This window comes from Ferrovibrio sp. GW821-FHT12F09 (assembly GCF_058806775.1).
The window spans coordinates 1,060,084-1,116,904 of the sequence record NZ_JBXAPZ010000001.1 but is presented as its reverse complement, the minus strand read 5'-3'; the positions used below and the strand labels follow the sequence as shown (position 1 = coordinate 1,116,904).

The 56,821-nt window shown below is 65.9% G+C and carries 49 protein-coding genes (2 of these 49 running past the window's edge); 22 read left to right on the top strand and 27 right to left on the bottom strand.

The genetic code is table 11. From position 1 onward, the window contains the following. Positions 1 to 383, top strand: partial view of an HpcH/HpaI aldolase/citrate lyase family protein gene (locus tag AC1ROB_RS05710; protein ID WP_492972175.1) — the final stretch only. The gene continues 595 nt to the left of window position 1, outside the view; 383 of the gene's 978 nt are visible here — the last part of the coding sequence; its start codon lies beyond the left edge, outside the window; the stop codon is at positions 381 to 383. Between the two features lie 127 nt (positions 384 to 510). On the opposite strand, the gene AC1ROB_RS05705 is transcribed toward AC1ROB_RS05710, so the two are convergent. The 4 genes from AC1ROB_RS05705 to AC1ROB_RS05690 are packed head-to-tail and all read right to left on the bottom strand — an operon-like array spanning position 511 to position 4,989. Next, complete coding sequence (locus tag AC1ROB_RS05705) at positions 511 to 807, bottom strand: hypothetical protein (protein WP_492972176.1); 297 nt, start codon at positions 805 to 807, stop codon at positions 511 to 513. Positions 808 to 821: 14 nt separating this feature from the next. Further along, positions 822 to 2,792, bottom strand: coding sequence for a polysaccharide biosynthesis protein (locus AC1ROB_RS05700; protein WP_492972177.1), 1,971 nt, complete (start codon positions 2,790 to 2,792; stop codon positions 822 to 824). 8 nt (positions 2,793 to 2,800) lie between these two features. After that, positions 2,801 to 3,820 carry an MraY family glycosyltransferase gene (locus AC1ROB_RS05695; protein WP_492972178.1) on the bottom strand — a complete coding sequence of 340 codons (1,020 nt, stop codon included), beginning with the start codon at positions 3,818 to 3,820 and terminating at the stop codon, positions 2,801 to 2,803. Beyond that, positions 3,817 to 4,989, bottom strand: a complete 1,173-nt coding sequence (locus AC1ROB_RS05690; RefSeq protein ID WP_492972179.1) for a glycosyltransferase family 4 protein — start codon at positions 4,987 to 4,989, stop codon at positions 3,817 to 3,819. The genes AC1ROB_RS05695 and AC1ROB_RS05690 overlap by 4 nt, the downstream gene beginning before the upstream one ends. A 140-nt stretch (positions 4,990 to 5,129) precedes the next feature. Between AC1ROB_RS05690 and AC1ROB_RS05685 the strand changes: the two genes are divergently transcribed. The 4 genes from AC1ROB_RS05685 (at position 5,130) to AC1ROB_RS05670 (ending at position 8,907) form a co-directional block, all read left to right on the top strand. Continuing rightward, on the top strand, positions 5,130 to 6,419 hold the full coding sequence (locus tag AC1ROB_RS05685) for a nucleotide sugar dehydrogenase (RefSeq protein WP_492972180.1): 1,290 nt from the start codon (positions 5,130 to 5,132) through the stop codon (positions 6,417 to 6,419). Positions 6,420 to 6,482: 63 nt separating this feature from the next. Beyond that, positions 6,483 to 7,634, top strand: coding sequence for a CobW family GTP-binding protein (locus AC1ROB_RS05680; RefSeq protein ID WP_492972181.1), 1,152 nt, complete (start codon positions 6,483 to 6,485; stop codon positions 7,632 to 7,634). Beyond that, positions 7,631 to 8,062, top strand: a complete 432-nt coding sequence (locus AC1ROB_RS05675; protein WP_492972182.1) for a hypothetical protein — start codon at positions 7,631 to 7,633, stop codon at positions 8,060 to 8,062. Before AC1ROB_RS05680 ends, AC1ROB_RS05675 begins: the two co-directional genes overlap by 4 nt. Further along, positions 8,059 to 8,907, top strand: a complete 849-nt coding sequence (locus AC1ROB_RS05670) for a BUD32 family EKC/KEOPS complex subunit (protein WP_492972183.1) — start codon at positions 8,059 to 8,061, stop codon at positions 8,905 to 8,907. Before AC1ROB_RS05675 ends, AC1ROB_RS05670 begins: the two co-directional genes overlap by 4 nt. Here the strand turns inward: AC1ROB_RS05670 and AC1ROB_RS05665 are convergent. Both AC1ROB_RS05665 and AC1ROB_RS05660 read right to left on the bottom strand, forming a co-directional pair. Further along, complete coding sequence (locus tag AC1ROB_RS05665) at positions 8,904 to 9,356, bottom strand: GNAT family N-acetyltransferase (protein ID WP_492972184.1); 453 nt, start codon at positions 9,354 to 9,356, stop codon at positions 8,904 to 8,906. The two genes, AC1ROB_RS05670 and AC1ROB_RS05665, sit on opposite strands and share 4 nt — an antisense overlap. A gap of 1 nt (position 9,357) precedes the next feature. After that, on the bottom strand, positions 9,358 to 10,392 hold the full coding sequence (locus tag AC1ROB_RS05660; protein WP_492972185.1) for an asparaginase: 1,035 nt from the start codon (positions 10,390 to 10,392) through the stop codon (positions 9,358 to 9,360). A 75-nt stretch (positions 10,393 to 10,467) separates the two neighbouring features. Here AC1ROB_RS05660 and AC1ROB_RS05655 point away from each other — a divergent pair, with 75 nt between their 5' ends. The 3 genes from AC1ROB_RS05655 (at position 10,468) to AC1ROB_RS05645 (ending at position 15,862) form a co-directional block, all read left to right on the top strand. Then, entirely contained in the window at positions 10,468 to 10,983 is a 516-nt protein-coding gene (locus AC1ROB_RS05655; protein WP_492972186.1) for an RNA methyltransferase, read from the top strand. A 202-nt stretch (positions 10,984 to 11,185) separates the two neighbouring features. Then, positions 11,186 to 12,670: a hypothetical protein gene (locus tag AC1ROB_RS05650; protein ID WP_492972187.1), complete on the top strand. Its 1,485-nt coding sequence runs from the start codon at positions 11,186 to 11,188 to the stop codon at positions 12,668 to 12,670. A gap of 57 nt (positions 12,671 to 12,727) precedes the next feature. Continuing rightward, complete coding sequence (locus AC1ROB_RS05645) at positions 12,728 to 15,862, top strand: CHAT domain-containing protein (RefSeq protein ID WP_492972188.1); 3,135 nt, start codon at positions 12,728 to 12,730, stop codon at positions 15,860 to 15,862. Positions 15,863 to 15,875: 13 nt separating this feature from the next. Here the strand turns inward: AC1ROB_RS05645 and AC1ROB_RS05640 are convergent, their stop codons facing one another. The 5 genes from AC1ROB_RS05640 to AC1ROB_RS05620 all read right to left on the bottom strand — a co-directional run bounded on the left by AC1ROB_RS05640 (position 15,876) and on the right by AC1ROB_RS05620 (position 22,230). Beyond that, a complete protein-coding gene (locus tag AC1ROB_RS05640) occupies positions 15,876 to 17,939 on the bottom strand; it encodes an adenylate/guanylate cyclase domain-containing protein (RefSeq protein ID WP_492972189.1) in 2,064 nt (687 codons plus the stop codon). An 11-nt stretch (positions 17,940 to 17,950) separates the two neighbouring features. Continuing rightward, positions 17,951 to 18,658 (bottom strand): hypothetical protein, encoded by a 708-nt coding sequence (locus tag AC1ROB_RS05635; protein ID WP_492972190.1) that lies wholly within the window; start codon positions 18,656 to 18,658, stop codon positions 17,951 to 17,953. Between the two features lie 140 nt (positions 18,659 to 18,798). Continuing rightward, a complete protein-coding gene (gene rpsA / locus AC1ROB_RS05630; protein ID WP_492972191.1) occupies positions 18,799 to 20,526 on the bottom strand; it encodes a 30S ribosomal protein S1 in 1,728 nt (575 codons plus the stop codon). Positions 20,527 to 20,650: 124 nt separating this feature from the next. Beyond that, the gene (cmk, locus tag AC1ROB_RS05625; RefSeq protein WP_492972193.1) at positions 20,651 to 21,325 is read right to left on the bottom strand and encodes a (d)CMP kinase; all 675 of its coding nucleotides are present in this window, start codon (positions 21,323 to 21,325) and stop codon (positions 20,651 to 20,653) included. A gap of 239 nt (positions 21,326 to 21,564) precedes the next feature. After that, entirely contained in the window at positions 21,565 to 22,230 is a 666-nt protein-coding gene (locus AC1ROB_RS05620; protein WP_492973289.1) for an alternative oxidase, read from the bottom strand. 183 nt (positions 22,231 to 22,413) lie between these two features. On the opposite strand from AC1ROB_RS05620, the gene AC1ROB_RS05615 reads away from it, so the two are divergent. From AC1ROB_RS05615 to AC1ROB_RS05605, 3 genes are all read left to right on the top strand, one after another. Then, positions 22,414 to 22,806, top strand: a complete 393-nt coding sequence (locus tag AC1ROB_RS05615) for a YciI family protein (RefSeq protein ID WP_492973290.1) — start codon at positions 22,414 to 22,416, stop codon at positions 22,804 to 22,806. Then, complete coding sequence (locus AC1ROB_RS05610; RefSeq protein ID WP_492973291.1) at positions 22,803 to 24,074, top strand: RNA polymerase sigma factor; 1,272 nt, start codon at positions 22,803 to 22,805, stop codon at positions 24,072 to 24,074. Before AC1ROB_RS05615 ends, AC1ROB_RS05610 begins: the two co-directional genes overlap by 4 nt. A gap of 102 nt (positions 24,075 to 24,176) precedes the next feature. Continuing rightward, entirely contained in the window at positions 24,177 to 24,653 is a 477-nt protein-coding gene (locus AC1ROB_RS05605; RefSeq protein WP_492973292.1) for an SRPBCC family protein, read from the top strand. 45 nt (positions 24,654 to 24,698) lie between these two features. On the opposite strand, the gene AC1ROB_RS05600 is transcribed toward AC1ROB_RS05605, so the two are convergent. Next, a complete protein-coding gene (locus AC1ROB_RS05600) occupies positions 24,699 to 25,427 on the bottom strand; it encodes a substrate-binding periplasmic protein (protein WP_492973293.1) in 729 nt (242 codons plus the stop codon). 170 nt (positions 25,428 to 25,597) lie between these two features. Beyond that, the gene (locus AC1ROB_RS05595; RefSeq protein WP_492973294.1) at positions 25,598 to 26,338 is read right to left on the bottom strand and encodes a substrate-binding periplasmic protein; all 741 of its coding nucleotides are present in this window, start codon (positions 26,336 to 26,338) and stop codon (positions 25,598 to 25,600) included. Positions 26,339 to 26,513: 175 nt separating this feature from the next. On the opposite strand from AC1ROB_RS05595, the gene AC1ROB_RS05590 reads away from it, so the two are divergent. After that, positions 26,514 to 27,431 (top strand): EamA family transporter, encoded by a 918-nt coding sequence (locus tag AC1ROB_RS05590; RefSeq protein ID WP_493031397.1) that lies wholly within the window; start codon positions 26,514 to 26,516, stop codon positions 27,429 to 27,431. 133 nt (positions 27,432 to 27,564) lie between these two features. On the opposite strand, the gene AC1ROB_RS05585 is transcribed toward AC1ROB_RS05590, so the two are convergent. From AC1ROB_RS05585 to AC1ROB_RS05570, 4 genes are all read right to left on the bottom strand, one after another. Then, positions 27,565 to 27,966, bottom strand: a complete 402-nt coding sequence (locus tag AC1ROB_RS05585; protein ID WP_492973296.1) for an SRPBCC family protein — start codon at positions 27,964 to 27,966, stop codon at positions 27,565 to 27,567. 12 nt (positions 27,967 to 27,978) lie between these two features. Further along, positions 27,979 to 28,329 carry a VOC family protein gene (locus tag AC1ROB_RS05580; RefSeq protein ID WP_492973297.1) on the bottom strand — a complete coding sequence of 117 codons (351 nt, stop codon included), beginning with the start codon at positions 28,327 to 28,329 and terminating at the stop codon, positions 27,979 to 27,981. 29 nt (positions 28,330 to 28,358) lie between these two features. After that, the gene (locus tag AC1ROB_RS05575; RefSeq protein WP_492973298.1) at positions 28,359 to 29,207 is read right to left on the bottom strand and encodes a helix-turn-helix domain-containing protein; all 849 of its coding nucleotides are present in this window, start codon (positions 29,205 to 29,207) and stop codon (positions 28,359 to 28,361) included. 71 nt (positions 29,208 to 29,278) lie between these two features. After that, positions 29,279 to 30,019: a glucose 1-dehydrogenase gene (locus AC1ROB_RS05570; RefSeq protein WP_492973299.1), complete on the bottom strand. Its 741-nt coding sequence runs from the start codon at positions 30,017 to 30,019 to the stop codon at positions 29,279 to 29,281. A gap of 125 nt (positions 30,020 to 30,144) precedes the next feature. Between AC1ROB_RS05570 and AC1ROB_RS05565 the strand changes: the two genes are divergently transcribed. Then, a complete protein-coding gene (locus AC1ROB_RS05565; protein WP_492973300.1) occupies positions 30,145 to 31,059 on the top strand; it encodes a LysR family transcriptional regulator in 915 nt (304 codons plus the stop codon). Between the two features lie 153 nt (positions 31,060 to 31,212). On the opposite strand, the gene AC1ROB_RS05560 is transcribed toward AC1ROB_RS05565, so the two are convergent. After that, entirely contained in the window at positions 31,213 to 32,502 is a 1,290-nt protein-coding gene (locus tag AC1ROB_RS05560) for an NCS2 family permease (protein WP_492973301.1), read from the bottom strand. Positions 32,503 to 32,848: 346 nt separating this feature from the next. Here AC1ROB_RS05560 and AC1ROB_RS05555 point away from each other — a divergent pair, with 346 nt between their 5' ends. Continuing rightward, positions 32,849 to 34,894 carry an elongation factor G gene (locus AC1ROB_RS05555; RefSeq protein WP_492973302.1) on the top strand — a complete coding sequence of 682 codons (2,046 nt, stop codon included), beginning with the start codon at positions 32,849 to 32,851 and terminating at the stop codon, positions 34,892 to 34,894. On the opposite strand, the gene AC1ROB_RS05550 is transcribed toward AC1ROB_RS05555, so the two are convergent. The 3 genes from AC1ROB_RS05550 to atzF form a co-directional block, all read right to left on the bottom strand. Next, positions 34,895 to 35,443: a PAS domain-containing protein gene (locus AC1ROB_RS05550; protein WP_492973303.1), complete on the bottom strand. Its 549-nt coding sequence runs from the start codon at positions 35,441 to 35,443 to the stop codon at positions 34,895 to 34,897. It abuts the gene before it with no gap. A 21-nt stretch (positions 35,444 to 35,464) separates the two neighbouring features. Then, positions 35,465 to 36,073 (bottom strand): glutathione S-transferase family protein, encoded by a 609-nt coding sequence (locus tag AC1ROB_RS05545; protein WP_492973304.1) that lies wholly within the window; start codon positions 36,071 to 36,073, stop codon positions 35,465 to 35,467. 394 nt (positions 36,074 to 36,467) lie between these two features. Further along, positions 36,468 to 38,300 (bottom strand): allophanate hydrolase, encoded by a 1,833-nt coding sequence (gene atzF / locus AC1ROB_RS05540; RefSeq protein ID WP_492973305.1) that lies wholly within the window; start codon positions 38,298 to 38,300, stop codon positions 36,468 to 36,470. A 303-nt stretch (positions 38,301 to 38,603) separates the two neighbouring features. On the opposite strand from atzF, the gene AC1ROB_RS05535 reads away from it, so the two are divergent. From AC1ROB_RS05535 to hpxZ, 8 genes are read left to right on the top strand one after another with little or no spacing between them, the layout of a single operon-like run. After that, a complete protein-coding gene (locus tag AC1ROB_RS05535; protein WP_492973306.1) occupies positions 38,604 to 40,223 on the top strand; it encodes an ABC transporter substrate-binding protein in 1,620 nt (539 codons plus the stop codon). 38 nt (positions 40,224 to 40,261) lie between these two features. Then, positions 40,262 to 41,275, top strand: coding sequence for an ABC transporter permease (locus AC1ROB_RS05530; protein WP_492973307.1), 1,014 nt, complete (start codon positions 40,262 to 40,264; stop codon positions 41,273 to 41,275). After that, positions 41,272 to 42,117 carry an ABC transporter permease gene (locus tag AC1ROB_RS05525; RefSeq protein ID WP_492973308.1) on the top strand — a complete coding sequence of 282 codons (846 nt, stop codon included), beginning with the start codon at positions 41,272 to 41,274 and terminating at the stop codon, positions 42,115 to 42,117. Before AC1ROB_RS05530 ends, AC1ROB_RS05525 begins: the two co-directional genes overlap by 4 nt. A gap of 34 nt (positions 42,118 to 42,151) precedes the next feature. Continuing rightward, on the top strand, positions 42,152 to 43,123 hold the full coding sequence (locus tag AC1ROB_RS05520) for an ABC transporter ATP-binding protein (RefSeq protein WP_492973309.1): 972 nt from the start codon (positions 42,152 to 42,154) through the stop codon (positions 43,121 to 43,123). Continuing rightward, positions 43,120 to 44,196, top strand: a complete 1,077-nt coding sequence (locus AC1ROB_RS05515; RefSeq protein ID WP_492973310.1) for an oligopeptide/dipeptide ABC transporter ATP-binding protein — start codon at positions 43,120 to 43,122, stop codon at positions 44,194 to 44,196. Before AC1ROB_RS05520 ends, AC1ROB_RS05515 begins: the two co-directional genes overlap by 4 nt. Then, the gene (locus AC1ROB_RS05510) at positions 44,193 to 44,381 is read left to right on the top strand and encodes a DUF4089 domain-containing protein (protein WP_492973311.1); all 189 of its coding nucleotides are present in this window, start codon (positions 44,193 to 44,195) and stop codon (positions 44,379 to 44,381) included. The genes AC1ROB_RS05515 and AC1ROB_RS05510 overlap by 4 nt, the downstream gene beginning before the upstream one ends. Positions 44,382 to 44,385: 4 nt before the next feature. Further along, on the top strand, positions 44,386 to 45,777 hold the full coding sequence (locus tag AC1ROB_RS05505; protein ID WP_492973312.1) for an AtzE family amidohydrolase: 1,392 nt from the start codon (positions 44,386 to 44,388) through the stop codon (positions 45,775 to 45,777). A 12-nt stretch (positions 45,778 to 45,789) separates the two neighbouring features. Then, on the top strand, positions 45,790 to 46,167 hold the full coding sequence (hpxZ, locus tag AC1ROB_RS05500) for an oxalurate catabolism protein HpxZ (protein ID WP_492973313.1): 378 nt from the start codon (positions 45,790 to 45,792) through the stop codon (positions 46,165 to 46,167). A gap of 2 nt (positions 46,168 to 46,169) precedes the next feature. Here hpxZ and AC1ROB_RS05495 read toward each other — a convergent pair whose 3' ends face one another. The 6 genes from AC1ROB_RS05495 to AC1ROB_RS05470 form a co-directional block, all read right to left on the bottom strand. Next, the gene (locus AC1ROB_RS05495; protein ID WP_492973314.1) at positions 46,170 to 47,054 is read right to left on the bottom strand and encodes a transglutaminase family protein; all 885 of its coding nucleotides are present in this window, start codon (positions 47,052 to 47,054) and stop codon (positions 46,170 to 46,172) included. Then, positions 47,054 to 49,648: a circularly permuted type 2 ATP-grasp protein gene (locus tag AC1ROB_RS05490; RefSeq protein ID WP_492973315.1), complete on the bottom strand. Its 2,595-nt coding sequence runs from the start codon at positions 49,646 to 49,648 to the stop codon at positions 47,054 to 47,056. The genes AC1ROB_RS05495 and AC1ROB_RS05490 overlap by 1 nt, the downstream gene beginning before the upstream one ends. 42 nt (positions 49,649 to 49,690) lie before the next feature. Next, complete coding sequence (locus AC1ROB_RS05485; protein WP_492973316.1) at positions 49,691 to 53,026, bottom strand: transglutaminase family protein; 3,336 nt, start codon at positions 53,024 to 53,026, stop codon at positions 49,691 to 49,693. Positions 53,027 to 53,173: 147 nt separating this feature from the next. Beyond that, on the bottom strand, positions 53,174 to 54,763 hold the full coding sequence (locus AC1ROB_RS05480) for a gamma-glutamyltransferase family protein (protein ID WP_492973317.1): 1,590 nt from the start codon (positions 54,761 to 54,763) through the stop codon (positions 53,174 to 53,176). A 55-nt stretch (positions 54,764 to 54,818) separates the two neighbouring features. Continuing rightward, positions 54,819 to 56,042 carry an amidohydrolase family protein gene (locus AC1ROB_RS05475; protein ID WP_492973318.1) on the bottom strand — a complete coding sequence of 408 codons (1,224 nt, stop codon included), beginning with the start codon at positions 56,040 to 56,042 and terminating at the stop codon, positions 54,819 to 54,821. Positions 56,043 to 56,056: 14 nt separating this feature from the next. Beyond that, on the bottom strand, positions 56,057 to 56,821 hold the 3' end of the coding sequence (locus AC1ROB_RS05470; protein WP_492973319.1) for a branched-chain amino acid ABC transporter ATP-binding protein/permease. Its footprint extends 1,713 nt past the window's final position; only the last 765 of its 2,478 coding nucleotides appear in the window; its start codon lies beyond the right edge, outside the window — the gene reads right to left on this strand; it ends in the stop codon at positions 56,057 to 56,059.

Genomic DNA, 56,821 nt, shown 5'->3' with positions numbered 1-56,821 from the left:
GCGATTATTTCTGGGGCGACATGTGGCATTACGCCATCTCGCGCATGGTGGTGGCGGCGCGTGCCAACGGGTTGCGGCCGATCGATGGCCCGTTCGGCGATTTCTCCGATGCCGATGGCTACCGGGCGCAGGCCAACCGCGCCGCGATTCTCGGTTGCGAAGGAAAATGGGCGATCCATCCGGCGCAGATCACGGTGGCCAACGAGGTCTATACGCCGCCGGAAGCGGAAGTGACCAAGGCCAAGCGCATCCTGGAAGCGATGGCGGCGGCGCAGGCCGCCGGCCAGGGCGCGGTGGCGCTGGACGGCAAGCTGATCGACATCGCCTCCATCCGCCAGGCCGAAGGCATCGTCAAACAGGCCGAGCTGATCGCGCGGGGGTGAGCCATCGCCGCAACTAAGATCGTCACCCGCGGGCTTGACCCGCGGGTCCCAATTTCTTGCAACATCGGAATGGGATGCCCGGACTTGATCCGGGCATGACAAGCAGTAATAAATTCGGGGCTGCGGCTTATTGACTCACTCGCCAATCGGTTTTCGATATACCGAACATAATAGCAGCAGATTCGAACGCATCTTCCAGCGAGTCTGCATGGTCGTGAGACTGCGGTTCGCCGGCATCATTCCAATGCCAGGTAATCACTTCCGCGCCAGCATGTTCGATACTGAGAAACTGTGGCAAGGGAAGGGGCCGAAGCTCGCCGCCTTCGACGATGTTATGCCCATACTCGCGGGAGCGCTGTTCCGGCGTCAGCTTAACATACCAAAAACGGGCATTGCCGTTCAGGGAATGCGGAAAACCAGCCATCCCTTGTAACCCGCTTACGCCGCCGAGACCGGCGTCTTGCTGCCGGCGGCAGGCGCGGCAGCGGCCTGCCCATTGGGCGCGTGTTCGAATTCCGGCACGAGCGTCTTCATCAGCTGCAGCAGCGCGGCCGTGTCCTGTTCGCGCGCGGCCTGGGCCGCCACCGCAATGGCGCGCTCCAGTTCGGCGCGGTCGACGATGCGCGGCGCCGCCAGCATGATGCCATCCTGCGGCGTGGGCATCGTGGCCTCGTCGCTGTGCAGCACTTCCTCATACAGCTTCTCGCCCGGGCGCAGGCCGGTATAGACGATCTTCACATCCTTGTCGGGACGCAGCCCGGCGAGGCGGATCATCTGCTGCGCCAGATCGCGAATGCGCACCGGCTCGCCCATGTCGAGCACGAAAATCTTGCCCGCCGCCTGCACGGTGTCGCCCGACATGGCGGCGGCCTGCAGGATCAGTTCGACCGCCTCGCGCGTGGTCATGAAGAAGCGCGTGACATCGGGATGCGTCACCGTCAGCGGCCCGCCCATGCCGAGCTGGCGCTGGAACAGCGGCACCACTGAGCCAGACGAGCCCAGCACATTGCCGAACCGCACAGTGACAAACTGCGTGGCGGCATTGCTGCTGGCCCGCTCCAGATCGAGACTCTGGCAGACCATCTCGGCCACGCGCTTGCTGGCGCCCATCACATTGGTGGGGTTGACCGCCTTGTCGGTGGAGATCATCACCATGACGCCGACGCCGTGACGCCGGCTGGCCTGCGCCACCACCGCGGTGCCCTGCACATTGGTGAGGATGCCCTCGCCGATATTGGCCTCCACCAGCGGCACATGCTTGTAGGCCGCGGCATGCAGCACGATTTCGGGGCGGTGGGCGGCGAAGACGCGTTCGACCGCATCGGCGCTGCGCACATCGCCGAGCACCGGCAGCCGCGCCACACCGGGGAAGCGTTCGGCCAGCTCCATGTCGATCTGGTAGAGCGCATGTTCGCTCTGTTCGAACAGCACGATCAGCGCCGGCTCCAGCGCCGCCACCTGGCGCACCAGTTCCGAGCCGATGGTGCCGCCGGCGCCGGTGACCAGCACGCGCTTGCCACCAACCAGCCGGATGACGGCGGCGCGGTCGAGCACGCGTTGCGGCCGGCCGAGCAGGTCTTCCACATCGATGGGCCGCACCTGCGAGGCGCCGTCGCTCTCTTTGCGGAATTCGGTCAGCCGCGGCAGGCGCGCCACCGTGATGCCGAGATGGCCGGCGGCATCGACCAGCGCGCCGATGACGCGACCGTCGAAACGGTCGTCGGCGATGATGATGCGGTGCGGCCGGTCAATGGGGCGCATCTGCGCGACAATAGCGGCGAGGTCGTCGATGCGGCCGAGCACACGGATGCCGCGCAGATCGCGGCCATGGCGGCCGGCGGAATCGTCAAGGATGCCGACAACGCGATAGGGCGTCTGGCTGCCGCGCTGCATCTCGCGGATGAAGGCATCGGCAGCGGCGCCGGAGCCAAGCAGCAGCACCGGCACGCGCTTGTCGTCGCCCCATTGCAGGGCGGCGACCAGGCTGCCGTCCTTCCAGCTGCGATAGAGCATGCGCGGCCCGGTCAGCAGCGCGACCAGGATGAAGAACTGCAGCACCGAGGCGCTGCGCGGATAGTCTTCCAGGCGGGTGAACAGGAACAGGATGGCGAGGAAGATCAGGATCGACAGTGCCGATCCGCGCAGGATGGCGATCACATCGCGCATCGAGGCGAAATGCCAGATGCCGCGATAGAGCCCGGCGAACAGGAAGACGACCCCGGCGACCGCAGCGAAGCCGGCGGTATCGAGCAGCCAGTCTTCCAGCGACCAGCGGTGATCCACGATGCTGAAGCGCAGCCAGAGCGCCAGCAGGAAGGACAGCGCCGCCATGACGATATCATGCAGTGCCACCAGCAGGACGCGGTGGTTGAGCCGGAGCAGGCGCGGGGATTTAGCGGGACTGGCCATGATCGGTCTCAGTCTAGCGGCTGGGCCGGTTCGGCGAAATGCCTACAGAGCAGCGCCGTCAGAACCAGTGCGATGGCCAGCGCGGCCAGCGCCGCGCCGAGCGACAGGGTGCTGAGCAGCGCCAGCAGGATGAGGATGGTATTCAGCAGGGCGATACGGGTGGCGACCGCGGCATGACTGCCGAGCTTGCGCGCGCCCTGCTGGTAGAAATGGCTGCGATGGGCCTGCCAGACCTTTTCGCGCCGCAGCAGCCGGCGCAGCAAGGTGACGGTGGCATCCATCCAGTAATACATCGGCAGGATCAGGGCGGCGGCCCAGTCGCCCGAGAGGGCGAGCAGCACCAGCAGCAGGCCGAGCAGGTAGCCCACCGGGACGCTGCCGACATCGCCGAGGAAAACTTTCGCCCGGCCCCAGTTCCATGGCAGGAAGCCCAGCGCGGCCGCGGCGACGATCAGGCCGGTTGCATCGACGATGCCGGAGGGCTGCGTGGCGAAGACCAGTGCAATACCGCAGCCGACCGTGGCCATCTCGACACCGGTGATGCCATTGATGCCATCCATGAAGTTGAACAGGTTGGTGAACCAGATCCAGGCCAGGAACAGCAGGATGCGTTCGAGCCAAACCGGCAGCAGCCCTTGCGTGATGCTGGCGAAATCCGGCAGCAGCGCCAGCAGCAGGCCGACGGCCAGCATCTGCACGCCGAGCCGCAAACCGACGGGCAGGCCGCCACGGCGATCATCGAGCCAGGAGACCAGTGCCAGCGCCGCCATGCCGAGCAGCGCCAGCAGGAAATAGTCGTCCGGGTCGTAGCCGTACCAAACGATGCAGCCGAGCAGGATACCGGCGGTGACGGCGATGCCGCCGCCGCGCGGCGTGATCTCGCTGTGGCTGGAGCGTTCGTTCGGAATATCCATGATCGCGCGGCGCTGCAGCCAGCCGATCAGCGGCTTCAGCGCGATAAAAACAAACAGGCCGCTCGACACGGCGATGCCTGCTGCGATCAGCCAGTCCTGCGCCAGCACGCTCACAGCGCCTCTCCCTGCTGTGTCAGCACATGGCGATAGGCGGCGAGACTCTCGGCGACGAACTGCTCGACCGAGAATTCCGCCACCGCGATGGCGCGGCCGCGCGCCGCCAGACGCTGGCGCAGGGCCGGATCGCGCAGCAGGCGGTCGATGGCGGCCGCCGTGGCCGGGCCGTCGCCCACCGGCACCAGCAGGCCGTTTTCCTCATGCCGCACCACTTCGCGGCAGCCCGGCGCATCGGTGGTGACGATGGCGCGGCCGATGGCGGCGGCCTCGATCAGCCCGCGCGGCAGGCCTTCGCGATAGGACGGCATGACGATGATATGGGCGCGCGCCAGCATCGCCGGCATGTCTTCGGCGAAGCCCCAGTATTCGACCGCGCCGCCGTCGATCCAGGCTTGCAGCTGCGCCGCGCCCACATCGGTGGGGTTATCCGGATCGGGCCGACCGACCAGCACGAAACGCACGCCGGGCTGGCGCAGCGTTTCGGCAGCGGCGACGAATTCGCGCAGGCCCTTGTCGCCCAGCAGTCGCGCGGGGAACATCACGACCGTTTCGCCGGCCGGTTCGGGCTGCGGCGCGAAACGCTGCATGTCGACGCCGCAGCCGCGGATCATCACATAGCGGCCCGCTTTTCGATCAAAGCCTGGCGGCAGCAGGCGATGCTGCTCGAAGACAGCGAGATCGTCGGGGTTCTGGAAAATCGCCAGGCTGTTGCGATGATGCAGCGCGAAGCGGTAGAGCGGCTCCAGCAGCCGGCGCAGCAGCCGCGTCCTGCCATCGTCGCGGATGAACAGGAAGCCCAGGCCGGTGATGGCATGCACCACGGCGGGCACACCGGCCAGCCGCGCGGCGATGCCGCCCCAGATCACCGGCTTGATCGAGACCAGATGCACGATGCGCGGCCGCAGCCCCAGCATCAGCCAGAACAGGTCGAGCAGCAGGCGCAGTTCGGCCAGCGGGTTGGTGCCGCCGCGCCCGAGCGGGATCGGATGGATATGGAAGCCCTCGGCAGTCAGGCGGGCCGTCATCGCCGGATCGGCCGGAGCCGCCACATGCACGTCCCAGCCGGCATCGCGCATGGCCCGGCCGACCGGCAGGCGATGGGTGGCGAAGAACAGGGCTTCCTGCACAACGATCAGCAGGCGGCGCGGGGGCGAGGAACGGACCATGGCCCGGCTCTACCGGCTGGCACCGGGGCGGTCAAGCGGTCAAATCCCCTTATCCTTCCATGGCTTTCCGGGTGGCTTTATTGACAGGGCCGGGCAGCCGGGCTACCCCCTGATTTCCGGTTCCCAGAGCAAGGCAGTCCGTGTCCGCCCCCTCGTCCGCTTCCCCCATTGCCGTGATCGGCCTCGGCTATGTCGGTCTGCCGCTGGCGGTGGCGCTGGCCAGGCATTTCCCGGTGGTCGGCTTCGATGTTGACCGCAGCCGGATCGAGGAATTGCGGCGCGGCCAGGACCGCACCCACGAGATCGGTGCCGACGCCCTGAAGGCCTCGACGCTGAAGCTCAGCGCCGATGCCGCCGACCTGCCCGGCCATGCCATCTATATCGTCACCGTGCCGACCCCGGTGGACGACAAGAACGTGCCCGATCTCGGCCCGGTGCGCTCGGCCTCGCGCACGGTGGGCACGGCGCTGAAGACGAAACCGGCCAAGGGCGCTGTCGTCGTCTATGAAAGCACCGTCTATCCCGGTGTTACCGAAGAGGTCTGCGGCCCGATCCTGGAAGAGCTGTCGGGCCTCGTCTGCGGCCGGGATTTCTTCCTCGGCTATTCGCCCGAGCGCATCAATCCCGGCGACAAGGTGCATACGGTCGACAAGATCACCAAGGTGGTGGCCGGCCAGACGCCCGCCGTGGCGGCGCAGCTTGCCGATGTCTACGGCCGGATTACCTCGGGCGGCATCCATCTGGCGCCGACGATCAAGACGGCGGAAGCCGCCAAGGTGATCGAGAATGCCCAGCGCGACATCAACATCGCCTTCATCAACGAGATCGCCATGATCTTCGGCAAGATGGGCATTTCCACCCATGACGTGCTGGAAGCCGCCGGCACCAAGTGGAATTTCCTGAAATTCCAGCCCGGCCTGGTCGGCGGCCACTGCATCGGCGTCGATCCCTATTACCTGGCGCATCGCGCCGGCGAACTGGGTCATGACGCCCGTATCATCCTGTCGGGCCGCGCCATCAACGACGGCATGAGCGGCTATGTGGCCGACAGCATCGCCGCGCGCATCCAGCCGAAGAGCAATATCCTGGTGCTGGGCCTGACCTTCAAGGAAGACGTGCCCGACCTGCGCAATTCCAAGATCGCCGACCTGATCGCGGCGCTCGGCCGCCATGGCCATTCGGTCGCCGTGCACGATCCACTGGCCGACCCGAACGAAGCGCAGCATGAATATGGCCTGATGCTGGCGCCGCGGCTCGACCAGCTTTCGGGCTTCGACGCCGTGGTGGTGGCGGTGCCGCATGAGCAGTATCGCGGGCTCGACACGGCGGCGCTCGCCCGGCTGGTCAGATCCGGCGGCCTGCTGGCCGACCTGAAGGGCCTGTGGCGCGGCCGCGGCCTGCCCGACAGCCTGCAATACTGGTCGCTGTAATCGCGCGGCACTGGACAGGGCCGCCGCCCTGCCCAAAATAAGGCGGCCACAGGAGTTTTCGCCATGTCCGAACAGGTCGACACCCGCATCCCGGTTTCCGTCATCACCGGCTTCCTGGGCGCGGGCAAAAGCACGCTGCTCAACCGCCTGCTGCGCCACCCGGACATGGGCGAGACCGCCGTGATCGTCAACGAATTCGGCGAGATCGGCCTGGACCATGCGCTGATCGCCTCCAGCAAGGAAGACACCGTGCTGCTCAGCTCGGGCTGCCTGTGCTGCACGGTGCGCGGCGACCTAGTGAACACCTTCCGCGAGCTGACCGCCAAGCGCGACAGCGGCGAGGTCAAGCCGTTCAAGCGCGTGGTGATCGAGACCACCGGCCTGGCCGATCCGGCCCCGGTGCTGCACACCCTGATGAGCGATCCGGTGGTGGCCGAGCGCTGCCGCCTGGAAAGCGTGGTGACGCTGGTGGATGCCGTGAACGGCGACAGCACCCTGGACCATCATATCGAGGCGGTGAAACAGGCCGCCGTCGCCGACCGCCTGGTGCTGACCAAGACCGACCTGGCCGACGCGAAAGCCGTGCAGAAGCTGCGCCATCGCCTGCAGCATCTCAATCCCGGCGCCGCCGTCTTCACCGCGATCGGCGGCGACATCGCGCCCAAGCCGCTGTTCAATGCCGGGCTCTACGATCCCTCGACCAAGAGCTTCGACGTGCAGAACTGGCTGCGTGCGGAATCCTACGAGGCTGGCCACGACCATCATCATGACCACGATCATCACGACCATGACCATGGCCATCATCATCACGATCATGGCCATGATCACGGGCACCAGCATTTCGAGACGCCGGACGGCAAGCTCGACGTCAACCGCCATGACGCCACGATCCAGTCCTTCTGCCTGACCTTCGATACACCCTTCGAATGGAACACGCTGGCCACCTGGCTCGACCTGCTGGCCGCCTATCGCGGCGACAACCTGCTGCGCGTCAAAGGCCTGGTCAATGTCACCGGCGTCGACCGTCCGGTGGTGATCCATGGCGTGCAGCACCTCTTCCATCCGCCCGCCACCATTCCGGCCTGGCCCGATGCCGACCGGCGCAGCCGCATCGTCTTCATCACCCGCGACCTCGGCCGCGAGGTGATCGAGCAGACCCTGGTGGCGCTGCAGCAGGCCGAGCCCTCGTCCACGGATATCCCCGCCCCCGCATGAGTGAAACGCCCGCCCCAGTCGAGATTCCGAGCTTCCCGCCGCCGGCGCCGCCCGGCAACGTGACGGAGCTGATCGCGCTGGCCGAAACCTTCGGCAAGGTGGTGCGGGCCGAGACCAAGGCGCTGAAGGACGGCCATCGCAGCCAGTTCGAGGCGCTGACGGCGCGCAAGGAGGAATACCACCATGCCCTGCGCGAAGGCATGGGCGTGCTGGAGCCGCAGCGCCAGCAGGCCACCATGCAGATGCGCGAACGCTGGCGCCATGTGGCGGCCGAATGCGAACAGGCGCTGCAGGACAATGCCCAGCTGATCGCCCGCGAGCAGCTGCATGCCGCCGCCATGCTGGACATGCTGCGCAACACGCTGCGCATCCAGCAGCGCCAGTCGGTCGGCTATGGCCGCGACGGCCGCCTGAGGCCGCGCGGATGAACAGCCAACCGCCAGGTTCCGACCTGGCCGCCGATCCCGACCTGCACGACCTGATCCGGTCCTTGCGTGCCACGGCGCGGACCCGCGTCTTTTCCGTCTCCTATGGCGGCCGCAAACTCTGGGTGAAAACCGCCGGCACGCCGCGCCTGCGCTCGTCGATGCTGTTGCAGAAGACCATCGCCGCCGTCTTCGCCCTGCCGATCCTGCGGCCGGCGAAGAACCGCAGCGGCGCACTGGGCCTGGCCGCCGAGGCCGCAGCGATCCGGGCCCTGGACGCCGCCGGTTTCCCGGTGCCGGCCGTGCTGGCCTGCACCGGCCAGTGGCTGGTGCTGAGCGATGCCGGCGCGGCGCTGGAAACGCAGCTCAACGAAACCCATGACCCGGCAGCGCGCTGGCAGATGATCGGCAGCGCCGCGGCGCTGCTGGGCCGCCTGCATGCGGCCGGCCTGTGGCATGGCGGCGCGCAGATCCGCAATTTCAGCTGGACGCCTGACCCGGCGGGGGGCGAACAGCCCGGCCTGCTCGACCTGGAAGACCACGACCTTCCCGGCATGACGTTGGCCGAGAAGCAGGCGCGCGACCTGCTGCTGTTCCTCTATTCCCTGATCCGTTACGACCGCCCGGGCAAGGACACTGCCACGCCGCCGCGCCTGCCGGCGCTCGCCGCCACCATGGTGGCGCAGGCAACGCCGGAAGCCCGGCTGCATCTGCGCAAGCTGCGCCACCGCATGACCTGGCTGCTGGCACTGGCGCGGCTGCTGGCGCCCTATGCCGGCCGCGACGTGCGCCAGGCGGCGGCAGCCGACGATGCGCTGGGCCAGGCCCTGGCGCAGATCGCGGACTAGACCAGCTTTTCCATGAACAGGCTGAGCGGATCGGGCGCGTAATCGCCGAATGCCGCGATCTCGCGATAGCCCATCTTGCGATACAGCCCGATGGCTTCGGGCTGGCGGATGCCGGTTTCCAGGCGCAGGCAGCGCAGGCCCTGCGCCGTCGCATGGGCTTCCAGCGCCTCGAGGATGCGGCGACCGAGACCGCGGCCGCGCGCCACTTTCGACAGATACATGCGCTTGATCTCGGCATAGTCGCCGCGCAGCGCCACCGCCCCGCAACCCAGCAGGATGCCATCGGCGCGCGCGGCGAAGAAGGCGATGCCGGGCTGCTGCAGCGTGGCGATATCCAGCAGGTGGTTGCTCTCGGCCGGATAGAGCGTGGCATACCAGGCATCGGCGGCACCCAGCAGCGCAACGGTATCGGGCCGATCCGGGTTCTCGATAGCGATGGCGACGGTCATGTCAGAACGAGGTCGCCAGTCCGATGCTGCCGACATTGATGCCGCGCCAGTTGTTCAGCGGCTGCTCGACCAGCGGACGCACATGTTCGCGGCCGGCCTCGTCCAGCAGCTTCAGATGCTCCAGCAGGCCGCCGAGTGCTGTTTGCGCGGCACGCGCCGTGCCGTCCAGCACCTTGAGCGCGATGCCCAGCCCCAGTTCGGCGGAGGCCGCCGTATACACCCCCTCGGCGCCGGTCTTGGCGATGAAGCGGCCCTTGCCGGCCTGCATCACGACGGTGCAGAAACGCCCCGTGCCGGCAACGTAGAACGGCTCGGCCGCCACAGCGGCGGCGATGCGTTTTGCTGCTTTGGCGCGTTCGGGCGCGAGGCCCACGCCGGTGACGAAGCGGGCAAAGCCCCAGGCCAGGTTATGCAGCGGGATCGCCATGGTCGGCATCGAGCAGCCGTCGACCGCGATGGTGGCCGGATCGATCTTCACGCCGCAGACATCCTCGATCGCCGCGGTGACGCGGCGCTGCACCGGATGGTCGGGCTTCACATAGCCGCGAATGTCTTCCTGCAGATGCGTCGCCACCGACACCATGCCGGCATGCTTGCCCGAGCAGTTGTTGTGCAGCGGCGTGGGCGCTTCCTGGCGGCGGGCAATATTGCGCGCGGTCTCGTCGTGATAGGGCCAGTGCGCGCCGCATTCCAGATCGTCAGGCTTGAGCCCGATGCGGGCGAGCCAGGCGCCCACGGTTTCGGTATGGCCGGCCTCGCCGCCATGGCTGGCGCCCGACATGGCGAGTTCCTTCTGGCTGAGCGAAAAAGCGTCGGCGGCACCGCTTTCGACCAGCGGCAGGGCCTGGATCGCCTTGTTCGAGGAGCGCGGGAAGATCATGGCCTGGGGATCCCCCCAGGAGGCCAGCGTTTTGCCGGCGGCATCGACGATGGTGGCCACCACCGGATGGCGGCTTTCCACTTGCGTGCCGCGCTTCACTTCAACGATAAAGGGCCGCGCACCGGGCGCAGGCAGGGGGGCGAAGGGCTGGCCCATGGCTGGAACTCCTGTCTTGAATCCGGTGGCTTTATACACGCAAGACACTGCACTGGTAAGAAACGGGACCTAAGGATGCGCGGCTTTTTCGGAATCGGCGTCGAGGGCATGAGCAAGCCGATGAATGCGGGCAACCTGTTCCGTACGGCGCATGCCTTCGGCGGCAGCTTCGTCTTCACCATTGCCGCCACCTATTCGGTGAATGCCGCCCGGTCGGATACCAGCAAGACGCCGCATAATCTGCCCTGGTACACCTATGACAGCGCCGCCGACCTGACCCTGCCGACCGGCTGCAAACTGGTGGGAATCGAACTGCTGGACGAGGCCATCGAGCTGCCGAGCTTCCGCCACCCCCTGCGGGCCGCCTATGTGCTGGGCCCGGAAATGGGCTCACTGAGCCCGGAACTGGTGGCGCGCTGCGACCATGTGATCAAGATCCCGACCAGCTTCTGCGTCAATGTCGGCGTGGCGGGGGCCATCGTCATGTATGACCGCCTCATCAACCTGGGACGGTTCGCGGAACGGCCGCTGTCGCCGCTGGCTGCTGCACAACCGCTGGGCAATCCCGGCGGCCGGCACCCCAAGCGATAACCTGTCGGGGCGATGCTGACCGCAGGCTGGGGCAATCTGCGGTTTACGCGACTCGGATCGCACCCGATTTCTAATAGAATCAAAGACCTGCGCGTTTGCTTTTGATCCCGGGCCTGTCATAGTTGCAAGGGGTTGTGGCACGCAGCAAAAGGTCGGCAAGACAGTGAACGCGCCATCGGGGGTGACAGAGGTTGGCAGCGGGGTGGTCCTGTGTCAGGACGCCCATTCGCTGTCCGAACGGCGCGCCCGCATCATGATCGGCCGCGTCTGCCGCGACTATCTGGACGAGAACATCCTCACGCCGATCGAACTGCTGCATCACAGCGGCCATGCCAAGCTGCTGAACGGCGCCGAGAACCTGTGCGCCGCCCTGGTGCAGAAGGCCGCCGTGGCCCAGGCCCAGGCGACCAACACCGCCATGCGCGACAAGGTGAAAAAGCTCTACGCCATCACCGTCGCCGCCATCACCCAGGTGGAAGCCTTCGAGAAGCGCCTGCCGGCGGCGACGCCGCTGACGCACCGACTGCTGACGCAGCTGGCCGGATCCGATCCGCTCTACGGCCAGCGCATCGCCTTTTGCGGCCTGGCGCATCACCTGAACCTGAGCAAGAACTGGACCGAGAAGGCCGAGCGCTGCCTGGCCCTGTTCGAGCCTGGCATCGACCCGGCCGCCGTCGCCATCCTGGATGAGGCGCTGGCGGAAATCCTGCAGGGCAAGACCGCGATACCCGACCTGCTGGGCAAGTTCCGCGATGCCCGCGTGCGCATCATCCAGCTGCTGTCGCTGCTGGATGGCCGCTACGCCATCGACGACCATGCCTACGAAACCGAGTTTGCCCAGCGGCTGCATGACATCGGCACCAAGCACAAGATGCCGGCGCTGCGCGATGCGGTGATCCAGCTGGTGCGGCGTTTGCTGCAGTCCTCGGTGGCGCTGCTGTCGGACGAGCCGGCCGAGGAATTCGCCGCCACCCGCGAAGTCTATGCGCTGCTGACCCGGGACCGCGAATTCGCCACCGAGCTGGGCGCCGCCGACCTGTTCGAGAAGCGCATGGTGCGGCTGGTGACGGCCGAGAAGCTGGCGCGCCTGATCCCCGGCCATTACTCGGCGCCGAAGCTGATGCAGGGCCTGAAGCTGTTCGAGGAAAGCATCGGCGACGGCCCGAAGGAAATCCTGCTCAAATACATCTCCTACCTGTTCGAGCATCGCGACCTGGAAAAGGAGTTCATCGACTCCGCCTACTCGACCGAGGAAAAGGTCGAGATCGCCCAGGAGCTGCGCAAGAAGCTGATCAGCGTCGGCCTGTCGGACCACCGCCGCGAAGCCTTCCTCGGCATCCTCGATCCGCTGATCCAGCGCATCGGCCAGGACCAGCGCCGGGCCACCCGCAACCTCTGCGGGCCGGAAGACCATGTGGTGCTGGAAGGCAACCGCATCCCGCTGAAGAACTGGAGTGTGCGCGGCCTGCTGTTCGGGCCGATCACCGGCACCTTCCTGGAAGGCGAATTGCTGAAACTGACGGTGAAGATCAAGAACCCGAAATTGCAGATCACCTTCGACGCCGAAGGCGATGTTGTGCGCTATACGGACGATGGCTTCGTGGCGATGAAGTACCAATGCCACGACAAGCAGATGGCCAAGAAGGTGGCGCTGTATTTCGACCCCTTCGCCGGTGCCAAGGTCTGAGCTTTCCACCCTGCCGCCAGCGCGCTAGACTGCCGCACCTAGGGGTGGGGTATTCTCATGCGTAATCGTCTTGCTGCCGGCCTGCTGCTGTCGCTGGCCTTTGTCGTCAGCCCTGATCCGGTTCATGCCCAGGCGCCCGCCGCGCAGCCGGCCGCCATGCTGGCCGCGCCACCGCGCAGCATCGCCGATATCGTCGCCATCCTCGACCAGGAAAAACCCGATCCGGCCAAGCGCGCGCAGCTGATCGCGCAGGCCGATGCAGCCGAACCGGCGGGCCTGGATGCGCGCCAGCGCAGCCGTTTCCTGTATGACCGCGCCCAGGCCGCCACGCTGCTCGCCCGCGCCGACAAGGCCCTGGCCGATGCCGAACTGGCCGCGAAACTGGCCGACGAGGTCGGCGACGACAGCTATCGCATCCAGCAGCTGATCGCCGGCCTGAAGCGCCAGACCGGTGACCTGCAGGGCTCGCTGGCTCTGTGGACCCAATTAGCCGAAACCGCCAACAAGTCGCGCAGCCGCGGCCGCACGATGAATGCCTATCGCCAGGCCGGCCAGGGCGCTATCGAGCTGGGCCGACTCGATCTGGCCGAACAATATGTCGGCTATGCCGAGGGCGTGTATCGCGAACTCGCCAACAACACCCGCAACAACAACGTCTTCATGTTTCTACCGAGCTGGCAGTCGGAAATCGATATGTCGAAGGCACAGATCGCCGCGGCCCGCGGCCGGCATGACGAGGCCGAACGCAATTTCGCCGCCGGCATCGTCAATACGCGCGACGCCATCGAGAAATCGAAGAACTGGCCCGACCGGCCGCCCGCCGGCGCCATGGAGAATGGCAACGACCTGAACCTGGCCCGGCTGGGCGAGAGCAAGCTGGCGCAGGGGCGCATCGTCGAGGCCGAGGTGGATATCCGCCAGGCACTGCTCAGCATCCTGCGCCGCAGCGGCAAGTATTTCGGCCCCACCGCCCAGATCACTGCCAGCCTGGCAACGGTGCTGGTGGAACAGGGTCGGTATGCCGAAGCCGAAAAGCTGTCACGCACCGCCCTCGACATCCTGCGCGAGATCGGCATGGATGAAGGCGCGCCTCATATCAACAACGCCAAGCGCGCGCTGGCCAACGTGATCCTGCTGCAACGACGCTGGGCCGAGGCCGCCGCGCTGTATGAGGAAGCGACAACGGCCAACCAGCGTTCGGAGAACGGCCGGATCGGCGGTCGCTTCGCCAATGGCCGCGTGCTGGCGCTGGCCCGCACCGGACGCAACGATGCGGCCCGCGACGTCGCCGGCCGCATGCTGCAGGCCAGCGTCGAACGCGTCGGTGAACGCCATGCCGATACGGCGCTGGCGCGCGGCCTGCATGGCGTGGCACTGGCCGCCGCCGGGCAGGATGCCGAGGCCGTCGCCGCCTTCCGCGCCGCCCTGCCAGTGATCCTGTCGGCCTCGCGCCAGGCCGACACGGAAGAAAGCACCTCGGCCTCGCGCGACTTCTACATCCAGACCATTGTCGAGAGCTACATCGTGCTGCTGGCCAAGGTGCAGGGCACGCCGGCAGCAAGCGGGCTGGATGCCGGGACCGAAAGCTTCCGCCTCGCCGATGCGGCGCGCGGCCGCAGCGTGCAGCGCGCGCTCTCCGCCTCGGCGGCGCGCGCCAGCGTGCGCGATCCGGCCCTGGCGACACTGATCCGCCAGGAGCAGGACGAGCAGAAGCAGATCGCCGCCCAGTTCGGACTCTTAAGCAACCTGCTGGCGCTGCCGCCGGGCCAGCGCGACGACAAGACAATCACGACGCTGCGGACCCAGGTCGACAAGCTGCGCGATGCGCGCGCCAAGACCCGGCAGGACATCGAGAAGCGCTTCCCCGATTATGCCAGCCTGATCGATCCGCGCGCCCCATCCACTGATGACGTGCGCGCCAGCCTGCGGCCAGGCGAGGCGCTGCTGTCCTTCTATCTGGCGCCGGAGAACAGCTTCGTCTGGGTGGTGCCAAAGGACGGCCCGGTCAGCTTCGCCACCCGCCCGGTCGGCGCCGCCGCCATCGAGAAATCGGTGAATGCCTTGCGCCGCGCGCTCGATCCGCAGGCCGAAACGCTGGGCGACATCCCGGCCTATGACCTCAAGCTGGCTTATCAGCTGTACGAAACCCTGCTGCAGCCGGTGGAAGCCGGATGGAAGCCGGCAAAAAGCCTGTATGTGGTCAGCAACGGCGCGCTCGGCCTGCTGCCGCTGTCCCTGCTGCCCACCGCACCCGCCACCGCAGATGCGAAGGCGGCGCCGCTGTTCGAGGGCTACAAGGCCGTGCCCTGGCTGGCGCGCACCCATGCGGTGACGCAGCTACCCTCCACCGCAGCCCTGAAGACCCTGCGCAGCCTGCCGGCCGGCAGTGCCAGCCGGGCGCCGCTGATCGGCTTCGGCGATCCCTTCTTCAGCAAGGAACAGGCGGCCGAAGCCGCCAGCGAAACGCCGGTGCGTATTGCCTCGGCCGATCCGGTGGCGGTGCGCGGGGCCAAGCTGAACCGCCGCAACGCGCCGCAGACCACCGGCATCGACAGCGCCGAACTGGCACAGCTGCCGCGCCTGCCCGATACCGCCGACGAACTGCGCTCGGTCGCCGCCGCCATGCAGGCCGATGCAGCGAAGTCGCTGTATCTGGGCAAGCATGCCAACGAGAAGATCGTCAAGCAAAGCAAACTCGATGGCTACAAGGTTGTGGCCTTCGCCACTCACGGCCTGGTGCCGGGCGAGTTGAACGGCCTGACGCAGCCAGCGCTAGCACTGAGCGCGCCGCTGGTGGCCGATGTCGATGGCGACGGCCTGCTGACCATGGATGAAATCCTCGGCCTGAAGCTGGATGCCGACTGGGTGATCCTGTCGGCCTGCAACACCGGCACCGGTGCGGGCGCCGGCGCCGAAGCCGCATCCGGCCTCGGCCGCGCCTTCTTCTATGCCGGCACGCGGGCGCTGCTGCTCACCAACTGGTCGGTGCATTCGGCCTCGGCGCGCGATCTGGTCACCGACCTGTTCCGCCGCCAGGCCAGCGACGCGAAGCTCAGCCGCGCCGAAGCCCTGCGTCAGGCCATGGTGGCGCTGCTCGACGGGCCTGGTTATCAGGAAGACGGCAAGACGCTGTTCAGCTACAGCCACCCGATCTTCTGGGCGCCCTACAGCCTGATGGGCGATGGCGGCTGATTGGGGCGGCTGATTACTTCTCGCTGAGATCGGTGACGGCCGGCCAGGCCGCACCAGCCGGCAGGGCATCGATGCGCCGCCGCAGCTTCTCCGCCGCGGCATCCTCGGGCAAGGCGTCGAGCAGCGCGCGCGCCTCGGCCATGGCATTGCGCGCCAGCGCCGCCTGCACCGCAGAAAACACCTCAGCCTGCTGCTGCTGCGCCGGCGTGGCGCGATGGCTGCGCGCCAGCGGTTCGAACAGCGGCACCGGCTGGCGGCGGCCGACCACGCGCACAACATCCACCGGCCGCGCCAGAATGCCGGGCCCGGCGGCCTCAATGGTGGCCGCGCTGGTGAGGATGCGGGTGCCGTAGGCCTTGTTGGCGCCTTCCAGCCGCGCTGCCAGATTCACCGCATCGCCCATGGCCGTGTAGTTGAAGCGCCGCGGCGAGCCGATATTGCCGATCAGGACCACGCCGGTGTTGAGGCCGATCCGCGTGCGCAGCGGCTGGCCGGCGATGGCGAAGCGCTCGGGCTCCCGCTGCAGCGCCTGCTGCATCTGCAGAGCCGCGCGTACCGCATGGGTGGCGTGGCCGCCATCGTCCAGCGGTGCGCCGAAGACGGCGACGATGGCATCGCCGATATATTTGTCGACGAAGCCGCCATGGTCCTCGATGATCGCGGTCATCGCCGAAAAATAGGTGTTCAGGCCCTGCACCAGCGTGGTCGCATCGCAGGCCTCCGAAATCGCGGTGAAGCCGGCGATGTCGGAAAACAGCACGGTGACCGCGCGTTCCTCGCCGCCGAGCGCCGGCAGGTTGCCGCTGGCCAGCATCTTCTGCACCAGCGCCGGCGGCAGGTAGAGCGAGAAGACGCGGGCCAGCTGGCGCTTGTCGCGGTCGCTGACCATGAAGCGGAACGCGATCACCATGCCAAGCGTCAGCAGCAGCGCCGCGGCCATGTTCAGCCAGGGCAGCACCAGCGCCTGCTGCAGCAACGCTGCCGCGCTCACCGGCAGGGCCAGGCCAAGCACAGCCACCAGGCCGATACCGAGCAGCAGCGGCAGGCGGAATACCAGCAGACCGGCCGCCAGCGTGATCACCAGCGTCGCAGCAAACACCGCGGCCGGCGACCCGTCGCGCAGTTCGGTGCCGTCCAGCAGGTTGTTGATACCGGCGGCATGGATATAGACGCCGGGCAGGCTGTCGCGCGTGAAGGCGCCATGCAGCGGCATCACCGGATGGATACACCGCGGCGGCGCATTGGCGCCATCGGGCGTGGTGGCCAGACGCTTGGACGTCAGGCGGCGGTCTTCCACATCCAGCACGGTGGCGAACAGCACGGTCTTGCCGGCGAACTGCTGGCGGAAATAGTCAGGCCTGCCAGCCTGAGCACAGGCGTAAAGATCGGCCAGCGAATAGGTCGGAATATCGCCAGCGCTGGTGTTGAAGTTGAGGCCGAGATTGCCGGCCGCATCGGTGCGGATCGCCGCTGCCTCGCGCGCCAGCCCGCTGCGCTGCGCCAGCTCCATGGCAAAGCCCGGCTCGGTGCCGCCGGCAATGGTGAAGTGCAGCGGCAGGCGGCGGATGATGCCATCGGAATCTTCGGTGACGTTGAGCGCACGGATATTGCCGCCGCCGCCAACCGCCACCTGCTGGCCGCCATGGGGCAGGATCGGCTGTTCGGAATGCTGCACCTTGCCCAGCACCAGCCGGCCACTACGCGCCGCATTACGTAAGCTGATCAGGAACTCGCGCTCGAAGCCGCGCTGGAAACTCTCCAGCGAGGTGGACCAGACGATATCGAACCCGATGGCTTTTGCTTCGGCCGCCACGCTGTTCAGCACCGGCGCCAGCAGCGGCGGCCAGGCGGCCTGCGGCGTATCGGCAAAGGGCGGGCGGCGATAGGTTTCCTCGTCGATGGCGACAACGACGACATGGCTCTGTGCCGGCATGGCCTGCGGACCGAAGAGCGCGTGGCGCAGCGGGAACAGCAGATCGAGCGATAGGCCGCGCAGCGGATCGGCAGGCGGGCCGAGCGCCAGCCCCGCCGTCGCCAGGGCCAGCCCGGCGATGACCGCCAGATCGCGCAGCCGCATGGATAAAGCGCCTAGAAGCGGACCAGGCGCAGCAACAGCGGACCGGCGCCTTCGGCCGCATCCATGGTGATCTGGAACACCGTCGAGCGGCCGTTCAGCTCGACACGATAGAGGCCCCCGGCATCCAGCGTCTTGCCGGTCTTGCCGTAATCGAACAGCTTGCCGCCGACCTGAAACATCTGCACGGTCTCGATGATATCCAGCCGCTCGATGACGAGCTGGCCCGGCCGTTCGATGGTGAAGGCCGGCGCGGTGTAACTCACCGTCACCGCAGCCTCGGGCATCCCCGCCTTCTTCTTGCCGCTGCCCGGCTGGCCACGGAAGACCATGGCGCCGCTCTTGCCCGCCTGGCTCTGGCCGAGCTGCATGCCGCCCGCGCATTTGAGCTGTTCGGTCTGCAGCTTCGCGCCGGTGACGGTGGAGCCGGCTTCGCCGATCACGACCGTGCCGGTGCTGCCGCCCTGGCTGGTGACAATGGTTTCACGGGTGCAGGATTCGAGATAGCCGAGCACCAGGGTGGCGCCCGCCGGCAGACGGATGCTCTGACCCGGACTGAGGAAATCGAAAGCCTCGACGCCGGCAACCCGGGCCGACAGATCCTCGACAATGGCCGCCGCCGGCTTTTTCGCCTGCGCCCAGGCACCGCCCGTCGCCAGCACAGCCAGCGCCGCCGCGATGATTGCTGTTCCGATCACTGCCGTCCTGAAAGACTGGACCATCTGAATGCTTCCCCCGGCCCTACCCGCCGGCCGGATCATACCAGAAACGCCAGCGCCCGGCACAAACAAAAACCCCGGCAGATCGCTCTGCCGGGGTTTCGCGTTTCAGTAGAAAACGCTGTGGCTTTCGGGGCTGCGGCTTACTGGCCGGCCTCGTCGTCCTTCTTCTTGCGCATGGCGGCGCCCAGGATGTCGCCGAGCGACGCACCGGAGTCCGTGGAACCGAACTGTTCCATTGCCTTGCGGTCTTCTTCCATCTCGCGGGCCTTCACCGACAGGGTCAGCTTGCGGGCCTTGCCGTCGATGGTCACGATCTTGGCGTCCAGCTTGTCGCCGACCGAGAAACGGTCGGGGCGCTGTTCGTCGCGATCGCGGCTCAGCTCGGTACGGCGGATATAGCCCTGCACACCGTCGCCGACGCTGACCGAGAGACCCTTGGGATCGACCGCGGCCACCGTGCAGGTGACAACGCTGCCCTTCTTGAGGTCGCCCAGCGACTGGAACGGATCGTTGCCCAGCTGCTTGATGCCGAGGCTGATGCGCTCCTTCTCGACGTCGATGTCGAGAACCTGCGCCTGCACGACCTGGCCCTTGGTGTACTCGGTGATGGCCTGCTCGCCCGGCTTGTTCCAGTCGAGATCCGACAGATGGACCATGCCGTCGACGCCGCCGTCGAGACCGATGAACAGACCGAACTCGGTGATGTTCTTGATCTCGCCTTCGATGTTCGAACCGATCGGGTGCTTCTCGGCGAAGGCATCCCACGGGTTGGACATGCACTGCTTCAGGCCCAGGCTGATGCGGCGCTTGGCCGGATCGACCTCGAGCACCATCACTTCGACTTCCTGCGAGGTCGAAACGATCTTGCCCGGATGGACATTCTTCTTGGTCCAGCTCATCTCGGAGACGTGGACGAGGCCTTCCACACCCGGCTCCAGCTCCACGAAGGCGCCGTAGTCGGTGATGTTGGTGACGCGACCCATGAAGCGGGCGGTGACCGGGTACTTGGACTTCACGCCCTCCCACGGATCGGCTTCCAGCTGCTTCATGCCGAGGCTGATGCGCTGGGTTTCCGGGTTCACGCGAATGACCTGGACCTTCACGGTCTGGCCGATCGACAGAACTTCCGACGGGTGGTTCACGCGACGCCAGGCGATGTCGGTGACATGCAGCAGGCCGTCGACGCCGCCGAGATCAACGAACGCACCGTAATCGGTGATGTTCTTGACCACGCCGTCGAGGATCTGGCCTTCCTTGAGGTTGGACACCAGTTCGCTGCGGGCTTCGGCGCGGCTCTCTTCGAGCACGGCACGACGCGAGACAACGATGTTGCCGCGGCGACGATCCATCTTGAGGATCTGGAACGGGGTCGGCTGGCCCATGAGCGGACCGATGTCGCGCACCGGGCGCACATCGACCTGGCTGCCCGGCAGGAAGGCGACGGCACCCGACAGGTCGACGGTGAAACCGCCCTTGACCTTGCCGAAGATGACGCCTTCGACGCGCTGGTTGGCGTTGAAGCTCTGCTCCAGCTTTTCCCAGGCTTCTTCACGGCGGGCCTTGTCGCGGCTGATGACCGCTTCGCCCATGGCATTTTCGATACGGTCGAGGAAGACCTCGACGACATCGCCGATCTTCACTTCGGCGGCGCGGCCCGGGCCGGCAAATTCCTTGACCGGAACGCGGCCTTCGCACTTCAGACCGACATCGATCAGCGCAAAGTCGTTTTCAATGGCGACGATGATGCCCTTGACCACCGAGCCTTCCATGGCGGAAGACGAGGTGAAGGACTCTTCGAGCAGATCGGCAAAATTCTCGTTGTCCGCGGAATACGTTTCCGCAGCCTTAACGGCAGGACGCTTGGCCATTATGTCTCCTAGGGACCCCGGGGGTTGGTGGCCTGCCGGATACTCAGAAGCATCCGTGGGGTGATCAGGCATCCGGCGCGACGCGGGCAACCGGAGGGTTGGTTGGGGAACCTGAAGACGGGCGTCAGCGCTTCAGGGCTGCTGCGACGAGATCGGAAGCCGCAGTAACGGCCGCTTCTATAGCCAAATCCGAGGTATCCAGCAAGTGGGCATCGTCGGCCGCCTTGAGCGGCGCGGCGCTTCTGGCGCGGTCCTGCTCGTCGCGGCGGCGCAGGTCGGCCAGCACCCGCTCAAATGTGGCGGTCTCGCCCTTGTCGACCAGCTCGCGATGGCGGCGTTCCGCCCGCACCTCGTCGCGCGCCGTCACGAACAGCTTCACCGGCGCATCGGGGCAGACCACGGTGCCGATGTCGCGGCCGTCCAGAACAGCGCCAGCCTTGCCGCCGGGCGGATGGGCGGCAAAGCGGCGCTGGTAGTCCAAAAGCGCTGCCCGCACGCCGGGGATGGCGGCCACTTTCGAGGCGGCCAGGCCGACCGCCTCGGAGCGCAGATCGGCAGCGGCGAGATCGGATTCATCCAGCGATTCCGCCGCCTTGGCGGCAGCCGCCGGATCGGCCGGGTCGCCCTTCAGCCGCAGCACCTTTGACCCGACGGCGCGATAGAGCGAGCCGGTATCGAGATAGGCAAAGCCGTAAAGGTCGGCCAGGCGACGGGCCAGCGTGCCCTTGCCGGCAGCCACGGGGCCATCGACGGCAATGACGACAGAAGGAGTCTGGGGGGCGGTCTGGGATGCGGTCATCGGGGCTTTGGTAGACGCCCTGCCCGGCTGCTGCAAGCTTCGCCCCAGCTCCCGGCAGCTTCGTTTCGGTTCATTCCGGTTCCCGCTGGTTCGTTTCGGTTCCCGCCGGTTCGTTTCGGTTCATTTCGGGTCGTTCAGGTTCGTTGCAGCCGCAACAATTCCATCCGTGCAAGGATTAAATACGGATGGAATTATAAGAACAATATAGGAACTAAAAACTGCACTTCAAGACCCGCCGCTCAGCCCTCGGCCGGCACCGCGCCCGGACGCTCGCCGGCCAGGATATCGGCGAAGCGGTGATTGACGTCGCGGTGGTTGCCTTCATCCGCCCGGGTGGCCAGCACCACATCGCGCAGGGTCGCATCCGCCGGCAGCTTCCAGTAGTCGATGGCGACCTGGGGCGCAGGAATATTGGGATGCCGGCCGGCATCAATCTCGGCCAGGTAATGCGTGTAGCTGACCACCGCCTCTTCTTCCAGATAGCCGACGATGCGATGGGCGGTCTTCGGCGCCAGCAGGTAGAGCAGGAAAAAGGTGTTGAAGAAGGCACCCTGCACCAACAGCACCAGCAGGCGTTCGAAGGCATTGGGTTTGGCGATGGTGACGAAGACCATCAGATGCATGCGCTCGTTCTCGGCCTCGTCCAGCAGGGTATGGATCCAGCCGTGGTCATCCTTCATGCGGCGCAGGGATTTCAGATGCACTAGCATGCCGCCGACCATGCCGGGCACGGCGGCGACGGTTTCCAGCACCACGGCGCGGTGGCCGTAGCGTTTGGCGAAAAACGCATCGGCAAAGAACCGCATGGTCTTCACCACGATCAGCGCGATGCGGTCGGACAGATCGGCGGGCACGTGATGGCGCGGCGTGTCGCTGTCCGGATGGCGGGCAGACTCAGCTGACATTGGGTGGGGCTCCCTCTTCGGCACAGGCCCAGCCTATCGCATTTTTGCGCCGCAAAAACCGGATATTTCGCAAATATTACCTGCGGCATCATGGGAAATTGTCGCGGGGCAATTATTTTCCAGAGACCCTGTCGGCTTGCGGCATACTCCCGCGTCCTTGGTCTGAAATCAGGAAATGCACCGATGCTCTACGCCATCCTTTGCTACAACGACGAAGCCGCGGTCGAAGCCTGGCCGAAGGAAAAAGACGACGCCGTGATCGCCAGGCGGCGGGCGGTGACCGACCCCATGGCCGAACAGGGCAAGATGGGCGCCATCGTGCGGCTGCTGCCGACCACCGCAGCCACGACCGTGCGTTATGGCGCAGAGCCGGTGGTGCTCGACGGCCCGTTTGCCGAAACCAAGGAACAATTGCTCGGCTTCTACGTCATCGACGTGGCCTCGCTGGACGAGGCCATCGAGACGGCGCGCCAGATGGCCGGCAAGGACGGCGATGGCGGCAGCGGCGCCTTCGAGATTCGCCCCCTGCGCGTCTTCATTCCCGATCCCGTCAAACGCGACATGCTGGTGTCATGACCACCCTCGGCTGGATCGACAACGCGCTGAAATCCGCCCGCCCGCAGGCGATGGCGGCGCTGCTGCGCTATTTCCGCGATCTCGACCGTGCCGAGGAAGCCTTCCAGGAAGCCTGCCTGCGGGCCCTGAAACACTGGCCCGACAAGGGCCCGCCGCGCGACCCGACCGCCTGGCTGGTCTTCGTCGGCCGCAATTCCGGCGTCGATGAGGCCCGCCGGCGCCAGAAACATGTCGCCCTGCCCGAAGACGACAGCCTGACCGACGGCAGCGATGTCGAAGGAGAGCAGGCTGAAAAACTCGATAACAGCCAGTATCGCGACGACATCCTGCGGCTGCTGTTCATCTGCTGCCACCCCGATCTTCCCGCCACCCAGCAGATCGCCCTGGCGTTGCGCATCGTGTCGGGCCTGACGGTTTCCGAGATCGCGCGCGCCTTCCTGGTCAGCGAGAGCGCCATGGAACAGCGCATCACCCGCGCCAAGCGCCGCATCGGCGATGCGGCGGTGGAATTCGCCACGCCGGGCGCCGTGGAGCGCAGCGAACGGCTGGGCGTGGTGGCCGCCATGATCTACCTGCTGTTCAACGAAGGCTATTCGGCCAGCGGCGGCGATGCCCATATCCGCACGCCGCTCTGCCTGGAAGCCATCCGCCTCGCCCGCCTGCTGCTGCGGCTGTTCAGCGCCGAACCGGAGATCATGGGCCTGCTGGCGCTGATGCTGCTGCAGCATGCGCGCGCCGCAGCCCGGCTGGATGCCGATGGCCAGATCGTGCTGATGGACGACCAGGATCGCAGCCGCTGGGACGCCGAACTGATCCAGGAGGGCCTGGCGCTGCTGGACAAGGCCGTGCGCCATGCGCGCGCCAATCCGAATACGGCTGGGCCGTATCAGGTGCAGGCGGCGATTGCCGCCCTGCATGCGCGCGCCGCCAGGCCCGCCGATACCGACTGGACGCAGATCGAGCGGCTCTACGCGACGCTGGAGCAGATGCAGCCCTCGCCGGTGGTGACGCTGAACCGCGCCGTGGCAGTATCCAAGGCGCATGGCGCCGCGGCCGCCCTCGCCCTGATCGCGCCATTGGCCGCACCGCTGGATGGCTATTTCCATTTCCATGGTGTCAGCGGCAACCTGCTGCTGCAGCTCGACCGTCCAGACGAGGCCCGTATTGCCTTTGACCGCGCCATCGCGCTGGCCCGCACGCCGGCCGAGGCCGCCCATATCCGCCTGCATCTCGACCGCCTGATGCAGGATGGCAAAAAGGCCGGCTGAACTGTTCTGAAAAATTTCGGGCCCAGTGTCGGATCGGGCCTTCCACCACCGTCCTTGCAGTATCGACACTGAAAACTGAAGGGCTAAAGAGCGATGAATGCCATGACCAACAAGACCGAGACCAACCGCGAACTGTCCCTGACCCGCGAGATCGATGCGCCGCCGGCGCTGGTCTACAAGGCCTGGACCGAGCATCTGACCGAGTGGTTCGCACCCAAGCCGCTGACCACCACCCCCATCGAGATCGATTTCCGCGCCGGCGGCCGCTTCCAGGCCGTGATGAAGGATCCGGGTGGCGCCGAATATCCGCTGGATGGCGTGTTCCTCGAGGTGGTGCCGAACGAGCGCCTGGTCTCGACCGATGCCTTCCTGCCGGGCTGGCAGCCGAGCGGCAAGCCCTTCATGGTGGCGGTCACCACCTTCGAGGATCTGGGCAACGGCAAGACGCTCTACACCGCGCGTGCGCGCCACTGGACCGACGAGGACCTGAAAGCTCATGAAGAGATGGGCTTCCATGCCGGCTGGGGCCAGGTCGCCGACCAGCTGATCGAGGTGGTGAAGAAACTGAAGAACGCCTGAAAGCGAAACGCGAACCTGGAGGCCGCCCGGAAAAAACCGGGTCGCCTAGTTCCATTTCTGCAGGATGGCATTCAATTCGCCATTCACCTGCAGGGCGGCGAGCGCCAGTTCCAGCCGTGCGGCAATCTCTGGCCGGCTGCGCGGCACTGCGATATAGCGTTCGATCTCGTTGAAGGCGCGCGGCAGGAAGGTGATCTGCTCCTGCAGCTGCTCTTTCCGGATAACGTGAAGCAGGGTTCTTTCGTCGCCGATGGCGAGTGTCACGCGGCCGGCGGCCAGCATGCGCAGGAGCTGCCGGTTGTCGCCCGCTGTCGTGTCCTTGCGCAACGACGGGTCGGTGTCGAAGGGCAAGCCGTAATTGAAGCCATTGACCAAGCCGATGATATAGCGCTGCAGGTCGTCGTAGCGCTCGAAGCTGGCGGATGTATTGCGCTGCACGGCAAAGACCGTGCGACCGGTGCGATACGGCCCGACCATGTGATATTTCTGGAACCGCTCGGGCAGGCCGACGAACTGAAACGCGGCATCGACCTGGCCGCGTTCCAGTTTTTCGCGCACGCGATTCCACGCTATCGCCTCGAACCGCGGTTCAGCGCCGGCCTGTCGCACCAGGGCCGTGACCAGGTCGATATCGACGCCGACCAGCGTCTTGCCCTCGAAGAAATTGTAGGGCGCAAAATTGTCGTCGCAGGCTATCGTCCATGTTTCAGCGCGCGACGATGGGATTGGCAGCGCCAGCAGCGCAGCCATCACTGCAATCCAGAGGAAATGCATGGAAGCCTTTCTGACAGCTGGGCCGCAAAGGCCGCGCCGGCAAGTGCAGGTCTAGCACCAACCGGAACAAGCGCCGCCTAAATAAGCGGTAATACGCGCTCCACCAAACTGCTCCGCAGACGGCGAACTCCGCTCAAGGGCTGCAGGCGGCGGCCTGCCGGCCTTTTGTATTACTCCCAGCGCCGCAGAATCTCCGCCAGCCGGCCATTGCCGCGCAGCGTTTTCAAAGCCGCCTCCAGCCGCGCGGCGATGGCCGGCTTGCTGCGCGGCACCGCGATATAGCGCGGCACTTCATCATAGGCTTTCGGCAGGAAGCGCAGCTGGCTGTTGAGCGCGTCGAGCCGGGCGAAATAGCTGAGCGCGGCGCTGTCGCCGATGATCACATCGACACGGCCGGCCGCCAGCATGCGCACCAGCTGGCGGTTGTCGCCGGCGCCGGCATCCTTGGTCAGGTCGGCGGCATTGTCGAACGCCGTGCCATAGGTGTAGTCGCGGATCACGCCGATGCGCAGGCCGCGCAGGTCTTCCAGGCGGGCATAAGGCGTGTCGGCGAAGGGCCGGGTGGCAAAGACGGTGCGGCCGATGCGATGCGGCCCGATCATGAAGTATTTCTCGAAGCGGTCGGGCCGGCCGACGAACTGGAAGGCGGCATCGATCTCGCCGCGCTCCAGCAGCTGCTGCACGCGGCTCCAGGGATGCGGTTCGAACTGCACCTCGTCGCCGGCCTGACGTGCAATCGCCGTGACGATCTCGGCATCCAGACCGACCACCCGGTCCTGCTCGATGAAATTGTAGGGCGGGAAATTCTCGTCGCAGGCGATGCGCAGAATATCGGCCGATGCCGGCCGGCCGAGCAGGATTGCGGCCAGTGCCATCGCAACCGTGGCGCAGATCAGACTGCGTCGCCTCATGGTCCCCCTTGAATCGCGTAACATGCGACAGCTCACTCCAACCTGCCGCAGCGCAACATGCAAGCAAAACCTGCGGGCCATTTGACGCTGCCCAAATTCTGCTCAAGGGGCCAATTATTCTCAACACGACCGGGTGGCTTTCTCATTTGCACCGACGGCCGCGCTCGGCTACGCCATGCTCATGGAATGGGCATGGATACCGATCACCATCTGGGCCGCGGCCTGCCAAACCGTGCGCACCGGCCTGCAGAAGCAGCTGAAAGGCCGGCTGAGCACCAACGGCGCCAGCTTCGTGCGCTTTGCCTATGGCCTGCCACTCGCCATCGTCTACCTGCTGGCCTGCCTGACATTCACCGGCAACGCCCTGCCCACCGCCCATCCTGAATTCTATTTCTGGACCGCCGTCGGCGGCGTGGCGCAGATCCTTGCCACCAACCTGCTGATCCTCGCGCTTTCCATGCGCAACTTCGTGGTGGCGACGGCCTATTCCAAGACGGAAGCCCTGCAGGCCGCCGCTTTCGGCATGCTGATCCTGGCCGAGCCGGTCTCGGGCGCCGGCGTCGCCGCCATCGTGATCGGCACCATCGGCGTGCTGCTGATCTCGCTGAAGGGCAGCGACAATGCGCTGAAGGCCTTCCTGTTCGGCTGGATGGAGAAATCGGCGCTGATCGGCATCGGCTCGGGCGCACTATTTGCGGTCTCGGCCATCGGCTTCCGCGCCGCCTCGCTGTCGCTGGATACGGATTTCATGCCCCTGGCCGCCGCTACCACGCTGGTGCATGCCATTGTTCTTCAGATCGCGCTGATGCTGGCCTACTTACTCTGGCGCGAACCGGGCGAGCTGCGCCGCGTAGTTGCCGCCTGGCGGCCCGGCCTGATCGTCGGCATGGCATCCGCTGCCGGTTCGGCCGGCTGGTTCACTGCCATGGCGCTGCAGGTGGCGGCCTATGTGCGCATGCTGGGCATGAGCGAGATGATCTTCACCTTCCTCATGTCCTATCTGGTGTTCCGCGAGAAGCCGGCGCGCAGCGAGATCATCGGTGTCGCCGTGCTGATGGCCGGCATCCTGCTCGGCCTGGCGGTGCGGAAATAACCACCCGCCGCCGTCATTCCGGACAGGGTTCCGGGATTCCATGCAGGGGTCTGCACAGAACCTCCGCCGGACCGGGTTAAAAGCCCGGCGGAAATGACGACGACCGCGGTCGAATAATGGCGGTGGGTAAACGTCAGGCCTTCTCGAGCGCGATCTGCGCCGCCGCCATGCCCTGCTCCATCATGCCGCCGACCATGGCGGCCATCGCATCGGGCAGCAGATCGGCGATCCAGACCAGACGACAGCCGCTGCCTTCGGGAATGACCTGGAACGAGGCGCTGTGATGGCTGAGCCGTTCGTTCGGCTCGACCGAATAGGCCAGCCGCATCAACCTTTCGTCCATGCCCAGGATGCGTTCGCGCGCCATCATCCCGTTGCCGAAGGTGACCATGCGCGACACGCCGCCGTATTCCAGTTCCGTGTGGGTGACGAAGCCGGGACAGAAGCGCGTATGGAGCGCGCCGGTATCGCGCACGACATCCCAGACGCGCGCAGGCGAATTCCCCAGCAGGATTTCCTTGCGGATGGTGGCCATGGCGTATCTCCCTCAGTCCATGCAGACCGCTTCGACATTATTGCCGTCGGGATCGAGCAGGAAGCCCGCGTAATATGTCGGGCTGTAATCCGCGCGCAGGCCGGGCTTGCCGTTGTCGGTGGCGCCGGCCTTCATGCCGGCGGCATGGAAGGCCGCCACCGCCTTGCGGTCCGGTGCCCGGAAGGCGACATGTGTGCCACCTTTCGCACTCTTCGATTCATAAAGCCACAGCGCCGGGGCGCCGGGCGGGCCGAAGCCGGTGCCGCTGTCGTCGGGCACGAAACCGAGTGGCTTCAGCAGGGCAGTATAGAAGGCACGGCTGGCGGCCAGGTCTTTCACCTTGAGGCCGATATGGTCGTACATGGGTCTTCTCCGGTTATGGAGATACCCATTTAGGCCGGGGCGGCCGACCGTTCTTGGAGAATCTTGCTGTTCTTGCCGCGGGCAGCCTGGCGGAAGCCGCGCGGCGAGGCGCCGGCAGCCCGGCGGAAACTGCGCATGAAATTCGACAGATCGGCAAAGCCGACGTCATAGGCGATCTCGGTCACCGGCGCGTCGCTGTCGGCCAGCAGGCGGGCGGCGCGGCGGAGCCGGCTGCGCACCAGATACTGGTGCGGGGTGACGCCGAGCACGCGGGTGAAGACGCGCAGGAAATGAAACGGGCTCAGCCCCGCCTCCGACGCGGCAGCCGCGAGATCGATCTCCCGGTCGGCATGGGCATCGATCCACAGCGCGGTTTCGACGGCGCGGCGGCGGTCGCGCGCGGTGCCGTCGGGGGCTGCGAGCGTGCGGTCACTGACCGTGTCGACGAAGCGCGCGGCCAGCGCATGGCCGATCTCGTCGAGTCCGACATCGCTGCGGCCAGTGGCCGCCGCCTGTGCCAGTTCGCCCAGCACCATCATCCCGGCCAGCGGCGGCAGCGCGCCCTGGCGCCAGAGTTCGGTTTTGTCGCTCAGCCGGTCGGTCAGCGTGGCCGAGAGCTGAAAGGCGAGGCATTCGTCGCCGCAGCCGTGATGCTCATGGGTGCAGACGAAGTCGTCGCCGGCATGGCCGACCAGCACGGCGCCGGCCACCAGTTCATGGCTGTGGCCGCGATAGCGGTAGCCGAAGCTGCCGCGCCGCACATAGGACACGGACGTGCCGAGATGCTGTTCGGCAAAGGGCTTCGCCGACGGCCCCGCCTCGCAGCGGTAATCGACCACCGTTATGTGTTCCGTCTGCAGAAGGGTGCGAACCTGCATGGCGCCAGTCTACGAAAAAACACGGGCGGCCAAAAGACCGCCCGTGGCCACAAAGTCCGGAAACCGCGCCGTTAAATCTGTGCGACGCCGCCATCGACCGCGAGTTCGACGCCGGTGATGTAGCTGGCGTCATCCGAGGCCAGGAAGACCACCGCCTTCGCCACTTCATCCGGCGTGCCGACGCGGCCGAGCGGGATTTCATTGGCCACGGCGTCATGCATTTCCGTGGTGATGCCAAGCCGGGTATGGCCGGGCGTCGGGATATAGCCGGGGCTGACGGCATTCACGCGGATGCCGCGGCCTTTCAGGTCGACCGACCAGGTGCGGGCAAAGGAGCGCACGGCGGCCTTGGTGGCGGCATAGACGCTGAAGGCCGGCTGGCCGATCGAGCCGGAGATCGAGGCATTCAGCACGATGGCGCTGCCTGCATGCATCAGCGGCAGGGCCTTCTGCACCGTGAAGATCGTGCCCTTCACATTGATGCCGAAAGTGGTCTCGTAATGCTCTTCGGTGAAGGAGCCAAGCTGGGCGAATTCGCCCCAGCCGGCATTGGCGAACAGCACGTCGATCTGGCTGTGCTTCTGCTGGACCGCGTCGTAGAGCCGGTCCAGGTCGGCGAGTTTCGAAATATCGCCTTGAACAGCGGTGACGTTGCCGCCGATCTGCTTCACCGCGGCATCCAGTTCATCCTGGCGGCGGCCGGTGATGAAGACATGGGCGCCCTCGGCGACGAACCGCTTGGCGGTGGCGAGGCCGATGCCGCTGTTGCCGCCGGTGACCACCACAACCTTACCTTCGAGCTTCCTGGACATTGTCATTCTCCGTCTGTGGGGGCGGACCGTTCCGCCGTCCCGATAAGACTTATGAGAAGAACGCTGATGCCTGTAGCCGGCGAATCCGTTACTCTACGTTCCATATTTAGAACGATGAGCCAGCCATGCAGGACCTGAACGACCTGTTTTTCTATGCGGAAGTGGTGGCAAACGGCGGTTTCGCCCCGGCGGGCCGGGCCCTGCGGCAGCCCAAGTCAAAGCTGAGCCGACGGGTGGCCCAGCTGGAGGCCCGCCTGGGCGTGCGGCTGATCGAGCGTTCCAGCCGGCGTTTCCGCGTCACCGAGATCGGCCAGGCCTTCTACGAACGCTGCCGCGCCATCCTCAATGGCGTCGAGGAGGCGGAAGCCGTGATCGCCGAAACCAAGGCCGAGCCCCATGGCACCGTGCGGTTCAGCTGCCCGACCGGCCTGATGGAAGTGATCGCCGGCATCCTGCCCGGCTTCATGGCACGCTATCCGAAGGTGACCGTCCTGGTGCTGGCGACCAACCGCCGCGTCGACCTGATCAACGAACGCATCGATGTGGCGCTGCGCGTGCGCGAAAATCTCGACAGCGACGCGGCGCTGACCATGCGCACGCTCACCAAAAGCCGCCGCGTGCTGGTGGCCGGCCCGGCGCTGGCGCACCGGCTGGCCGAACTGAAAGACGTGAGCGACCTGGCCGGCGTGCCGACGCTGAGCATGAATGACGAAGGCGGCGAGGTGGTGTGGAACCTGGTCGGGCCCGGGGCCGAGACGCGCCAGATTCGCCACCAGCCGCTGCTCGGCTGCAACGATTTCACAGCCCTGCGCGAGACCGCGGCGGCAAATGTCGGCGTCACGCTGCTACCCGATCATGCCTGCTGGTCGCTGCTGCAGAGCGGCCGGCTGGTGCGGCTGTTTCCCGGCTGGCATGCGCGCGAGGGCACCATCCACCTGATCTTCACCACGCGGCGCGGCCTGCCGCCCGCGGTGCGCGCGCTGATCGACCATATGGCCGAGCATTTCAAAAAGCCGGACCTGTTTCCGGCGGTGGACTAGTTCGACTCGTCACCCCGGGCTTGACCCGGGGACCCATTTTTGCGGTCGATATAAAAATGGGATTCCCGCTTTCGCGGGAATGACGAAATAAGGGTATAAAAGAAAACGGGCGGCAGATCGCTCTGCCGCCCGTCTATATAGAGCGCTGGCGCTTTACGCGACCGCCAGCTTGATGACGAAGAGCACGGCCAGCACGGCCATGATCGGATGTACGTCCTTGAAGCGGCCCGCCAGCAGCTTGCAGACCACATAGGCGATGAAGCCCAGCGCGATGCCGGTGGCGATCGAGAAGGTCAGCGGCATGGCGATCATGGTGACAACGGCCGGCGCGTATTCGGTGACGTCCTCCCAGTCGACCCGGGTCATGGCGCTGGCCATCACGCAGGCGACGAACATCAGCGCCGGCGCCGTGGCAAACGGCGGGATACTGGTGGCCAGCGGCGAGAAGAAGATCGCCAGCAGGAACAGTACGGCGACAACCACGGCGGTGAGGCCGGTGCGACCGCCGGCGCGGATGCCGGACGCCGACTCGATATAGCTGGTGACCGTGGAGGTGCCAAGCGCGGCACCCACCATGGTGGCGAGCGAGTCAGTGATGAAGGCCGGGCCGATACGCTTCAGCTTGCCGTCCTTGTCCATCATGCCCGCCGCCGGCGCCACCGAAATCAGCGTGCCGGTATTGTCGAACAGGTCGACCATGAAGAAGGCGAAGACTATGGAGATCAGGCCCACCGACAGCGCGCCCATGATGTCCATCTGCAGGAAGGTCGGAGCCAGGCTCGGCGGCTTGGACACCACGCCGTTGAACGGCGCGAGGCCCGAAACGATGCCAATCACAGTGATCGCCAGGATGGCGATCATGATGGCGCCCGGCACCTTGCGGTAATCCAGCGCGACAATCAGCACGAAACCGAGGCAGGCGAGCAGCACGCCCGGCGTGCCCATCTTGCCCAGCGTCACCAGCGTGACGGCGTGATCGACCACGATGCCGGCACCCTTCAGCGCAATGATGGCGAGGAACAGGCCGATGCCGGCGCCGATGGCCATCTTCTGCGACATCGGAATCGCATTCACGATCTTTTCGCGAATGGGCAGCACCGAGATGATCAGGAAGATGACGCCGGAGAGGAAGACCGCGCCAAGGCCGACCTGCCAGGTATGGCCCATGCCGAGCACGACGCCATAGGAGAAGTAGGCATTGAGGCCCATGCCCGGCGCCAGTGCGACCGGATACTTGGCCCAGAGGCCCATCATGGCGCTGGCAAAGGCGGCACCCAGGCAGGTGGCGGCGAAGGCCGCGTCGCGATCTACGCCCGCATCCGCCATGATCATCGGGTTGACGAAAATGATGTAGGCCATGGTGAGGAAGGTGGTGAGGCCGGCGAGCAGCTCGACTTTCACCGAAGTGCCGTTCTCTGCCAGCTTGAAATAGCGCTCCAGCATGGAATCCCCCTGGTTTGCCCCGGCCGCCGCACACCCCCCGGTATACCCAGCCGCCGAGTCGCTTTCGACTTTAGTATGACCAAGCCCCCCTAAAGATGCACGCGATTTCAAGGTGCTAGGCTAAGCAACCGGGGCGTGGCGGTGCAGGAGCGATCTTGTGCGCCGCAAGCGTCGCCGCGGCCACCGCAAAAGATTTCCAAAGAATCCGCTACCCGCCCGCGCGGCCCTGTGGAATCCTGTGGGCAGGGTTAAACGCTGTTCCGTCTTTCCAGGCCGGCAGCTCAGAACCGGTCTCTCATTGCCACCAGGCTTGCAGCGTTTCACGCCGCAACAGAGGAGACCGCCCATGCCCACTCGCTCTCAATCCCCGAAGGCCAGCACGCCCAGGGTCTGCGCCATTGTCGGGCCCTATACGTCCGGCAAGACCACCCTGATGGAATCCCTGCTGTTCATCGCCGGCGCGATCCCGCGCAAGGGCAGCGTCGCCTATGGCAGCAGCGTGGGCGATGCCGCACCCGAAGCGCGCAGCCGGCAGATGACCATCGAGCCGAACCTGGCGCGCTGCAGCTTCCTGGACGATCCCTGGGTTTTCCTCGACTGCCCCGGTTCGGTGGAACTGGCGCAGGAGGCGATGAGCGCCCTGATGGTGGCCGATATCGCCGTGGTGGTGGTGGAGCCCGAACCGGCGCGCGCCGTGACGCTGGCACCTTTGCTGAAATTCCTCGACGAGCGCCGCATTCCGCATGTGCTGTTCGTCAACAAGCTGGACAAGACCAACATGCGCATGGCCGATCTGCTGGCCGCGCTGCAGCAGGTCTCGGCCCGACCGCTGGTGCTGCGCGAAGTGCCGATCCGCGAGAACGATACGATCACCGGCTATGTCGACCTGGTATCGGAGCGCGCCTATCACTACCGCGAGAACCAGTCGTCCGACCTGATCGAGATGCCCGACAGCGTGCGCCCGCGCGAAAGCGAGGCGCGCCAGATGCTGCTGGAAACCATCGCCGATTTCGACGACAGGCTGCTGGAGCAGTTGCTGGAAGACCGCGTGCCGGCCTCGCAGGAGATCTATGCGCAGCTGGCCAAGGACATGGCCGCCGACCTGATCGTGCCGGTGTTCTTCGGTTCGGCCGAGCGCGGCAATGGCGTGCTGCGGCTGTGGAAGGCGCTGCGCCATGAAACGCCGCTGCATGTGGAAACCGCAGCCCGGCTGGGACAGAGCGCGGCGGGCGACGGCTTCAGCGCCACCGTGTTCAAGACGCTGCATCAGCCGCATACCGGCAAGCTGAGCCTGGCCCGCATATGGTCCGGCCAGGTGGCCGAGAATGCGCAACTGGGCGGCAAGCGGCTGGGCGGCCTCTACCGCATGATGGGCAACCATGTCGACAAGGCGGCCAGCGCCGGCCCCGGCGATGTGGTGGGACTGGCGCGACTGGACGACATCGCCACCGGCCAGCATCTGGATGCCGAGGGCCATGGCCATGCCGATGCCAGCTGGCCGCAGGCGGCCCCGCCGGTGCATGTGCTGGCGCTGCATACCACCGACCGCAAGGACGACGTCAAGCTGAGCGCCGGCCTGGCCAAGCTGCATGATGAGGATCCGACCCTGACCATCGAACAGAGCGCCGGCCAGGTGCTGCTGAAAGGCCAGGGCGAGATTCACCTCAAGCTCGGCATCGACAAGCTGCAGCAACGCTTCAATGTCAGCGTGCGCACCAGCGTGCCGATGACCGCCTACAAGGAGACGATCCGCCACGGCACCTATGAACATGCGCGGTTCAAACGGCAGTCCGGCGGCCATGGCCAGTTTGCCGATATCAAGATCGAAATCGCACCGCAGCCGCGCGGCGCCGGTTACAGCTTCGTCAACCGCGTGGTCGGCGGCGCGATTCCGAAGAACTACATCCCCGCCGTGGACGACGGCATCCAGGAAACCCTGCAGCGCGGCCCGCTCGGCTTCCCGGTGGTCGATGTCAAAGTGACGCTGACTGACGGGCAGCATCATGCCGTCGATTCATCGGACCAGGCCTTCCGCACCTGCGGCGGCATCGCCATGAGCGAAGGCCTGAGCAAATGCGCGCCGATGCTGCTGGAGCCGATCCAGGCCGTTACCTTCACGGTGCCGACCGAATACACCGCCAAGGTGCATGCCATCGTTTCGTCGCGGCGCGGCCATATCCTGGGAATCAGCGCCTGCGAGGGCTGGCCAGGCTGGGACCGCATCGACTGCCATCTGCCGGAAGCCGAGATGCAGGACCTGGCCATCGAACTGCGGTCGGCGACCCTGGGCGTCGGCACCTTCTCGGCGCAGTTCGATCATCTGCAGGAACTGGCCGGCAAGCTGGCCGACCGTGTGGTGGAAGACCGGCGCCGCATGCTGGCGGCGGCCTGATCAGGCGTCGTCGGCGATGACCGCGGTGATGCCGGGCACAAAGCTTTCGGCATAGGTATAGGTCGGCGCGTCGCCCAGGCCGTTATCGGTCTCGAAGACCTGGGCGGCGACGAACATGTCGACAGTGACGCCATCGGCGGCCAGCGGACAGGTGAGCCGGCGGGTCAGGCCGACGCGGCCGGCCGGCGCGCGATAGTGCGTTTCGGAATAGACCGGCAAATGCGTCGCCACCGCCTGCCGATACAGGTCGTTGACGTAATCGACGTAGTTGGCATTGGGATTCAGTTCGTCGATGTAATGGCCGCTGAGATCGAGGCCCGCATGTTCGGCCAGCTTGGTGCCGACCAGGCGGAAGCGGAACCGCGTGGCGTTATGCGTGGCGTCGACCAGCGCCATGTAAGGCAGCAATTCCGGTCCCAGGTCGAGCGGGTCGATATTGACGCGACCGGGCATCAGTCCCGGCGCCGGACGCTGGGCACGCCAGTGGTTCAGCAGACGCGCGAGGCGGCGATCGATCAGCCAGGGCCGGTCGGCCGCCACCTCGGTCATCGGATCAGCCCGGCCCAATCTTCACGCGGGCACCGTGGCTTTGAAGGACGGCCGCGCAAACATGCGGTCGGCAAAGGCCGCCGTGTTGGGATAGGTCTTGCGCCAGCCCATGTCAGTGTAGCGGAAGTCCATATAGCCCAGCGCGCAGGCCAGGCTGACAGTGCCGATATCGACGCGGTCGCCCAGACCGGGCGCCAGCGCCTCGATCTCGGTCAGGGCGCCAACCACCTTTTTCATCTGGCCTTCGGACCAGGCGCTCCAGCGCTTGTCTTCGGGACGCAGGAAGCCTTCGTAGCGCAACAGCAGGGCGGCATCGAGCAGGCCGTCGCCCAGCGCCTGCTCACGCAGCGCCACCCAGCGCGCCTTGCCGGCGGCGGGGAAGAACTTCGGCTTGTCATGCAGGCCGTCGAGATATTCGCAGATCACCCGGCTGTCGAAGAGATGCAGGCCGTCATCGGTGACCAGCGTGGGCACCTTGGCGATCGGATTGGCCTTGGCCACGTCGGGATTCTGGTCGATCGGGGTGGTCGGGCTGGTCAGGCGTTCGATCTTCGCGTCCAGGCCGGTTTCCAGCGCAAGCACGGTGACTTTGCGCACGTAAGGCGAGGTTGGCGAAAAATAGAGCTTCATCGGTTATTCCCTCCGGTTACTGAGGAGCGAAGCCTAACCGCGGCCGGTCTGCAGCGCCATGCGGACAATAATGACAAATACCGATGCCGGCAGATGTGACCGATGCCGGTAAAAAAAGCGCCGGCTTGCGGAGACCGCAGCCGGCGTTAAGTGTCCGTCTCGCCACCCGGCTCGATCAGAGATCGGAAACCGGGGTACTCTCGCAGCCCGATGCGCCTCGGCACCGGATGCTGATCCCTGTAAAGCAGATTTCGTGCCAGCGGCTTTCGCCCGCTTTGGGGCGTTTCAGACCGGTATCAGCCGGAGAATTGCCCAACAGGCGGGCGGCGCGTTGCGCCACTGCCCAGCCGCGAGGCAGCCGGCGTGTCGGCCGTGTCCGGAGAATCAGGCGCGGTCAGGCGGCAACGGCGCGACGATAGACCCGCCAGTCGCCATAGGAGGAGATGTCTTCGGCATCGCCGACCGCGACAGCCTCGCAGAGGAAACCCTTTACGCTGCTGCCATCCTCCAGCGTCACCGTGCCAATGCCGAGCGGGCCGGGAATCGCCGCCGTGAAGGCGCCGAAAGCGGCCAGCGGCAGCGACCACAGCTCGCCGCAGATGGAAACGCCTGCACTGCTGCCGATGCGCACCAGGCCCGGCCGCGCCGTGCCCTTTTCCTTCAGGCGATAGAGACGGTAATCCGCCGCGGTGCGGCATTCGCCGACCAGATGGCCGCCCAGGCCCAGCAGCTGCGGATTGAGCGGCTCGCCGGTCATATGCGCCCCGAAGACGGCGACGGTGACGGCGGGATAGCTCGGCATCGGAGCCGCCACCGCCGCCGACTGCGGCACGCCGGTGGCGCCGAGCGCCACGCCGCTGAGCTGGTGGAAGGCATGGCCGAGCGCGGCCAGCTGCGCCTCCTGGAAACGCGGCGCGATCAGGGTGATGCCGGCCGGCAGGCCGTTGGGCTGGAAGCCGTTGGGCACCGCCAATGCTGCAAGATCGAAGTAGTTCACGAAGTTGGTGTAGACGCCGAGATTGCTGTTCAGCGTCACCGGATCGGCTTCGAGTTCGGCGACCGTGTAGATGGTGCCGCTGGTCGGCACCACCATGCAGTCGATGCCGGTCCAGACCGGCGCCGTCTGCTGCTTCAGTTCGGCCAGGCGATAGAACAGGCGGTGCACCTCGGTGCCGGTGGCCTGCAGGCCCTTCTCGATGATGCCGCGGGTCACCGGATGCATGTCGGCGGCGTGGCTGGCCATGAAGGTGTCGGTGGCCGCGGTGCGTTCGGCGGTGCCAGCCGGCTGGTAGAGGAAACCGGCGGCTTCAGCAAAGGGGGTATAGTCTACCTCGATCGGGGTACCGCCCATCACCTGCAGACGCGCGATCGCTGCATCGAACAGACGCTCGGCCGCCGCATTGCCAAAGAACTTGCGCTGGTCCTTGCGCGGCAGGCCGAAGCGGAAGCTCTGCGGTTTCGCCGGCGTGACGCTGCGCCAGCCGGGCGGTGCCGCGCGACTGTAGCCGTCAGCCGCATCGAAACCGGCCGCCACCTCCTGCACCGCCATGGCGTCGGGCACCGTGAGGGCGAAGATCGAAAGGCAGTCGAGTGAACGGCAGGCTGGCACCATGCCGCTGCTGCTCAGCAGGCCGATGCTCGGCTTGAGGCCGACGATGTTGTTGAAGCCGGCCGGCACACGACCCGAGCCGGCTGTGTCGGTGCCGAACGAGAAGCTGACGAGACCGGCGCTGACCGCCACCGCCGAACCGGAGCTGGAACCGCCGGGGATATAGTCGGCATCGAAGGGATTGCGCGCCACGCCATAGGGACTGCGCACGCCGACCAGGCCGGTGGCGAACTGGTCGAGATTGGTCTTGCCGATCAGGATCGCGCCGGCATCGAGCAGACGCTGCACGGCGAAGGCGGTCTTCTCCGGCGTATAGGCGAAGGCCGGACAGGCCGCCGTGGTGGGCAGGCCGGCCACATCGATATTGTCTTTCACCGCAAAGGGCACGCCCCAGAGCGGCTGCGCTGGCGAGGGCCCGCTTTTCTCAAGCTGTGCGGCGCGCGCCAGTGCGCTCTCGCGTGGATTGAGTGCGATCCAGACGCCGTCATCGCCGCGCGCCGCGATGGCGTCATAGATGGCAGCGATCACGGCGGCAGGGCTCGCTTTGCCGCCGGCATAGGTCTCGCGCAGGGCGGTCAGGCTCAGCGATCCGGTCGGGATAATGTCAACGGCAGGCATGCGCGGCATCCTTCAGAGCGGAATTTCCCTGTCATGTATGCAATCCCCATACCGACGGTAAACTACGATAAATCCATAGCTTTTCAAATAACCTCTGTTGCAGAAATAGTCATTATCGACATGCATTTGTCTATATTTTAATCATTGTATTCAATCTGCTGAAATCTGGCCTTGCATGCCGGTGACGGGATTCCCCAAGCCCGATCAGACGATTACCCGGCGAACCCGTCCGCAGGCGGCGCATGGCACGCGCGTTGCAATTCAGACCACAACAAATCGTATGCAAGCAACGGGGGCCCTGCCATGCAACGCCGCGTATTCCTTTTCGCATCATCCGCCATTGTTGCTGCCGGCCTGATCGCCGCGGCGGCCCTGCCAGCCCAGGCGCAGACGCGCCAGGAAACCCTGCTGGTGCTGGTCGAAGCCGGTATGAACAATCTCGACATCCATGGCGTCGGCACCAGCGGCCGCTCCTATGTCGCCGCCTGGAACATGTACGACCGCCTGGTCACCTTCGGCCGCAAGACCCTGCCTGATGGCACGCTGTCCTACGACTACAGCAAGATCGAACCGGAGCTGGCCGAGAGCTATACGGTGGCGCCCGATGGCACGTCGGTGACCTTCAAGCTCCGCCAGAACGCGACCTTCCACGATGGCGCGAAGGTGACGGCGAAGGACGTGAAATGGTCCTACGACCGCGCGGTGAGCGTCGGCGGCTTCCCCACCTTCCAGATGGCGGCCGGTTCGCTCACCAAGCCCGAGCAGTTCGTCGTCGTCGACGATTACACCTTCCGCGTCGACCTGCCGAAAAAGGACAAGCTGTCGCTGCCCGATATGGCCGTGGTTGTGCCCGCCATCTACAACTCCGAACTCGCCAAGAAAAATGCCACGGAGAAGGATCCGTGGGCGATGGACTGGATGAAGACCAACGACGCCGGCAGCGGCGCCTACAAGCTGGAAAAGTGGACACCCGGCCAGGAAATCAGCTTCACCCGTTTTGACGACTGGAAGAGCGGCCCGCTGCCCAAGATGAAGCGCGTGATCATCCGCGACGTGCCCTCGGCCGGCAACCGCCGGGCCTTGATGGAACGCGGCGATGCCGATATCTCGCTCGACATGCCGCAGAAGGACTCCTCGGAAATCTTCGCCGAGAAGGGCTCGGGCAAATATATCGTGGTCGGCGTGCCGGTAGAGAATTCGCTGAAATACATCGGCATGATCACGACGGCGAAGCCCTTCGACAATGTGAAGGTGCGCCAGGCCGTGGCTTATGCCGTGCCCTTCGAGCAGATTGCCAAATCCGCCATCTACGGCCGCGGCAACATGATGTATGGCGCCACCGGTACGGTGCCGAAGGATGCCAGCTGGCCGCAGCCCTTCCCCTATAATATCGACCTGGCCAAGGCCAAGGCGCTGCTGACCGAAGCCGGCTATCCGGACGGCTTCGAGACAACCATCTCGTTTGATCTCGGCGATGCGACGGCGGACGAGCCGACCGCCGTGCTGCTGCAGGAAAGCCTGGCCAAGATCGGCATCAAGGCCAGCATCGAGAAGATTCCGAGCGCCAACTTCCGCAACGCCATGCTGCAGAAGAACCGCCCGATCCATATCGCCAGCTTCGGCGGCTGGCTGAACTTCCCCGACTACTACTTCTACTGGGGCTATCACGGCCAGAATGCGGTGTTCAACACCATGGCCTACCAGAACAAGGCGATGGACGCGCTGATCGACGCCGCGCGCTTCGAAAGCGACCCGGCCAAGTACAAGGAGCAGGTCACCGGCTTCATCAAGATGTCGATGGAGGAAGTGCCGCGCATTCCGCTGTACCAGCAGATGCTCGATGTCGGCATGCAGAAGAACATCAAGGGCTATACCTACTGGTTCCATCGCCAGCTGGATTTCCGCCAGTTTGAGAAGCTGTAAGCGCCGGGGAAGACGGCAGGTAGAGCAGGAAGGCGACGATGCTGCGGCTGATCGGCAAGCGACTGGTGGGGGCGTTGCCCAGCGTGATCGGCGTGCTCATCGTCACCTTCCTGCTGACCCGCGCCCTGCCCGGCGATCCGGCCGTGTTCTTCGCCGGACCGGCAGCCACACCGCAGGCCATCGAAGAGGTGCGCAAGAGCCTCGGCCTCGACAAGACTTTACCTGAGCAGTTCGTCGTCTACCTGAAGGATCTCGGCCGCGGTAATCTGGGCAACTCGATCGCCACCGGCCAGCCGGTGCTGACCGAAATCCGCACCCGCCTGCCTGCCTCGCTCGAACTCACGCTCTACGGCCTGCTGGTCTCGGTGCTGATCGCCGTACCGCTCGGTGTGCTGGCTGCCACCAGGCCTGGCTCATGGATCGATCACCTGTGCCGCGTCGTCACCACGGCCGGCGTGTCTCTGCCCGCTTTCTTCACCGGACTTCTCCTGGTCTATGTGCTGTATTACCTGCTGGGCTGGGCGCCGGCGCCGCTCGGCCGGCTCGACATCTTCTTCTCGGCGCCGCCCAACATCACCGGTTTCTACACCATCGACGCGCTGCTGGCCGGCGAGGGCGAGACCTTCCGCGCCGCGGTGGCGCAACTGCTGCTACCGGTGACGGCGCTGGCGATCTTCACGCTGGCGCCGCTGGCGCGCATGACCCGCGCCGCCATGCTGGAGGTGCTGGGCAGCGACTTCATCCGCACGGCACGGGCCTCAGGCCTGCCGAAAGCCAAGATCGTCTACGGCTATGCCTTCCGCAATGCCATGCTGCCGGTGGTGACCACGCTGGGCATGGTGTTCTCCTTCCTGCTCGGCGCCAATGTGCTGGTCGAGAAGGTGTTCTCCTGGCCCGGCATCGGCACCTTCGCCATCGAGGCGCTGGTGGCATCCGACTATGCGCCGATCCAGGGCTTCGTACTGACCATGGCGCTGCTCTATGTGGCGCTCAACCTGGCCATCGACATTCTCTATATCGTGATCGATCCGCGCGTGGGTTTTGAGGCATGAACGCGACGCTGAAGCATATCCGCTACGTGCTGACCGAGAATCCGGTCACGCTGTTTGCCTTCTCGCTGTTCGCCTTCATCCTGATCTGCGCCATCCTCGGGCCGTATCTGGCGCCCTATAATCCGCTCACCACCAATGCGGCCATGGCGCTGAAGCCGCCCTCGGCGGCGCACTGGTTCGGCACGGATTCACTCGGCCGCGACATCTTCAGCCGCGTGCTGGTCGCAACGCGGCTTGATCTCGGCATCGCTTTCGCCTCCGTGATCCTCACCTTCGCGATTGGCGCCCTGGCCGGCATCGCGGCCGGTTTCTTCGGCGGCTGGGTCGACCGCGTGGTCGGCCGTCTGGCCGATACCATCATGGCCTTCCCGCTCTTCGTGCTGGCCATGGGCATTGTCGCGGCGCTGGGCAACAGCGTGGGCAACATCGTGCTGGCTACCGCCATTATCAACACGCCGCTTTACGCGCGCGTCGCCCGCGCCGAGGCCAATATCCGGCGCAATGCCGGCTTCGTGGAGGCCGCACGGCTGTCGGGCAACGGCGAGGGCCGCATCCTGCTGCTGCAGATCCTGCCCAACATCCTGCCGATCCTGATGGTGCAGTGCTCGCTCACCATGGGCTACGCCATCCTCAATGCAGCGGGCCTCTCGTTCATCGGTCTTGGCATTTCGCCGCCGACGCCGGAATGGGGTATCCTGGTGGCCGAAGGCGCCGCCTTCATGATCTCGGGCGAATGGTGGGTGGCGCTGTTCCCCGGCCTGGCGCTGATGACGGCGGTCTTTTGCTTCAACCTGCTGGGCGACGGCCTGCGTGACATTGTCGACCCCCGGAGGCGCACATGAGTGCGCCGACCAGACATACAGTGGGGCGCAGAACATGAGCGCTGTCCCCGTCCTCGCCGTCGATAACCTGAGCGTCGAGTTCCGCACCCGCGGCGGCATTGTCAAGGCGCTGGAGCAGGTCAGCTTCAGCATCAACAAAGGCGAAATGGTCGCCATCGTCGGTGAATCCGGCTCGGGCAAATCGGTCACCGCCTTCACCGTCATGGGCATTCTGGATGCTGCCGGCCGCGTCAGCAGCGGCACGGCCAGCTTCGGCGGCCTCGATCTGCTGCAGGCCAAGGAAAGCGCGCTGCGCGACATCCGCGGCCGCGAGATGTCGATGATCTTCCAGAATCCGCGCGTGGCGCTGAATCCGATCCGCCGCGTCGGCGACCAGATCGCCGATGTGCTGCTGCAGCATGGCAATGTCACCCGCCGCGAGGCGCCGCAGCGCGCCATCGACATGCTCGCGCGCGTGCGCATCCCCGATCCGCAGCGCCGCGCCAAGGCCTATCCCTTCGAACTCTCAGGCGGCATGTGCCAGCGCATCATGATCGCCATTGCGCTCTCCTGCTCGCCCAAGCTGCTGATCGCCGACGAACCGACCACTGGCCTGGATGTGACCACCCAGGCGGCGATCATGGACCTGATCGCCGAACTGGGCGCCGAGCAGGGCATGTCGACACTGCTCATCACCCACGATCTCGGCATGGCGGCGGAATACTGCGACCAGATCGTGGTGATGCATGCCGGTCATATCGTCGAGGCGGCGCCGACGGCGACGCTGTTCGCCCATCCGCGCCATCCCTATACCGCCAAGCTGATCGCCGCCACGCCGCGTCCGACCGTCAGCCTGGCTGACCTGGTCGCCATTCCGGGCAATCTGCCCGACCTGCGCGCCGCACAGATTCCCACCTGCCGCTACAGCCTGCGCTGCGAACGGCGACAGGACCGCTGTGAACAGGCCCTGCCGCGCGTGCTGGGCAACGAAAGGGGCAGCACTGTCGCCTGCTGGAATCCGCTATGAGCGATCTGTTCAACAAACCGTTGCTCGATGCCCGGGCGCTGTACAAGCATTTTCCCGTCGGCAAGAAGCCCGGCCTGTTCGAGCGTGCGCGTGGGGCGGCAAAGCCGCCGGCGATGCTCCATGCCGTGGATGATGTCACCTTCACCATCGGCAAGGGCGAGACGCTCGGCCTGGTCGGCGAGAGCGGCTGCGGCAAGTCGACGCTCGTGCGCCTGCTGACCCGCCTGCTCGACCTCACCGATGGCAGCATCCAGTTGGATGGTGAAGAGATCGGCCATCTGCCCGCCAAGGGCTTTGGCAAGAGCCCCTACCGCCCGCGCATCCAGATGGTGTTCCAGGATGCCGGCGACAGCCTCAATCCGCGCTTCACGGCTTTTGCCGCCATCGCAGATCCGATCCAGCGCCTGAAGCCGTTGAACCGCGCCGCGCTGAAAACCCGGGTGGAAGACCTGGCCGCCATGTGCGGCCTGCCGCTGGAACTGCTCGGCCGCTTTCCGCACCAACTGTCGGGCGGCCAGAAGGCGCGCGTCGGCATCGCACGCGCCATCGCGGTGGAACCGGACCTGCTGATCCTGGACGAACCGACGGCGGCGCTCGACGTCTCGGTGCAGGTGGTGATCCTGCAACTGCTGGAAGACCTGAAGCAGCGGCTGGGCATGAGCTATCTGTTCGTCAGCCACGATCTCAATGTCGTGCGCCTGCTCTGCGACCGCGTCATGGTGATGTATCTGGGCAAGATCGTAGAGACCGGCCCGGCCGAGCAGGTATTCCGCAACCCGGCACATCCCTATACCAAGGCGCTGCTCTCGGCGATTCCGCATTTCGACCAAGTGAAGGGCAGCGGCGGACCGGCCGCACCGCGCCTGCGCATTGCCGGCGAGCCGCGCAGCCCGATCGACCCCTCACCCAAGGTCTGCCGCTTTTACGGGCGCTGCCCCGGCGGCCAGGAGTCCTGCGCAGAGAGCATGCCGCTGCTGCAGGCGGTGGGACGCGGACATTCGGTTGCCTGTCACTTTCCGGTGGCCGATACTATGGCGGTCGTCGACGACCCGTTGATTGAGGATGTTGCATGAGCAAGGACGCGTTCAATCCCGAAGCCTATATGGCGGCTGCCGCCGACGCGCTCGGGATAGAGATAGAAGACGCCTGGAAACCCGGTGTGATCGACAATCTGGTCCGCTCGCGCGCCATCGCCCAGGCTTTCCTGGGCCAGCCGCTGCCCGACGACACCGAACCGGCCCCCGTCTTCAAAGCGTAAAACCATGAGCATCGACTGGCAGAGCAAGGCCCATGACATCGCCGCGGCCGTGCAGGGCGGCAAGCTTTCGGCCACCGAGGCGCTGCGCGTGTCGCTGGCGCGCATCGAGGCCACCAATCCGGCCCTGAACGCCTTCACGGCCGTCACCTCCGAACGGGCGCGCGCGAAAGCTGCCGCCATCGACCAGGCGCGCGACGAAGGCAAACCACTCGGGCCGCTCGCCGGCGTTCCCTTCGCGGTCAAAAACCTGTTCGACGTGACCGGTCTGGCCACCCTGGCCGGCTCGAAGATCAACCGCGATCATCCGACCGCGAAAGCCGATGCAACGCTGATCCAGCGGCTGGAAGCCGCCGGCGCCATCCTGGTCGGCGCGCTGAATATGGGCGAATACGCCTATGACTTCACCGGCGAGAATGTGCATTACGGCCCCTCGCGCAACCCGCATGACCCCAGCTGCATGTCGGGCGGTTCGTCCGGCGGCTCAGGCACCGCTGTCGCCTCGGGCATGGTGCCGCTGGCGCTTGGTTCGGACACCAATGGCTCGATCCGCGTGCCCTCCTCGCTCTGCGGCCTGTTCGGCCTCAAGCCGACCTTCGGACGCCTGAGCCGCTATGGCAGCTTCCCCTTCGTGGCCGATCTGGATCATCTGGGTCCGATGACGCGCTCGGTCGTCGACCTGGCACTGTCTTACGACGCCATGCAGGGACCGGACAGCCATGACGCCTGGTGTGCCCAGCGGCTGAGCGAACCGGTCAGCGCGAAACTGGATGCCGGCATCGACGGCCTGCGCATCGCCATTGCCGATGGTTATTTCGCCGACCAGGGCGATGCCGAAGTGCAGGAAGCCGTCGCCGCCTTCGCCAGGGAGCTGAAAGCCGAAGCGCGCGTCACCATCCCCGAAGCCGGGCGTGGCCGGGCGGCGGCCTATGTGATCACCGCCACCGAAGGCGCCAACCTGCATCGCGAACGGCTGAAGACCCGGGCCAACGACTTCGATCCCGCCGTGCGCGACCGTTTCCTCGCCGGCCTGATGCTGCCCAGCGACTGGCTGGTGCAGGCGCATCGCTTCCGCCGCTATTACCAGACCCGCGTGCTGGAGGTCTTCAAGGATGTCGACATCATCCTGGCGCCGGCAACGCCGCGCGTGGCCCCCAAGCTGGGCCAGGTGATGATGACGCTGAATGGCGTGGAGATGCCGGTGCGCGCCAATCTCGGCCTGTTCACCCAACCGATCTCCGCAATCGGTCTGCCAGTCGTGGCGGCGCCTTACGCGGATCGCAAGGGGAAGCTGCCGATCGGCGTGCAGATCATCGCTGCCCCCTGGAAAGAAGAGCTGGCCCTGCGCGTCGCGCGCCGGCTGGAGCAGAGCGGCATTGCCGCCTCGTTGGCTGTTTAAACAGAGGACCGCATGGACATCAATCTCCCCGACGTCGTTGCCGAAATGACCGCTGCCTTCATGCGCTATGAAAAGGCGCTGACCACCAACGACGTGGATGTGCTGGACGAACTGTTCCACAACAGCCCGCTGACCCTGCGCTACGGCGTCACGGAGAACCTGCACAGCTATGACGAGATCAAGGCCTTCCGCGCCGGGCGGCCTTCGGTCGGGCTGGAGCGCGATATCTTCAACACGCGCATCACCACCTATGGCCGCGACTTCGCCACGGCGAACACCGAGTTCAAGCGGAAGAATTCAACCAAGACCGGGCGGCAAAGCCAGACCTGGATCCGCACGGCCGAGGGCTGGCGGGTGGTCTCGGCCCATGTGAGCCTGCTACAGGAATAGGATTACTGCAGCGGCAGAAGCTCGACGGCGACGCCGATGCGATGCGGCCCGCCACCCAGCACCACGCCACGCACCGGGCTGATATCGCCGTAATCCCGCCCTATAGCGGCGATCACATGCTCGTCCGAGCAGATCAGGTTGTTGGTCGGATCGACATCGATCCAGCCATGCTCCGGCCCGCACCAGACGCTGACCCAGGCATGACTGGCATCGGCGCCCCGTAACCCGGTGCCCGGATCGTCGCCGGCGCGAACCGTGCGGATATAGCCCGAGACATAGCGCGCGGCCAGGCCAAGGCCGCGCAACATAGCGATCTGCAGATGGGCGAAATCCTGGCAGACACCCGCGCGCTTCTGCATCACGGTTGCCACCGGTGTGAAGATGTCGGTGGCGGCGGGATCGTAGCGGAAATCCTTGAAGATGCGCTCGGTCAGCTCGCGCACGGCGGCCAGCACCGGACGGCCCGGCGGAAAACTGGCTGTGGCATAGGCGATGATGGCATCGTCGGGTTCTGCCATCGGCGAGTCCTGGACGAATTCGCTCTCCGTCACCGGTTCGGGGAAGCCGTCGCCGGACAGCGCATCGCGCAGGGATTCCCAGGCCGGCGTGGCGGCCGCATCCGGCGGCTGCACCGGATCGACCTCGATCTCGGCGCGCAGCTCCACATCGAAACGTGTGTGCGATTCCGCGATCGCGAGATAAGCGATGCGGTTGCCAAAATGATCATGCTGTTCGCGCAATATGCCGGAATCGGGATTGGTGCTGACGCGGCAGCTTTTCACCCGCTGGCGCGGCAGATCGGGCAGCGCCAGATGCAGCATGTGATGCGAAATATCGACCGCCCAGGAGTAGCTGTAAGAGGTGGTATGGCGCAGACGGTATTTCATCAGGAGCCGAACCCGAAGCTGCGCGCCACCTGGACATGGCTGAAATAGGTCCGCGAGAGCTGGTCGGAAATATCCATCAGCGCATCGCAGGCCGCATCTAGGCTGCCGCGTAGGCGCGACGCCAGATGGATCATCTCTTCGCGCGGAATGTCGTCGCGGTCGAACAATGCCACCAGATCGGTGAACGGCCGCGCCAGCGCCATGCAGTCGGCGCCGCGCGGCGGCGCGTCCGGATTGGGCAGGGCATCCAGATGCTGGGCCATGGCATGGAGCTGGAAGGCCAGGGCATGGGGATTGCTGGCATCAAGCAGCAACAGATCGAAGACGGCGGCCGGCTGCAGGGCGGCGCGATAGCGGCGGCGGTAGGTGAGCGTGGAATCGCTTACTTCCAGCGCGATCCGGAAGGCGCTGTCGTTGCTGTTGCCCAGCACGGTGGTGGCGGCCGAGACGCTACGGGCGATGAAGATGGCGCGCTCCAGACGGCGGCCGAAATCGAGGAAGCGCCAGCCCGAACCGCGTGTCATGTGTTCCGACAGCATGCCGGCGATAGCTGCGGTGGCGCGGATCATCTGGTCGCAGAATTGCAGCATGGCATCGGCGTCACCGGTAGCCGCCGCCCGGCTCTGCCGCAGCTCGCCCAGCAGATGGTTGAACATGCGCCACATATCGGCCGAGAAGCGATGTCGCGCCACAGCCGCCAGCCGCTCGATGGCATCCAGGGTCTGGCCGAGCAGATGGCCCGAGGTGCAGGCCCGCGTGATCGTGGTGGTGAATAACGCAGAATCGGGCGGCGCAGCGGCCGCCTTCTGGTCAACGATGCCGCAGCGGACGAGCGCGCGGGCCAGCACCGCCATCTCCACCAGATCGCGGGCCGAGGAGAATTCACCGACCAGGCGCGACAGCACCGCGCGCAGCAGGCGAGCGCCATCATCCAGACGCTCGACACTGCGGCCGAGCCAGAACAGATCGTCGGCAACGCGGCTCTGCAGCGTGCCCGACGAGCGGCGCAGCGTCAGACGCTGGCGTGTGGCCGTGCCGCGGATGATGGTGGGCGCTTCGTCCTTCGCCACCACCCAGACATCCTTGTTGACGCCGCCGCGCTGCAGGGTGGCACCGAAGGGATCGTTGTTCTGCGGCACCCGCGCCAGGCCGCCGGGCATCACCACATAGCCGTCGCCATCGGCGACCACCTGCACGCGCAGCAGGATCGGCTGCGGCTCCAGGCCATGCTCGCCCAGACCCGGTGAGACCGACGGCACGATACGCTCCTGCGCCACGTAATCGGCTGGCCGTGCCTTCACCTGCGCCAGCAGGCTGGCCTTCTCGGCTTCCGAAAGGCTCGCCACCGACACAGGCTGGTCCTGCAGGCCATAGGCGCCGCGGATCACCAGTGTGTCGAAGCGTTCTTCCACTTCTTTCAGGGCATAGGACTGGCCGCACCACCAGGTAGCGACCGACGGCATGGTCAGCTCCTGGCCGAGCATCTGCTGCGCCAGACCGGGCAGGAAAGCCTGCAGCGCCGGCGCGCCGACCAGACCGCTGCCGATGGCGTTGCAGACCGCAATCTGGTTGTTGCGCGCCGCCTGCAGCAGGCCGACGGCGCCCAGCGTGGAATCGGCGCGCAGCTCCAGCGGATCGCACCATTCGCCATCGAGCCGGCGCACGATCACATCCACCTGCTCCAGACCGGCCAGCGTCTTCATGAAGATGCGGCCGTCGCGCATGGTGAGGTCGGCGCCTTCCACCAGCGTCGCGCCCAGTTCGCGCGCGATGTAGATATGTTCGAAATAGGCTTCGTTATACGGGCCGGGTGTCAGCAGCACGATGCGTGGGTTGTCGGCACGGCTCGGCGAGCGCGCCGTCAGATCGGCCTGCCAGTATTCGAAATAGGTGTTGAGCGCGCGCACACGGCACTGGCGCAATGCGCCGCCCAGCAGACGCGACATCACGCGGCGGTTTTGCAAGGCGTAACCCGCACCGGCCGGCGCCTGCGTACGGTCGGCGATCACGCGCCACAGGCCATCGGGCCCACGCACCAGTTCGGCCGCGTAATGCTGCAGCATGCGACCCTGCGGCCGGCCATCGGCGTTGCGCGCGGCGCGCAGGAAATCGCGATGCCCGTAGACCAGCGCCGGCGGAATGCGGTGATCGCGCAACAGCGTCATCGGCCCATAGAGATCGCGCAGCACGGCATCCATCAGCTGCGCGCGCTGGATCAGGCCGGCCTCGATGCCGGCCCATTCCTCGGCCGAGAGCAGCACCGGCACCGGATCGAGCCGCCACGGGCGCTGTTCCGGCAGAGGCGGCGCGATGGCGCCGCCGGTGCTGTCGGGCAACTCGTAGAGATTATAGGTGACGCCCTCATCTTCCAGATACTGGCGGCCGCGTTCAGCACGCTCGGCCAGACCGGCGGCACCCAGCTCACTCAAGGTCGCCAGCAGGGGCTGCCAATGGGCACGGATGATGCCCTGGCCGGTGACCATCTCGTCATAGGCGTTGGCCAGATCCGGCGGCAGCGCGGCCGGAGGCGCAACTCGGCCAGCCGGTGAACGGGCGGCCGATGGACGGTCCTGAGCCTGCAGAGGCGAATTCATCACGGCATCGGCATTCGATGGGGTCGAATCGGGCGCCGAATGTTACCCCGTTCGCAGGTCGAGGGTAAGCGGCTGTTCGCGCGAGGGATGCGCGGCCGGGGCCGGCATGCGGCCCGGCGTATGCCCCATGCTGAAAAAGCGGGCACGGCGGCGCGCTTCAGCCTCATTGGCGTTAACCGGGAAGGTATCGTAGTTGCGTCCGCCCGGATGCGACACGTGGTAGGTGCACCCGCCAAGCGAGCGGCTGTTCCAGCCGTCGAACAGATCGAAGACCAGCGGGGTGTGCACGGGGATCGTGGGATGCAGGGCGCTGGGCGGCCCCCAGGCCTTGTAGCGGATGCCGGCAACATATTCGCCGGGCACGCCGGTGGCGCGCAGCGGTACCGCCTGGCCGTTGCAGGACAGCACATGGCGCTCATCGACAAGACCCTTCACCTTTACCTGCAGGCGTTCGACCGAACTGTCGACATAGCGGGCCGTGCCGCCGGCCGCCGCCTCTTCACCCAGCACATGCCAGGGCTCGAGGGCGTGGCGCAGCTCCACCTCCAGGCCACGGGCGGCAAAGCCGCCGATGCTGGGGAAGCGGAATTCACCATGGGCGGCGAACCAGGCCGGATCGAAATCGAAGCCGTGCTGGCCGAGGTCTTCCAGCACATCGTGGAAATCCTGCAGACAGAAATGCGGCAGCAGGAATTCGTCATGCAGGCGCGTGCCCCAGCGCACCGGCTTGCGCGTATAGGGCGCCTCCCAGAAGGCGGCGAGCAGGCCACGCAGCAACAGCTGCTGCGCCAGACTCATGCGCACATCGGGTGGCATCTCGAAGGCACGCAGCTCGACCAGACCCAGCCGGCCGGTGGGACCATCGGGCGAATAGAGCTTGTCGATGCAGAATTCGGTGCGGTGGGTGTTGCCGGTGATATCGACCAGCACGTTGCGGAAAATGCGGTCGACCAGCCAGGCTGGCGGGTTCTCGCCATGCTTGGCCACCTGGTCGAAGGCGATCTGCAGGTTGACCAGCGCATCGTCGCGGCCCTCGTCGGCGCGCGGATGCTGCGAGGTCGGCCCGATGAACTGGCCGGAGAAGAGATAGGAGAGCGAGGGGTGGTTCTGCCAGTAGCCGACCACGCTGCGCAACAGATCGGGACGGCGCAGGAAGGCGCTGTCGGGCGGAGTCGCCGCGCCCATCACCACGTGATTGCCACCGCCGGTGCCGATATGGCGGCCATCGAGCATGAACTTCTCGGTGCCGAGCCGGGTCTGGCGTGCTTCTTCGTACAGCACCGTCGTTTTCTCGGCCAGCTCGCGCCAGCCGGCAGAGGGATGAATGTTCACTTCGATCACACCGGGGTCGGGCGTGACACTGAAATTCATCAGCCGCGCATCGCGGGGCGGCAGATAGCCTTCGATCACCACCTTTTGCCCGAGGGTAGCGGCCGTATCTTCGATCGCCGTGACCAGATCGAGATAATCCTCCGCCAGTTCCAGCGGCGGCATGAATACATGCAGCAGGCCATTGCGCGGCTCGATGCACATGGCGGTGCGCACCACCTGCGAGTCGGACTGCTGATTGGCCGGCAGCGGCTTCTGCTCGCGCGGCGCGGTCGTGTAATCGCGGCCCTTGGCCCAGGCCTGCATGCGGTCTGTGACCGTGCGGCTGGCCTGGCGCATCAGCGCATGCGGCGGCAGCGGCGGCTGCTCCGTCATGGTGTCGGGCACATGCTGGTAGGGATAGTCCTTCGCCGCCACCCAGGGCAGGGAATCCAGCGGCAGGCGCAGGCCCATCGGTGAATCGCCCGGCAGCAGATACATGGTCTGCGGCCGGAAGAACCACGGGCCCGAACGCCAGCGCTTGGCGCCATTCGCAGTCGGCTCGCGGGTCAGCGGCAGCGCGTAGCCCACGGTCTTGTCGAGACCCTGTTCGAAAATCCGCGCCAGCCGCGCGCGCTCCAGCGGATCTTTCAGATGCGACTGGAAGGGATCGACATTCACCGGCAGGCGCCGTTCGCGCCACAGGTAATACCAGAGGTCCTCGAAGCCGGGGATGCGATAGCCGGGATCGACCTGCAGCCGTTCCGCCAGCGTCGCTGTGAAGATATCGGCCTGCTGCGGCGTGGCGCCGGCACTGGCGTCATCATCGGCCGCAAGCAGATCGCGCTCGCGCCAGACCGGTTCGCCATCCTTGCGCCAGTGACAGCTCAACGCCCAGCGCGGCAACTGTTCGCCCGGATACCATTTGCCCTGGCCGTAATGCAGCAGCGGCGCAACGGCGAAGCGGTCGGCCAGACGGCGCAGCAGCTTGCCGGCGTAATGGCGCTTGGTGGGTCCCAGCGCCGCCGTATTCCACTCCTCGCCTTCCATGTCGTCGATGGAGACGAAGGTCGGCTCGCCGCCCATAGTCAGCCGCATGTCGCCGGCATTGAGCTGCTTGTCGACGGCATCGCCCAAGACCAGCATCTTCTCCCAGGCCTCGTCGGAGATCGGCTTGGTGACGCGCGGCGTTTCAAGAAAGCGTGTCACCTTCATCTCGTGGCCGAACTCGACCTCGGCCTTTTCCAACGCGCCGCTGATCGGCGCCGCCGATTGCGGTTCGGGCGTGGCGGCCAGCGGGATATGGCCCTCGCCCGCCATCAGGCCCGATGTCGGATCGAAGCCGATCCAGCCGGCGCCCGGCAGATAGACTTCCACCCAGGCATGCAGATCGGTGAAATCGGCAGTCGGACCGGACGGCCCATCGAGCGCCTTCACATCCGCGACCAACTGGATCAGGTAGCCCGAGACGAAGCGCGCGGCGAAACCGAGATGCCGCAGCGCCTGCACCAGCAGCCAGGAGGTATCGCGACAGGAGCCACTCTGCAGTTGCAGCGTCTGTTCGGCGGTCTGCACGCCGGGCTCCATGCGGATGAGATACTTGATCTCGTCCGCCAGGCGCTGGTTCAGGCCGACCAGGAAATCGATGGTGCGCTTTTTCTCGCGCGGCACCTTGGCCAGCCAGGCGCTCAGGTGGCGGCCCGGCGGGTCGACGCGCTGGAACGGCGCAAGGTCTTCCTTCAGCGCGGGGTCATAGTCGAAGGGAAACTCTTCCGCCTGCGGCTCGAGGAAGAAATCGAAGGGATTGATCACCGCCATATCGGCGACCAGATCGACCGTCACCTCGAAATGGTCGGTGCGTTCGGGGAAAACCAGACGGGCCAGGTAATTGCCCTGCGGGTCCTGCTGCCAGTTGATGAAATGGTCCTTGGGGGAAACGGTCAGCGAATAGGACAGGATCGGGGTGCGGCAATGAGGCGCCGGACGCAGGCGGATCACCTGCGGCCCCAGACTGATTACCTTGTCGTAGCGGTAGGTTGTACGGTGATGAAGGGCAACCTGGATACTCATACCGGCACGCTCATGACTGGCTTTCCCCCGGGGTGTCTGGCCAGACGATGCAATCGGTATGCCGACCGGCTGTCCAGTAGAAAACGCCAGAAGCTGACGGGAGTTGCCCCTCTCGGCAAACTAGGGGCGGTTTTTTAGGCAGCCGGCCTAGAAGCCGGCAGCCGCACCGTCGCTGCGCGGATCGGTGGCGCCTTCCAGCACGCCGTCCGCATGCCGAACAATGGCGCCGGCATGGCCCATGGTGCCGGTGAAGGCGTCCAGGATTTCCACATTATGACCGGCCGATTTCAGGGCCGCGACCAGCGCCGGCTCGAACCGGTTTTCCAGCTTCAGCGTCACGCTGTTCTCGCCCCAGGTCTTGCCCAGAAGCCAGCGCGGCGCGGTGATCGCAGCCTGTATGCCCTGTCCGTACATGGCATATCTGCTGTAGACCGCCGCCTGGGTCTGCGGCTGGCCCTCGCCGCCCATGGTGCCATAGACCATCGTGCGGCCATCCTCGAACCGTGCCATGGCCGGGTTGAGCGTGTGGAACGGCATACGGCCAGGCGCAAGCCGGCGCGGGCCCTCACCCTCCAGCAGGAAGCTGGAGCCGCGGTTCTGCCAGTTGATGCCGGTTTCATCGAGTACGCAGCCGGAGCCGAATTCGAAATAGATCGACTGGATGAAGCTGACAGCCACGCCGTTGCCGTCGATGGCGCCCATCCAGGTGGTGTCGCCGCCAGAGGCCGGCTGCGGCCAGGCGAGCGCGTGCTGGCGGTCGATCTTGGCAGCCAGCATATCGAGCAGCGCCGGTTCGAGATACTTCTCGGGTGCTTCCGGCATGCTGTCGGGATCGCCGACGATGCGGTCGCGGATTAGGAAGGCCTGCTTGGTCGCCTCGACCAGCCCGTGCAGGTAGTCGAAGCCTTCGGCCTCGCGCACACCCAGACGCTCGAACAGCGCCAGGATCATCAGCGACGACAAGCCTTGCGTCGGCGGCGGGAAGTTGAACAGCCTTGCCGCCTTGAGCGCGACGCTGAGCGGTGGACGGCGGCGGGCCTGATGCCGGGCCAGATCGTCAGCACTGACCGGGCTCCCGACTTTCGCCAGATCGGCAGCGATCGTTTTCGCCAGCGCGCCGCGATAGAAATCTTCCGTGCCAACCGCACCGATCTGTTTCAGGGTCGCGCCGAGGGCCGGCAGCTTCATCAGGCTGCGTTCGGCCGGCGGCTTGCCACCGGGCAAGAAGCGCGCGGCAAAGCCCGGCTGGTCCTGCAATTCAGGCTGCTTCTGCTTTGTCAGGTCATACTGGCTCTGGGTGACGGCGAAACCGTGCTCCGCATGCCAGACCGCATCTGCCACCAGACGCGACAGCGGCAGCTTGCCGCCCAGTTCGGCGCTCAGCTTCAGCGCCTCGCCCCAGCCGCTCACCGTGGCGGCCACTGTGTTGGCCGCCAGCGGCCCACGCCAGGGAATGCTGCTCAGGCCCTTGCTTTTGTATAGTTCCGGCGTAGCAGCCGCAGCGGCACGGCCGCAGGCTTCGACCGCGACCGGGCCTTTACCGGGCGCCGCAATCAGCCAGAAGCCGTCGCCGCCGATGCCGGTCATATGCGGATAGACCACGGTGAGCGCCGCTGCCATCGCCACGGTGGCCTCGATGGCATTGCCGCCCTCGCGCAGGACGGCAAGCCCGGCCTCGGCGGCCAGATGATGCGGCGCGGTGACCATGCCCCGGCGGGCGCGCGGTGTGTTCAGCATTGGGGAAACCTCAGGGAAGTCTTTGTCCGATCAATGCGACGCACGGATCGCGGCGTCAAGGCCGATGCAGTTCGGCCTGCGGCCGGGTGAAGCTGCGCCGGCCGCGCTTGAGCCCGAACAGCAGCGGCGCCAGTTCGGCCACGGCGCGGGCCGAGGCAAAGGCATCCAGCACCACCAGATCGGCCGGATTGCCAACCGCAATACCGTAATCCTTCAGGTTGAGCAGCTTTGCTGCCTGCGCCGTCACCATATCGAGGCAGGCGGCCATTTCTGCCGGCCGCCCAAGTTGCGCGATATTGGCGTAGAGATTGGCCATGCGCAGCAGCGAGCCGTCGCCAAACGGCGTGAAGGGGTTCAGCACATTGTTGGTCGACAGCGAGCAGGTGACGCCCCAGCTGCTCAGGCGATGCGCATGGGTCACGCCGCGCGGGATATTGTGGTCATGGCCGCGGCCCATCAGGAACAGGTCGGTGGCGGGCAACACTGTGACGGCAACGCCGGCCTCTTTCAAACGCTGCGCCACGATTTCAAGCTGCGCCGGGGGCAGAGCGGAAAGTTTGGTGACATGGCCGATGGCGACGCGACCCGCCATGCCATGGGCCCGGGTCTGGCCGCAGACCTCATCCAGGCTCATGCGCGACGGGTCAAGATCGAAATCGAGATGGAAATCGATGTCGGTACCGAAACGCTTGGCAATCTCGAATATCCGCGCGATCTGACCATTCGGATCGCTGTCGGTATAGGGGCAGCCGCCGATCAGGTCGGCGCCGGCGTCCATGGCCTGAATAAGCAACTCTTCGGTGCCAGGGTCGTTCAGCAGGCCTTCCTGGGGGAAGACGCAGATCTCCAGATCGATGGCCCAGGCGTAATCGGCCTTCAGGCGCCTGATCGCGGCGAAGCTGCGCAGGCCGATGCGCGGATCGATTTCCACATGGGTGCGCATGCGCATGGTGCCCTGGAGAATGGCTTTTTCCAGCGTGGCCCTGGCCCGCGTATAGACATCGTCTTCGGTGAAGGCCTTTTTTGCCACGGCGACTTCGGCGATGGCATCAGCCAGCGTGCCTTCACTGCTGCAGCGTTCGAGGATGCAGGATTTGTCGAGATGCACATGGGTTTCGACGAAACCCGGCACGACGAGCCGCCCGCCGATATCCTCGACCGGCCCCTCTCCGTCCAGACCGGCGGCGATGGCGGCGAAGCGGCCGTCCTGCAGGCCGAGATCGACCGGGGCATCATGGCCGGCCAGACGGGCATTGCGGAGAATCAGATCGAAGCGCATGACGCTGTTATAGCTCAATCCGCAGCATGGCCAAGATAGGCAGCTTCCAGCGCCTTGTCGCCGCGCAGCGCTTCGGCGCTGCCCTCGCGCACCACGCGGCCGGATTCCAGCACATAGGCGCGATCCGCCACCGCCAGCGCCAACACGGCCATCTGGTCGACCAGCAGGATGGTGACCCCTTCGTCGCGCAGATCGGCCAGCACCGAGAAAACCTCGTTGATGATGGTGGGCGCCAGGCCAAGCGAGGGCTCGTCCAGCATCATCACGGCAGGCTTGGCGATCATGCCGCGCGCGACGGCCAGCATCTGCTGTTCGCCGCCCGAGAGAAGCCCGGCGCGGCTGTGCAGGCGTTCGCGCAGACGCGGGAAACGCTGCAGCAGGGCGGCGACTTCTGCTTCGGGCTTCACATCTTTACGCGTATAAGCACCCAGCAGCAGATTGTCGATCACGCTGAGTTCGGGGAAGACCTGACGGCCTTCGGGCACCAGCACCAGGCCGGAAGCCGCGATCCTGTGCGCCGGCTGTTGCCGCAGTTCGGCGTCATTGAGCAGTACAGAGCCTTCGATGGGGCGCAGCAGGCCGCTGATCGCGCGCATGGCCGACGACTTACCGGCGCCGTTGGCGCCCAGCAACGCCACCATCTCGCCCTGGCGGACATTGATGCTGAGCGTTTCCAGCACTGGCGCGGCCCCATAGCCCGCCGTGAGATTGACGGTGGCGAGCACCGCGTCGGCCGGACCCGACCAGGGCTGCGCCCGCGCGCGGCCGCTCATCTCGGC

Bases quoted from the DNA above. Each gene is read 5' to 3' on its own strand.
- AC1ROB_RS05705 (WP_492972176.1), bottom strand. From the start codon at position 807: ATGGCTGGTTTTCCGCATTCCCTGAACGGCAATGCCCGTTTTTGGTAT.
- AC1ROB_RS05700 (WP_492972177.1), bottom strand. From the start codon at position 2,792: ATGGCCAGTCCCGCTAAATCCCCGCGCCTGCTCCGGCTCAACCACCGC.
- AC1ROB_RS05690 (WP_492972179.1), bottom strand. From the start codon at position 4,989: ATGGTCCGTTCCTCGCCCCCGCGCCGCCTGCTGATCGTTGTGCAGGAA.
- AC1ROB_RS05680 (WP_492972181.1), top strand. From the start codon at position 6,483: ATGTCCGAACAGGTCGACACCCGCATCCCGGTTTCCGTCATCACCGGC.
- AC1ROB_RS05675 (WP_492972182.1), top strand. From the start codon at position 7,631: ATGAGTGAAACGCCCGCCCCAGTCGAGATTCCGAGCTTCCCGCCGCCG.
- AC1ROB_RS05670 (WP_492972183.1), top strand. From the start codon at position 8,059: ATGAACAGCCAACCGCCAGGTTCCGACCTGGCCGCCGATCCCGACCTG.
- AC1ROB_RS05665 (WP_492972184.1), bottom strand. From the start codon at position 9,356: ATGACCGTCGCCATCGCTATCGAGAACCCGGATCGGCCCGATACCGTT.
- AC1ROB_RS05660 (WP_492972185.1), bottom strand. From the start codon at position 10,392: ATGGGCCAGCCCTTCGCCCCCCTGCCTGCGCCCGGTGCGCGGCCCTTT.
- AC1ROB_RS05655 (WP_492972186.1), top strand. From the start codon at position 10,468: ATGCGCGGCTTTTTCGGAATCGGCGTCGAGGGCATGAGCAAGCCGATG.
- AC1ROB_RS05645 (WP_492972188.1), top strand. From the start codon at position 12,728: ATGCGTAATCGTCTTGCTGCCGGCCTGCTGCTGTCGCTGGCCTTTGTC.
- AC1ROB_RS05640 (WP_492972189.1), bottom strand. From the start codon at position 17,939: ATGCGGCTGCGCGATCTGGCGGTCATCGCCGGGCTGGCCCTGGCGACG.
- AC1ROB_RS05635 (WP_492972190.1), bottom strand. From the start codon at position 18,658: ATGGTCCAGTCTTTCAGGACGGCAGTGATCGGAACAGCAATCATCGCG.
- rpsA (WP_492972191.1), bottom strand. From the start codon at position 20,526: ATGGCCAAGCGTCCTGCCGTTAAGGCTGCGGAAACGTATTCCGCGGAC.
- cmk (WP_492972193.1), bottom strand. From the start codon at position 21,325: ATGACCGCATCCCAGACCGCCCCCCAGACTCCTTCTGTCGTCATTGCC.
- AC1ROB_RS05620 (WP_492973289.1), bottom strand. From the start codon at position 22,230: ATGTCAGCTGAGTCTGCCCGCCATCCGGACAGCGACACGCCGCGCCAT.
- AC1ROB_RS05615 (WP_492973290.1), top strand. From the start codon at position 22,414: ATGCTCTACGCCATCCTTTGCTACAACGACGAAGCCGCGGTCGAAGCC.
- AC1ROB_RS05610 (WP_492973291.1), top strand. From the start codon at position 22,803: ATGACCACCCTCGGCTGGATCGACAACGCGCTGAAATCCGCCCGCCCG.
- AC1ROB_RS05605 (WP_492973292.1), top strand. From the start codon at position 24,177: ATGACCAACAAGACCGAGACCAACCGCGAACTGTCCCTGACCCGCGAG.
- AC1ROB_RS05600 (WP_492973293.1), bottom strand. From the start codon at position 25,427: ATGCATTTCCTCTGGATTGCAGTGATGGCTGCGCTGCTGGCGCTGCCA.
- AC1ROB_RS05595 (WP_492973294.1), bottom strand. From the start codon at position 26,338: ATGAGGCGACGCAGTCTGATCTGCGCCACGGTTGCGATGGCACTGGCC.
- AC1ROB_RS05590 (WP_493031397.1), top strand. From the start codon at position 26,514: ATGCTCATGGAATGGGCATGGATACCGATCACCATCTGGGCCGCGGCC.
- AC1ROB_RS05585 (WP_492973296.1), bottom strand. From the start codon at position 27,966: ATGGCCACCATCCGCAAGGAAATCCTGCTGGGGAATTCGCCTGCGCGC.
- AC1ROB_RS05580 (WP_492973297.1), bottom strand. From the start codon at position 28,329: ATGTACGACCATATCGGCCTCAAGGTGAAAGACCTGGCCGCCAGCCGT.
- AC1ROB_RS05575 (WP_492973298.1), bottom strand. From the start codon at position 29,207: ATGCAGGTTCGCACCCTTCTGCAGACGGAACACATAACGGTGGTCGAT.
- AC1ROB_RS05570 (WP_492973299.1), bottom strand. From the start codon at position 30,019: ATGTCCAGGAAGCTCGAAGGTAAGGTTGTGGTGGTCACCGGCGGCAAC.
- AC1ROB_RS05565 (WP_492973300.1), top strand. From the start codon at position 30,145: ATGCAGGACCTGAACGACCTGTTTTTCTATGCGGAAGTGGTGGCAAAC.
- AC1ROB_RS05560 (WP_492973301.1), bottom strand. From the start codon at position 32,502: ATGCTGGAGCGCTATTTCAAGCTGGCAGAGAACGGCACTTCGGTGAAA.
- AC1ROB_RS05555 (WP_492973302.1), top strand. From the start codon at position 32,849: ATGCCCACTCGCTCTCAATCCCCGAAGGCCAGCACGCCCAGGGTCTGC.
- AC1ROB_RS05550 (WP_492973303.1), bottom strand. From the start codon at position 35,443: ATGACCGAGGTGGCGGCCGACCGGCCCTGGCTGATCGATCGCCGCCTC.
- AC1ROB_RS05545 (WP_492973304.1), bottom strand. From the start codon at position 36,073: ATGAAGCTCTATTTTTCGCCAACCTCGCCTTACGTGCGCAAAGTCACC.
- atzF (WP_492973305.1), bottom strand. From the start codon at position 38,300: ATGCCTGCCGTTGACATTATCCCGACCGGATCGCTGAGCCTGACCGCC.
- AC1ROB_RS05535 (WP_492973306.1), top strand. From the start codon at position 38,604: ATGCAACGCCGCGTATTCCTTTTCGCATCATCCGCCATTGTTGCTGCC.
- AC1ROB_RS05530 (WP_492973307.1), top strand. From the start codon at position 40,262: ATGCTGCGGCTGATCGGCAAGCGACTGGTGGGGGCGTTGCCCAGCGTG.
- AC1ROB_RS05525 (WP_492973308.1), top strand. From the start codon at position 41,272: ATGAACGCGACGCTGAAGCATATCCGCTACGTGCTGACCGAGAATCCG.
- AC1ROB_RS05520 (WP_492973309.1), top strand. From the start codon at position 42,152: ATGAGCGCTGTCCCCGTCCTCGCCGTCGATAACCTGAGCGTCGAGTTC.
- AC1ROB_RS05515 (WP_492973310.1), top strand. From the start codon at position 43,120: ATGAGCGATCTGTTCAACAAACCGTTGCTCGATGCCCGGGCGCTGTAC.
- AC1ROB_RS05510 (WP_492973311.1), top strand. From the start codon at position 44,193: ATGAGCAAGGACGCGTTCAATCCCGAAGCCTATATGGCGGCTGCCGCC.
- AC1ROB_RS05505 (WP_492973312.1), top strand. From the start codon at position 44,386: ATGAGCATCGACTGGCAGAGCAAGGCCCATGACATCGCCGCGGCCGTG.
- hpxZ (WP_492973313.1), top strand. From the start codon at position 45,790: ATGGACATCAATCTCCCCGACGTCGTTGCCGAAATGACCGCTGCCTTC.
- AC1ROB_RS05495 (WP_492973314.1), bottom strand. From the start codon at position 47,054: ATGAAATACCGTCTGCGCCATACCACCTCTTACAGCTACTCCTGGGCG.
- AC1ROB_RS05490 (WP_492973315.1), bottom strand. From the start codon at position 49,648: ATGAATTCGCCTCTGCAGGCTCAGGACCGTCCATCGGCCGCCCGTTCA.
- AC1ROB_RS05485 (WP_492973316.1), bottom strand. From the start codon at position 53,026: ATGAGTATCCAGGTTGCCCTTCATCACCGTACAACCTACCGCTACGAC.
- AC1ROB_RS05480 (WP_492973317.1), bottom strand. From the start codon at position 54,763: ATGCTGAACACACCGCGCGCCCGCCGGGGCATGGTCACCGCGCCGCAT.
- AC1ROB_RS05475 (WP_492973318.1), bottom strand. From the start codon at position 56,042: ATGCGCTTCGATCTGATTCTCCGCAATGCCCGTCTGGCCGGCCATGAT.